The organism is Mycoplasmopsis citelli, assembly GCF_900660645.1.
Lineage (GTDB): Bacteria > Bacillota_I > Bacilli_A > Mycoplasmatales > Metamycoplasmataceae > Mycoplasmopsis > Mycoplasmopsis citelli.
This window is the reverse complement of sequence record NZ_LR215036.1, coordinates 749,727-807,397: the sequence shown is the minus strand read 5'-3', so window position 1 is coordinate 807,397 and position 57,671 is coordinate 749,727. Positions and strand designations below refer to the sequence as shown.

Genomic DNA, 57,671 nt, shown 5'->3' with positions numbered 1-57,671 from the left:
GTAAATCCCAATCAACTATACATTTCATTAAATAATTTACCAGTAAAATCGGTGGTAAGACCTGTTTTATAGTAAAAACCTAAATCATCAACAATTTTAATAAAAACTCTTTTAAGTTGACTTACACCATTAACTGGTTTATTAATCCTTTCAGATTTAAGTGTATTTTCTAAGGTTCTTATAATAAGTTCTTTTTTAATGTTTGGAATTTTTTTCTTATCAAAAAAGTTAGAAATTTTTCGAATAAGAATATCACCATCTCTTTCGTTCATTTCTTCTGAAGAATTTAAATCATTTTTAGAAAGGGATGATAATCCTTCTTCAGGAATTCCTAAAGTAGCTATAATTGTGGCTGCAACTAAATAAATACGGTCTTTTTCCAAAAGTCCGGTTTCATTTTTAAAAATATCATTATTGAGTTTAATTAAACTAGCATCAATAGCTTTTTCACGTTTGTTTTGTAATTCTTTAATTTCTTCTTCAGTTAAAGATAGCAATTTAACTTTGTCAATAAACTCATCAAAGTGTTCTTTTTTAAGAAATGATAAATCGCTGTATTCTCCAACTTTTTGGCCAATTCCAAAGTTTTCTTTAGAAACATAATAAACACCAATTTGGGGTTCTAATTCACCAAATTGATTATTAGATCCTGTCACACCAATGGCAATTACATCGGTGTAACTTGTAAGATGAAGCAAAGCATTTGCGTAATGAACCGCTCCATTAACAGCATAATCTCTAATGTTTTCAAATATTGGTTCGTTGTTTTTGTTTCAGTTATCCACTTCGCTTTTGGGATTTAATTTTTCAAGTTTATTTTTATATCCTTTATATTCAATTAAAATAGGATAATATTTTCCGCTTTTACTTTTAAGTAGTAATTTAGCATCAGGACGATTTCCTCCTGATCCTCCATTTTTAGATTTGTATTCATTTAGAGCATTATCTATTTCTAAATTTAGACTTTCTTGCTCTAACTTAACATCTAATCCATAATCCTTTATTAACATTCCATTAAATGTGAATTCAATAAGGGATTCTATAGATTGTGTCTTTTGCTGGTGTCTTTTGTCACTTCTTTCTCCTTAAAATGATTTATTGTGGATTTTTAAATAATTAAAAATTTAATTTCTTTATATATTATTATACAAAAAGACTATTTGATAAAAACTTTAAAAATTGCTTTTGTTTTAAGGCCTTTATATTTTAAAATAGAACAAAAATCGCATTTCAAAATGCGATTTTAAATTTATTTTGTGATATATATTAATTTAATTAATAGAAGTTATTATCTAGTTTATTTGTAGTTTATTTGTAGTTTATTTGTAGTTTATTTGTAGTTTATTTGTAGTTTATTTGTAGTTTATTTGTAGTTTATTTGTAGTTTATTTGTAGTTTATTTGTAGTTTATTTGTAGTTTATTTGTAGTTTATTTGTAGTTTATTTGTAGTTTATTTGTAGTTTATTTGTAGTTTATTTGTAGTTTATTTGTAGTTTATTTGTAGTTTATTTGTAGTTTATTTTACAAAGATAATAACTAAAACATATAAAATTCATATGAACCACTTAATTTTAGATTTTATTGCCTAGCTTTACAAGTTCATATGAAATTTGAATTTTTTAATCTATTAAAATAATCTAAAATTTTTGACTCAGAAAATATAATTAGTATTTAATAATGCTGCAATAGAAAAAATCTTTTGTAAATAAAATTTAAATGATGAATGAATTATTCTGGTTTTAAAATTATATTTTTCATTTTATCTTGTTTGTTCTTTAGAAGATATTTATATTTGATGTTTCTTTGATGTTTCTTTGATGTTTCTTTGATGTTTCTTTGATGTTTCTTTGATGTTTCTTTGATGTTTCTTTGATGTTTCTTTGATGTTTCTTTGATGTTTCTTTGATGTTTCTTTGATGTTTCTTTGATGTTTCTTTGATGTTTCTTTGATGTTTCTTTGATGTTTCTTTGATGTTTCTTTGATGTTTCTTTGATGTTTCTTTGATGTTTCTTTGATGTTTCTTTGATGTTTCTTTGATGTTTCTTTGATGTTTCTTTGATGTTTCTTTGATGTTTCTTTGATGTTTCTTTGATGTTTCTTTGATGTTTCTTTGATGTTTCTTTGATTAATTATTATTCTTTTTTATTCAATAACAATTCATTCCCCACCTTTTGTTGAACCCACTCTTTTTATTTTATTTTCTTTTTTAAGTTCATTTAAATAATGTCAAATAGCGTTAATTTGCAATTTATTAGAAATTTGTTCTGCAGTTAATTTAGGATTAGATTTTAATAAAAAAATGATTTCTTTCTTTTTTTCTTCTTTATTTATTAATTCATCATTAATAATTACGTGATTCTTACTATTTTTTAAAAATTCCTTATTTATTCTTATTATTGCTTCTGTATAATTATCATTTTCACTATTAGTTATTGGATAAAACTCCACTTTAGGAGATTTATTTTCACGTAATGCATTTTTAGCTCTTCGAATTCCTGTTCCAAATGATTCTATTAATTTTAAATCTTTGAACATCTCTCTTATTTTTTTATTTAAATATTTTCTTGTGTCAAAAGTTTCTTTTTTATTCATCGATTCAATTGTAACTGGTGGTAGTGGTTTGTTATGATTAACAAAAGAAATATATTTTTTATGAAAGGTAATTCTTATATTCTCATTATTATCATACTCATTGTGCAAAATAGCATTATTAGCTAATTCTCTAAAAGCATTAAGCGGATAATTATAAATTTTATTATGTTCAGTTTTATTATTGGTTCTTATTATGTATGAAGAAAATACATTCTCTTCAAAATATTGAGAAACTTGTTGAGCTTGAGTTCATATTGGTCCATCAAATATCTTAGATTCTATTTTATCGGTACCATTTACTTCTCTAGTAATTTCAACATAAGCATTAGGAATAAACTTTTTAGGATATTCGCAAAACATAAGAACTGCAAAGTTTTTTACTCTATAATAACCGTGTTTCCCGTCATCTATAAGTTCTAAATTTTTTGCTATTTCAAGCTTAGTTGAGTTTAATGTATCTTCTTTTACTCCAATTTCCTTTAAATATTTTTCATATAATCTCAATTTAAATCATCAAGAGTAGCTTTTTCATTTCAACTAGAAGAAAAATTCAAATTCGCAAATTTTCTTGTAAGTTCATATTCTTCTGAACTTGTAGGAATACGAGAATCTCTTTCTATTCTAATATACTTTCCTTGTTTAAGTCTAATATTTTCATCTTTTTCTGCTTTTTCAGTTGTTGTGTAAGGTCCATTATAATATTCTTCAATAGCAATAACAATATAATGTTTATTATCAATTTTATCTGCAATTATTTGATAATTAATTTTTGGACGTACATTTATATGAGAGAGAAGAGATTTAACTTCTTTTTCAGTTTTTTCCAAAAGAGATTTTTCTATTCCTGATATAGGTATTTTAGGAATAGCTTTTATTCCCGATTTTTCATCATCTACTTCTTCAACTCCAATAAATATTAATCCTATTTCATTATTCATGTAATTATTAGCAAATGCACAAGCAGTTTTTAAAATACTGCCCTTAAAAGTGAGAGATTTCTTATATTCGATAAAATCATTTTCAACTTGTTGGTTTTTTAAAATTTCGTGAGCCATTTTTTTAATATCTAATATGTTCATCTTCATAACTAAACCCCATATTAAAATTAAGCAAAATTATTTGCTTTAAAATAATTAAATCTAATAACCATACTTAATTGGTATCCATACAAAATAAATGAAACAATTTGTCAAATTAATCCACCAATTAAATCTAAATTTGCTCCATATTTTGAAATTGATAAAATTCAAAAGACAATTCAACAAAAGTTATTTAATTCAAAAATAATAAACATCATTGGTGAGATGCCTTTTCAATTTTTGTTTTTTATTGAAGTATAAAGTTGTGGAGCAAAAGCAAAAGTTGTTAGTGATGGAGCTATAATAGCAAAAATTGTGGCCGCATTTGAAGAAATTCGAAAAGCTGAATTACTAAAGTAAAGGCTAATGAAAATAATTCCAATTACTCAAGTTAATAATACTCCGGCAAAAGCAAGCAATTTTCTAGCTTGGACACTTTGTAGTACTACCGGAAGCTTACTTGGTTTTGTTAAATTAAAATCATAAAAATGATAAAGTAAATAAGTCATAATTCCATTAACAAATAATGAAACACCATCAGCAATAACAACATTTTGAAGCTTAAAAGGATTTGTTGAATCACTTAATACCCCAAAAATTGTTCAAGTTAAAATTCCAATGTGCAAAATTCAAAAAGAATAAAAATTTACTTTTTGCGTTTTTCTTTCTTTAAGAAGTTTAATAAGTTGCGGAAATGATAACCCAACTGTTAAAACAACAGTAAACCAACCAAAAACTGCTATTGAAGTATCCAAAATGTTCATATAAAAATTTTAGCAAAATACGCAATTTTTGAACTTAAAAGGTAAAATTAATATATATGTATGATAATATTGCTGCAATTTCATCTGGTTCATATGTTAACCAACCAATTTCAATAGTTAGAGTTGCTGGTCCAGATGCTGCCAAAATAGTTTCAAAAATTTTTAAAGGGAAACAAGGTAAAGATCATGAAATTACTTATGGTCATATTTTTGATGGTCCACAGATGATTGATGAAGTTTTAGTAATGTGGTTTGTCGGGAAAGAAAAAGAAGGTCAAATTATTTACAACAATTACTGCGGAGAACCTTTAGTAGAAATTAATTGTCATGGCGGTATAATAACTACTAATTTAGTTTTAGAAACAATTTTAAAAAACGGAGCTAGACTTGCTGAAAAAGGCGAATTTACTCGCAGAGCCTTTTTAAATGGAAAAATTGACCTAGTAAAAGCTGAAGCCATTCACGAATTAATTTTTGCTCAAACTACTTTGCAAAGCAAAGCCTCAATTAACAAATTCAACGGAAAAACGAGCGAATTAATTGATAAATTCATTAATGATATTTCTTATTTAATTGGACTTAGTGAAGTAAATATCGATTATCCTGAGTATTTAGATTTAGAAAATATTGATGATCAAATTATGCTAACAAGTTTGAACAAACTTAAAATTCAACTTCAAGAAATTGTTTCTTTATCTGAAAATGCTCGCTATGTTTTTGAAGGAGTAAAAGTTGCTTTAGTTGGAAAACCTAATGTGGGTAAAAGTAGTATTTTAAATGCTCTTCTTTCTGAAGATAAAGCTATTGTCACTGATATAGCCGGAACTACTCGTGATACAATTGAAGCTTCATACCAAATTCAAGGAATGTTATTTAAATTAGTTGATACGGCCGGAATTAGAGAAGCAAAAGAAAAAGTTGAATCAATTGGAATTGCAAAATCTTTTGAACAAATTCAAAAAGCCGATCTTGTTATTCATGTCTTTGACCCAACCCAAGAAAATAACCAATATGATGATTTAATTTATCAAGAAGCAACAAAAAACAATAAAATTTACATCAAAGTAATGAATAAAGCTGACTTAAACATTTTAAGTTCTAAAGAATTTGTTTCTATTTCAGCTAAGGAAAATCAAATTCAAGAGCTAGAAAATGCTCTTGTTGCTCATTTTGATAATATTAATGTTTTAGATGAACGAATTTTATCTAACACCAGACAACTTTCGTTAGTTAAACAAGCATTAATTTCAATTGATAATGCAATTTTGACAATTCAATCAGGAATGACTTTTGATGTAATTATTGTTGATTTATACGATGCGTGAGAATCATTACAAAATATCAAAGGAAATGTAAATAAAGAAGATCTTTTAGATGCAATGTTTAAGAACTTTTGTTTAGGAAAATAATATGGCAAAGAAAAAAAATAACTTTATAGATGCACATAACCATCTTACAAATAGATTTTATCCTGATTGAGTAATTGACGAAATTATCAATCAAGCTAAAACTCATAACATCGAATTTATGATTGTTAATGGAGGACATCGGGATGAAAATCATAAAGTCGTTGAACTCGCTAAAAAAAATGCAATTGTTAAGGCAGCTGTCGGGATTCATCCTGAAGATCTTAAACAAATTGAAGATGTAAAATTAATTTTACCTTTACTTAAAAAAGATATTGTTGCAATAGGTGAAATTGGACTTGATTATTTTTACGATGATGGTCCAGATCACAAATTACAAAGACAAGCTTTTGAAAAACAAATTATTCTTGCACAAGAACATAATTTACCAATAGTTGTGCATATTCGTGATAAAGAAGATGTATGAAATGCATATCAAGATGCTTATAATATTATGAAAAAATATAAGGTTAAATCAATGCTTCATACTTTTGCCGGAAACTTAGAATGAACAAAAAAATTTCAAGAGTTAAATTGCTATTTTTCTTTTAGTGGGGTAGTCACTTATGGAAGTGCAAGTCAAACAAGAGAAGTTATAGAATATTTACCTTTAAATCAAATCTTAACTGAAACTGATTCTCCATATTTAAGAGTTCATCCTTATAGTGGACAAACCAATGAACCAAATACTGTTTTATTTGTTGCTTATTATATTGCAGGACTAAAAAAAGTGGGGATGGATAAATTTGTTTCAAAAATAAATCAAAACTTAAGAGACCTTTTTAACCTAAAATAGTATGAAAAAGGAAATTTATGCTAAAAAACATTTTGGTCAAAACTTTTTAAAAGACCAAAATATTATTAATAAAATTATTGAAGTTTTTGACTTTAACAATCAACCAGTTTTAGAAATAGGCCCTGGAAGAGGAGCATTAACTAAAGAATTAGTTAAAAATGCTTCTGAAGTAACTTGCTACGAAATAGATTCGGATATGGTAAATATTTTAAATGCTCAATTTTCAGAGCAAAAAAACTTAAAAATTATAAATGAAGACTTTTTAAAAGCTGATTTAAACACTTTTAAAAATACTTATATTATCGCTAATATTCCTTATTACATTACTACCGATATTTTATTTAAAATTTTTGAAAACAAAGATAAATTTAAAGGTGTTTTGCTAATGGTGCAAAAAGAAGTTGCCCAAAGAATGAGTGCTTCAATTAATTCTCCTGAATATTCAAAATTATCTGTATCTTGCCAATATTTGGCAAAAGTCAAATTAGAATTTATTGTTAAAGCATCTTGTTTTTCTCCGGCCCCAAAAGTCGATTCAGCTATTGTATCGCTAGTTTTTAAAGAAAATATTTCAACTTCTCAATGAAATGAAATCAAAGAATTTTTTAAACTTTGTTTTGCTAATCGAAGAAAAAAGCTCATATATTCATTATTGAAAAAATACAATAAAGATAAAATTATCCAATCATTTACAGAACTAAAACATTCAGAAAATGTGCGTATTCAACAACTAAATGTAAGTGAAATTGTTCAATTGTACGAAAAATTAAATTAAAATAACTTGTATTTTGATTAAACAAGACAAGTTATTTTAATATTCTTTTAATATAACTTTTGGAGTTTATTTTGATATAAGTTCTTCATATGGTAGTTCTTTTAATTTTTCTTCTGATGTTTCAGGAAAATTAGTTAATAAAAATTCAGAAGGTAAATCACGTTGAAATGTTAAAGATTTATAAATTTTATTAAGATCAATTCGAACCATTTTATCAACTAGTTTTTCTAACTTATCAGTTTGAGATCTTAATCCATTAATTGCTTTAAAAATTTCTTCTTGTCTATCTTTTAATCCTTTTAAAGAATCTATAAATACTTTCTTTATATTTTCTGCTCCAAGCATAAATGCCTGAGCTCTTTGAACTGATTCTTCATTAATTTTACTCATTTCAAGTTTTTCAAAATAAGAATAAAATAACGAAAGAACAGATCCTAAAAAAGGTAATCTTAACACTACAATTTTTTGATACTCATCTTCATTAGGTGTATAGACAAAAAATTCTTTATTAGCTTCTAAATTAGTTACAAGAAGTGCAAAATGGGCATTTTCTTTATTTCGATCTTTTTCAAGCTTTTTAAAGTGGTCTGAGTTTTTAGTGGTCCCTTTGTCCGATTCTTGAGATTTACATTCAATAATAATTTTTCCAATTGATTCTTGAGTTTTTTTGCTTAAAAACTCAACATAAAAATCAGCCTTAGTTTTTTTTCCTTCAAGTGAAGTTTCATCAGCATTTTTTTCAGATTTGGCTTTTGTAATTTTTCCAAATTTTACAAATTCTCTAAATGGAGCAAACATTTCACGTAGTCGATCTTCAACTTTATTTTCTAAATCTTCTCCAATCATTTTTGTAGACATTTTCGAAAAATCATTAAGTTCTCGTTCAAGAGACGAAATTTTTATTTCTTTTTCTTTAACTTCGTTTCTTAATTTTTCTTCATATTGTCTGATTAAATCATTTTCTCTTTTACCAACTTCATTTTCTACAGTATCTTTAATTTTTTGTTCAGCACTACTTTTTTCAATTTCTAAATTAGTTTTTAATTTAACAATTTCATTTTCTTTTTGATTTATTTGTTGTTCATAATTAAACTTAAGTCCTTGAATTTCGATATTTTTTTGATTTTCTATTTCATTTTGAAGATCTTTTTTAATCAAATCAATTCTTTTTTCTTGCTCTTCTTTTTGAATTTTAAGAGATTCTAAATCACTCTTTACCTTTACTAATTCCGATTCTTTTTTACTTAATTCTTGTGTAAATTGATCTTTTTGATCTTGAATTTCTTTTTCTTTTTTTGCTTCAAATTCAAGTTTTAAATTATTTTCAATTAATGAAATAGTTTTTTCATTTTCTTGTTTTTTTGTTTGCTCATATTCTTGTAAAAAACTTTGCTTATACATGTTTTTTAATTTTTCAGTTAAATCACTTTTAAAAGAGTGAATATTGGTAAAATCTTTGTTTAAAAGATCGTTTAAATCAATATAATCACCTTCTTGTGCTGTTTCTTTGATGAAAAATTGTAACTTTTCAACATCTTTAATTTCAATTGATAATTTTTTGCTCATATTTTTATATATCTCCTTTGTTAATTTTTAAAGTTAAAAATTATACTACTGAAATTATACTATTTGGTAAATTTATTTGATATTTTAGATAAGTTTCAATAAATTAAGTTTTTAAATATTCATAAAATAAATATAATTACTAATATGAATTATAGGAGTGAGCTTATAGTTAAAAAATCTTCTTTTTATTCATACATTTTTCGCATATCTAATAAAAATGAAATTAAAAATTTTTTGCAAAAAATTGCTAAAGAACACAAAAAAGCAAGACATATTTGTTATGCTTACTTATTTTTAGAAGATGGACGAGAAAATGCAGGATTTAGTGATGACGGAGAACCAAAAAACACTGCCGGAAGACCAATTTACGAATTATTAAAAATTAAAAAACTTAATAACTTATTAGTTATAACTGTTAGATATTTCGGGGGTATAAAACTAGGTGCCGGTGGTTTAACTAGAGCTTATCGAGAAAGTGCAAATTTATCACTGCAATTATTTATAAAAGAAAATTCAGTAGGAGAATAAAATGATTAAAATTCAAGAAAAATTAAATGAAAATAATATTGCTTTAAAGATAGTATTTGAAAATTCTTCACACCCAGAATTTGTAATTAAAAAACAAAATCACATTACTGAAGATTTATCAAATAATGTTGCTTATTTATATGTTGAAAAAGAATATTTTTCATACTTTGAAGTTCAAAATCTCTTAAGAAAACTTCCAAAATCAATTAATCGTGATTATGTTTTAGATGTTGCTTCATTGGAAGAAAAATTTAATAAAGAAGAAGCTCTTCGTCTTGCAGTTTTATCAACTGATTTTGGAAGTGCAAAATTATTTAAAAAAACTTTTAAATCAGAAAAAACAGAAGAAAAAGAATTATCACTTTTAGTTCAAAATTATGATGATAAATATTTAAAAGAATTACTTATTGTTGCTGAAGCAATTACAACAACAAGAAACTTACAAATTACTCCAGAAAACTTTTTAAATAGTGAAAATTTAGCTTCTTTTGTTGCTTCAGATTTATCAGGAATTGAAAATTTAAAAGTTAAAGTTCTTACTAAAAAAGAAATTGAACAACTAAATATGGGGCTTTTACTCTCGGTAAATAAAGGAAGTACTCACGAACCAAGAGTTGTGGTTATTGAGTACAATGGAAATCCAGAATCTCAAGAAAAAACTGTTTATGTAGGTAAAGGAATTACATTTGATACTGGAGGAGTTAACACCAAAGGATATCATATGGAAGGTATGAAATTCGATATGTCTGGTTCAGCAATTGTTGCATATGCTCTAAAGGCAATTGCTCAATTAAAACTAGCTAAAAATGTCTCTGCAATTATGTGCATTACCGATAATAGAATTAACGGGGATGCTTCTTTACCAGAAAATGTTTATCAATCAATGAGCGGAAAATGAGTTGAAGTTGCTGATACTGATGCTGAGGGTAGATTAGTGCTTGCAGATGGTCTTTATTATGCAGCTGAAATACTTAAAGCAACTACAATTGTGGATGTTGCGACTTTAACTGGAGCTATTTTATCTTCACTTGGACATGTTTATACTGGAGTATTTAGCCAAAGCGATGCTAAAGTTAAATCTTTTTTAAAAGCTGCTTCACAAGTTAAAGAAAAAGTTTGAAGAATGCCAATGCATGAAGATTATGATAAAGGGAATAAATCTTCAAAAGTTGCTGATTTATTAAACTGAAGTTCAACTGTGCGTCAAGATTCTTCACAAGCGGCTATGTTTTTGAAAGAATTTGTTAAAGATGTAGATTATATTCACTGCGATATTGCAGGTACAGCTGATTTTAAAGGTGAACCTCAAGGTGTATTGGTTGCAACCTTGGTAGAATTTGCTAAAAACTTATAAGGTTTATTTTTCAAAAAGGTAAAATTTATATAGTTTAGAAAGGATTAATATGAAAATTAAACAAATTGATAAAGTCAGAAATAACGACTTATTATTAAAAGCTGTTTTTAAAGGCGATGAATATCCATCTACTTTAATTGAAAAAAATTCAACAGTAACTGAATACCTAGATAAAAACGAAGCTTTAGTTTATTTAGGAGAAGAAAAAGATTATAAATTTGAAGTTGTCTTTAAATTTGCTAAAAGCTATTTTGCTTCTCAAAGCAGAAATGTTCAAGTGGACCTTGATTCATTTGTTAAAGGGGTAGTTTGTGAACCTTGTGTAGTAAGAGCTTTTACTGAAGCATATAATTTTGTAAATGCAAAAATTTACAACGCTAAAACACTTAAAAAAGACACTAAATACCAAACTTCACTACTCATGCAAGCAAACGAAAATTTATATAAAGATGTTTTTGAAAAATATACCATTTTATCAGAAGCTGTTAACTTTGCTAGAGACTTACAAGTAACCCCACCAAATATTTTAAACTCTGAGTATCTTGCTGAATTAGTTGAAAAAAACTTATCTCAATATGAAAACTTAAAAGTTACTGTTTTAAACAAAAAACAAATTGAAGATTTAAAAATGGGGCTTTTACTTTCGGTTAACCGTGGAAGCGTTTATGAACCAAGAGTTGTAGTTATTGAATACAATGGAAATCCAGAATCTCAAGAAAAAACTGTTTATGTAGGTAAAGGAATTACTTTTGATTCAGGAGGATACTCACTTAAACCAAGTCGTTCAATGCTTGATATGAAATTTGATATGTCTGGTTCGGTATTTGTTGCTAGTGCTCTTAAAGCAATTGCACAATTAAAACCTAAAACAAATGTTGCAGCTATTATGTGTATTACCGATAATAGAGTTAATGGGGATGCTTCTCTTCCAGACTCAGTATGAACCTCAATGAATGGAAAAACTGTTGAAGTTAATAACACTGATGCTGAAGGAAGACTCGTTATGGCTGATGGATTAACATATGCTGTTAGAGAACTTAAAGCAACAAGACTTGTGGATGTAGCGACTTTAACTGGAGCTATTTTAGTGGCTTTAGGACACACATACACTGGAGTATGAGCTACCACCGATAAAGCTTGAGATGATTTAAAGCAAGCAGCTGATAGAGCTAAGGAACTTGTTTGAAGAATGCCTTTAGATGAAGAGTTTGCTAAAGAAATTAAAAATTCAGTAGTTGCAGACCTTAAAAATACTGATCTTAGTGGTGCTGGAGCTGGAAGTTCTTCGGCTGCAATGTTTTTAAAAGAATTTACTGAAGATGTTGAATACATTCACCTTGATGTTGCTGGAACAGCTAATAAAGGTTCAAAACCAGATGGTGCAATGGTTAAAACTTTAGTTGAGCTTGCTTTAGCTTCAAAATAAATCTCAACAATTAAAGCACATATTTTGTGCTTTTTTAAACTAAAATAAGATAATTTATTTTAAAAGTTTATAATTTAGTGAACAAGTAAATGAATAGGAGAAAAATGGACAGAAAAAGATTAGATAAAATGTTTGAAAATTTAAAAGTTGATGCTTATATTTCAGAAGCTCCACAAACTAGATTATGGTACGCAGGAGTTCAAACATCAGATGGTTTAATTGTTATTGAAAAAGATAAAGCAACCTTATTTGTTGATTCTCGTTATATTGAATATTGTCAAAAACATGCTAAAAATGTAGAAGTTGTGCTAATGACTGGTGATGTTCTTAAAAAATGATTTGATAATAAAAAATTCAATTCAATTGTTTTAGAAAATAATTATTTAGTTAAAAATTGAGAAAATCGAATTGTTTCGTTAGTTAAACCGCAACAAGTGCAATGAGTAGATGCTCAGGATTTAAGAATTATCAAAAGTGCTGAAGAAATTGAAAAAATGCAAAAAGTTATCGATATTTCTTTAGCTGCATATGAAGAATTTATCCAGTGAGTAAAACCTGGTGTTTCGGAAAAAGAAGGAGCTGCAATGCTTAACTTCTTAATGAAAAAACACGGAGCAGATAAAGAAGGATTTGATGAAATTATCGCTTCAGGAGCTTCATCAGCTGAACCACACCATCACCCTACCGACAAACTAATTGAAGATAATTCTTTATTGAAAGTTGATTTTGGAGCTTTATACAAAGGTTATACAGCTGATATTACAAGAACCACAATTTTAGGTGATAAAAATAAAGCAAATCCTAAAATGTTAGAAATTTTGCAAATTGTTGAAGAAGCAGCTTATTTAGGTAGAAAAAATGTTAAACCAGGAATTAAAGCTAGCGAAATTGACAAAATTTGCCGTGATTACATTATTTCAAAAGGATATGGAGATTACTTTTTACACGGAACAGGGCATGGTCTTGGAATTGATGTTCACGAATTTCCGAATGTTTCATCAAGATCTGATTATATTTTAGAACCTGGAATGATTATTACAGTTGAACCTGGAATTTATTTAGAAGGAATAGGTGGAGCAAGGATTGAAGATGATATATTAGTTACTGAAACTGGTAGATATGTCTTTTCAAGGCCAAATGAAAAATAATTAAATTTTTAAGCAACGTCTTTACGTTGCTTTTTTGTATAAAAAAGTACAATTATCATATGAATAATAATTTTCAATTTGATTATCTAGAAACTAATTTGCATAAAGTTTATTATGAAACTTACGGAAACAGACAAAATATGCCAGTTTTTGTAATTCATGGAGGTCCTGGCGGGGGATTTAATTCACAAAAATTACAAAAATTAATTCCTTTGGATAAATATTTTATAGTTTTAATCCATCAGAGAGGAACAAATAAAAGTCTTCCTTATTGTGAATTAAGAGAAAATAGCACACAAAATTTAGTGGAAGACATCGAATTAGTTAGACAAAAACTAAATTTAAAGCAAATTCTACTTTTCGGCGGCAGTTGAGGAACTACATTGGCTTTAGCTTATGCAATTAAATATACACAAAATGTTTTAAAAATACTTCTTAGAGGTGTATTTTTAGGTAGACAAGAAGATATAGATTATTTATATGAAAAAGGTGCTTCAGACTTTTATCCGCAAGAATTTGAGAGATTTAGTCTTTTTGTTGAAAAAATACCTGGTAAAAATAATATTGAAAAATACTTTAATTTATTTACTGGAAGCTATAATAAAGAACTTAAAAATAAGGGTTATGAAGAATTTTCTCGATGAGAAAGTTCGCTCGTAAGCATCGAGAAAAAATCCAAGCAATTTAATAAAAATATTAAACTTGACAAACAAATAGCACTTATGGAAACGTATTATTTTGTTAATAAATGCTTTTTTCCTGAAGATAATTATATTTTAAATAATGTTAATAAATTTTCTCAAATCCCTATTACAATTATTCACGGTCGGCAAGATATTGATACTAGACCAATTGGTGCTTGATTATTAAAACTTAATCATCCAAATACTGAATTAATTTTTGTTGAAAAAGCAGGACATTCAATGTGAGAAAAAAATATTCTTGACCAATTAATTAAATATTTTGAAAATAATTTAAATTAAATTTAATCAAAAAGTAAAGGTGGTATTGTTGAAAACAAATAAAGAGCAATTTATAGATATTTTAGAAAAATTTAATCAAATTGCTAAAGAAATGGGTTTTGTTTATTCAATTGATAAAAATACATATAACCACATTTTAAGCGGTATTTGAAATTTAAATGAAATATCCTTTATTTTGTATTTAGATGATTTTATTAAAATTGTTGCTTCAAATAAATATTTAATTAAATATCAAAGTCCTCGAGTTTTAAATAATCCTCTCCCGCATTTGATAATTAATCAAAGAGAGATTCCGTTAAGTTTAGTTGTTCATTCAAATACTAAAATTTTAAATTCTTCCTTAATTAAAAAATATCTTAAGAAACTTTCAAAACAAAATAATCCCTATTTTTTTGATCAAATCTTAGCTAAAATGCAAACTGAAGATATAAATGTCCTTTGTCATATTAAATTTCAAAATTATGAAAGTTTAGTAATTAAAGAAATAAACAATGTCAATTTAAAATATTATGATGTTTTAAAAATTAATGATAAATTATCAATTCCTATTCATAATTTCTTTAAAAAAGAAAAATAACCTTTAAATGATATGAACCCCTAAAGTTGGACAATAAAATCCAAAATTAAGGGGTTCATTTTTATGAAACTAAGTTACGAAGACAAAATCAAAATATATCAATTACGTAAAAAAGGATTTACTGAAAAATCTTTAACAATAAAATTTAGAGTAAATCGTGCAATTATAAAATATATTGTCGCACTGATAAATCGTCACGGAATTGAAATTGTTAAAAAGACTAAAAATCAATATTATTCTCCACAAATAAAATTAGAAATGATTAATCAAGTTCTTCTTAAAGGACATTCTACAAGAGAAATTTCACTTCAATGTGGATTACCTAATTGAGGGATTCTTTCAAATTGAATTATTCAATACAAGAAAAATGGGTATACTATTGTTGAAAAGAAAAAAGGAAGGCCATCAAAAATGGGTCGTAAACCAAAGAAAACTTGAGAAAAATTAACACCACTTGAAAAAGCTAAACAAGAGATTGAATATCTTAGAACTGAGGTGATTTTCCTAAAAAAGTTAAAAGGGATCCCGTTGGATCAAAAAGACTTACAGAATATAAAAGCCAAAAAGTTAAAGAAATGGTCGACGAAGGATTCTCATTAAAAATTTTATTAAAAATTGCTCAACTATCACGTTCAACTTATTATTATCATCTTAAAAAAATCAATTCAGCTGATAAAAATAAAAATTTTAAAGACGAAATTATATCTATATATAATGAACATAGAGGCAGTTATGGATATCGTCGTATTACTTTAGAACTCAAAAATCGTGGATATTTGGTAAATCATAAAAAAGTAAAAAGACTTATGAATTTGCTAAATTTAATTGGCGGAAATCGTAAGCGTAAAAAATATAAATCATACAAAGGCGAAGTGGGCAAAAAAGCTCCAAACCTTATTAATCGAGATTTTTATTCTAAAAAACCATTGCAAAAATGTTACACTGACATTACTGAATTTGCTTTACCTAGTCATTCTCAAAAACTTTATTTGTCAGCTATTTTAGATGGTTATAATAGCGAAATTATCAGTTTTACTATATCTCGCTCCCCAAATTTATTGCAAGTTGAAAAAATGCTTAAAAAGGCTTTCACAAAAGCTAAATATAGTGGAACAATTTTACACAGTGATCAAGGTTGACAATATCAACATAATAGTTATCACAAATTTTTAAATTCTAAAGAGATAAAAGCTTCAATGTCCCGAAAAGGTAATAGTCCAGATAATGGGATGATGGAATCATTTTTTGGAGTTTTAAAAACAGAAATGTTTTATGGCAAGGAACATACTTTTAAATCGCTTGAACAATTAGAAAAAGCTATTATCAATTACATTGATTACTACAATAACAAAAGAATTAAAGTTAGATTAAAAGGACTTAGCCCTGTCCAATACAGAACTAAGTTCCTTCAATAATTTTTTGTCTAACTTTTGGGGTTCATATCAAAAAAGGTTATTTTTGTCGGTCAATTCTTTGAAATGGTGCCATCAACTGGACTTGAACCAGCGACCCCTTCCTTACCATGGAAGTGCTCTGCCTGCTGAGCTATGACGGCAAGTAGTAAACTTATTTTATCATAAAATCAAGCTTTTAGAAAAAAATATAAGTTTACTTTATTGGTTGATGGGACATTTTCATGCTAGTTTTACATACCTCATTTAGTTTATCCTCTCCAAAAGTTTGTGCAAATTGATACACACTTTCTTGAGTTTTTGTCCCTGAGCCTAGTGGAAATTTAAAATTTCACTCTTGGCTTTGTTTTTCCATATAATAAATCAATTCATACCGAGCCATAATCGAAGCACATGCAACTGATAGACTCAAGCTTTCGGCTCTATTAGCTAAATAAACATCAGTATTTATTTCTTCAAAACCAGCTCAATTATCATAAATATAAAAAGTATTATGATATTTTAGTATTGATTTTGTTGTTGAATATTTATCAATTAAAACAACTTTATTTTTAAAAGAAAGTTTTTTATTTAAATTATTTAATGCTCCAGTATGAGTAAAAAACTTTAATTCATTAGCATTATATTTAGAATTAATTTTATTATACGAGCTTTGTTTTAAGCGATATACTGAATAGGTAATTTCTGGATGATTTTTAAGTTTTCTTCCAATACTTAAAATTTGATTTTTAGAAAGTTTTTTGGAATCATCAACCCCAAGAGACTTTGCTCATCTGTACAATTTTCGGGGTAAATAAAAAGCACAAGAAATCAAAGGGGTAAAATAATCTGATACTCCTGTTTCATCAATTCCAATTATTTCTAAACCTGAAATTTGTTCTTTATCGCTTAATTCAATGTACTTCATTATTCTCAGTTTTCTTCTCTTTTTTGTTTAATTTTATTGCTTTTAGCAATTTCTTCTGCAGGATTATCCAAAAATTTATTTATGTAATATCCCACTCCACCTTCTTTGTTAATTTTATTAATTTTAACTGTTGCGTATTTTTTGACCTCTTTAGCTGCATTCCCCATTGCAACAGAAACATTAGCAATTTTAAACATCGGAACATCATTAAATGCGTCTCCAATAGCAATAGTATTTTCAATTTTTACATCATAATAACGAATAAGCATACTAAGAGCTTTCCCTTTATTAGTGGTAATATTAGTCATATCAAAAACCGGTGTTAATCCTTCACCTTTTGATCAATACGAAAATTCAGCTAAATCACTATATCTAGCTTTTAAGTATCTTCTTAACTCTTCAACTTTAGTAGTTGGTTTAACATCAAAAATTACTCCTGTTGGCATAAGAGGAATTTTGTGAAAATCTAATCCAATTTTTAATTTTGAAGTAGTTTTAAATCCAAATACTTTTTCTAAATCTTCATCACGGTGTTGTAATTGAACTCAGTCAGGTCCTTCAATTGCGATATTTGAAACTTCTTTAGCAACTCTCTCATCCCCTAGAATGTAAAGTGCTTCATTTAAATTTAAATATTTGACATAAGGGATAAAAGTATCATCATTAGGGTGGTGAATATGTGCACCATTGTAATTGCTTACAATGGTGTTAAGTCCTAATTCTTCATAAATCATTTTAGTACTTCTTCATGGTCGACCAGTTAAAATACACACAATATGACCTTCTTGTGTGGCTCTTTTAATAGCATTAACAGTTAAATCATGAATTTCTCCAGTGGCACTTGAACGTAGTGTAGTGCCATCTAAATCAATTGCGAATAGGTATTTTTCTTTTTCCATATCTATCCTTTCTGGAGATTAATTATAACATTTTTCCGGATAATATGTAATTTCTGCAACAAATGTGGAAATAAAAAGCTTTGAGTTTTCGGCTTTATTGATAATATTATTCTAAAAGTATTATTTTAAAATATAATAAATATATAAGTTAATTTATATTTTCGGAGACTTATGAAATACAAAAGAATATTATTAAAGCTTTCTGGTGAAGGGTTTTCTAATAAAAAAAAAACCTTGCAATTGACTATGAATTAGTCGCTGATATTGCAAAACAACTTAAATACATCAATGAGCAAGGAGTACAAATTTCTGTTGTTATTGGTGGTGGAAACTTTTGAAGAGGAACTTCAGCTGAAAAAAACGGAATCCCTCGAAATCGAGCTGATTATATCGGGATGCTAGCAACTATTATGAATGGTTTAGCACTTCAAAGTGGATTTGAAAAAGTTGGACTTAAAGCTCGAGTTCAAAGTTCAATTAACATTGATCCAAAAGTAGCTGAAAATTATATTAATGAAAAAACCATTAAATATCTTGAAGATGGGGAAGTTGTTATTTTTGTTGGTGGTACTGGTCGTCCATTCTTTACTACCGATACTGCAGCTACTCTTTATGCTTCAGAAATTGGAGCTGAAGTTATTTTAATGGGGAAAAACAGAGTTGATGGAATTTATGATAGCGACCCAAAGAAAAACCCACAAGCAAAACACTTTGCAAGCATTACTTATGATCAAATTCTTGAACAAAAATTACAAGTAATGGACCTTACAGCTACAAGTATGGCTAGAGAAAACAATATTAATTTGATTGTGTTTAACTTACTTGAAAAAGATTCAATTATTAAAGTTTTACAAAACAAAATTTTACATACAGAGGTAACAAAATAATGGAAATTGGTTTATATTTACTAGATTTAGAAGAAAAATGTGAGAAAGCAATTAATCACTATCGCTTTGAAATGTCAAAAATTTCAACTGGAAGAGCTAATCCACAAATTGTAAAAGGAATTAGAGTTGATTATTACGGAACTCCTACCCCACTTGAAGAATTAGCTAATATCAGTGTTCCTGAAGCCCAACAATTACTCATTAAACCTTATGATATTACTTCTGTAAAAGAAGTTAATAAAGCTTTAATGAATGCTAATTTAGGAGTAACTCCAGTTGATGAAGGACATCAAGTTAGATTAAATTTTCCAGTTTTAACAACTCAAAGAAAAAATGAAATTATTAAAAGTTTAGGAAAATATTCAGAACAAGCTAAAGTTGGAGTAAGAAACGCTCGACAAGAAGTTAATAAACAAATTAAAGCTGATGAAGAGCTTTCTGAAGATATGCAAAAAAGTTACTTAGATCAAGTGCAAGTTTTTGTAGATAAGCAAATTGACAAAATTAACGCTTTAACTAAAGAAAAAGAAGAGCAAATTCTCAAAGTATAAAAAATAGCCGTACGGCTATTTTTTATCTCTTAGTTTGTTTTAGCAACTTGAAGTGAATTTTTTATTTCGGTAAAATGTGAGAATGCTCACGGAGCAAAAATTACTAATCCTATAATAATGCTTGCAAAAATTAAATAAATAATTGGTGTTTTTCTTTGAATTAAAATAATAAAAACAATAATTGCAATTGGACTGTAAATCATTAATAAAATTAACCTTCAACCTTTAAAAAAGTTATAAATTCCATTTTTTGTTAAATCTTTAGAATAATCAGTTTTAATATATTTGCTTGCACCATTAAAACTTAAAAATGGATAAGTAATTCTTAAAAAAAGTGATACTGAAAGAGAAATCATTACACCAATTAAAACAGGAAACATAAAATCAAAGAAGGTTTTTACAAACAATTTATTTTTGTTTTTACGAATAATTTTACGAAAAATAAGTAATAGTGATATAGCAGGAATCATAAAAGCTAAATATGCCAAAATTAAAATTAAAAAAGCATATCAATGATTCCCCGCAATAACTCAACCAGTGTAAACAGCAAATTTAGGAGATAAAATCCCTGGAGTGGCATTTCCTGCAGCTAAAAATGAATTAATTTGGTCTTGACTTATTTGTACGCTAGGATAATTTTGAGGAATAAATTTTCATAATCAATCAAATACTGGAATAAAAAGTGCTCCTCCGCCAAAAACTGTTAAAGAAACTAATGCAATAAAAACTAAAGAAACTAAAATAACCATTATTTTTGTTCTCCTTTAGTTTTATTTATTTTTTTATTAGTAAAATACACAATTAAACTATAAACAAATGTAGCAATAAATAGCACTCCAAAAGTAAAAATTGGTAAATTGTATGGAAAAGGAACAAATAAACAATAAGCTGTGGAAATAATTGCAATTGTCAATCACACTGGTAATTTTAAAGTTTGCTGGCTTTTTTTAATGTATCTTCAAGCAATTAAAATAACTCCAGCAATAACAGGCATTAACGCACAAATTCCAATAACATAAGTATATTGCTCAGGAATATAGGCAAATAAAATTCAAAATCCAAAAGCGAACAAAATATGTGGCAATGCACCAATTAAAATGAGTAAATAAGTAATTCAGATATTATAAAATTTTCGCACAACATATGAAAGACATTGAGTAGTGGAAGGCCCAGGAAGCATATTAGAAATAACAACCATTTCATCAAATTCTTCGTTAGTTAATCAACCTTTTTTCTCAACAGCTTCACTTTTGATAATTGGGAGCATTGCATTTCCGCCACCAAAACCTAAAAAAGTTATTTTTAATATAAATAAAACCAACTTTCAAATAGGTGGTTTTATTTTTTGAGTTTTTAAATTCATATATCTTAAAATTATACTTTAATAAGCGAAATTACTTCGGATTCATCTTCAAGAAGCTGACGACCTTTAAGGTCCACTAGTTCTAAAAGAACAATGACTTTTTTTACATCTGCTCCTTGAGATTTAAGCAATTTAATAATTGCCTTGGTAGTTCCTCCTGTTGCAAGAACATCATCAACAATAACAGCTTTTTGCCCAGGTTTGACAAATCCTTTTTGTAATTCTAAAATATTTGACCCATATTCTAAATCATAACTCATTTGTATGACTTCTCCAGGGAGCTTATTTGGTTTGCGAACCATAATAAATGGTTTTTTTAAAAATGCTGCTGTGGGAGTTCCGAATAAAAATCCTCGAGCATCTGGTCCAACGATAATATCAGCATCTTCGCAATGCTTTGCAATTTCTTTTATAGTTCAATTTAATGCTTCTCCATTAGCAAGTAGCGGAGAAATGTCTTTGAAAATAATTCCTTTTTTCGGAAAATCTTTTACATCCTGAATTAAATTTTTTATATTCATTTTATACCTTTAAACTAATTAACCCTAACATCTTCAAAAAATTCAAGAACATCATCTTCTTCAATGTCATTAAAATCTTTAATATGACATCCAAAATCTTTTCCTTTAAGAACTTCTTTCACATCGTTAAGTTCACGTTTAAGCGATTCAAGCACACCTTCGTGAATTAATTTACCTTTACGATAAACTTTTACTTTGCTTTGAGCTTTAACTAAACCACTATCTTGAATACATCCAGCAATTTTTCCAACTTTTGAGTAAAAGAAGACTTTAATAATGTGGGCTTCCCCAATTTTTTGTTCTTCATAAACTGGAGTTTTTTCTGCATCAAGAAGACCTTGGCAATCTTCAATAATTTTATAAATAACATCATGACTAATTAAAGTGATATCTTGATTAGCCGCTGATTGCTTAATTGGTTGAGCAGGCTTTAGGTTAAATACGAAAATGATTGCATTTGAAGCTTTTGCAAGTAGCAAATCACTTCCATTAACATTTCCTGCTCCTGCGGAGATAACTCTAATGACTGCTTCATCATTTTCTAAATTATTAATTTGACTTTTAATAGCTTCACTAGTTCCGTGGACATCAGATTTAATAATCACGTTAAAGACTTTTTTACCGTCAAGAGATTCTTGATTTGCTCTTGAACTTAAAGCACTTAGTTTATCGTGAGCTGCTTTTTGTTCAGCTAGTTTTTTTGCAAATTTTTCATCATTTAATCCAATGAATTTGTCTCCGGCATCAGGGGCATAATTAAGGCCTGATACAATTGCTGGAGCTCCTGGTTCAACTTTATCTGTTGGTTGTTTATGCGAATCAAGAAGCATTCTAATTCTTCCATATTTTGAGCCTGCAACGATAAAATCACCTTTATATAAAGTTCCATTTTCCACAATAATTGTTGAGACTGCTCCAACTCCTTTATCTACCCTTGATTCAATAACAGTTCCAATTGGATAACGTTTTGGGTTTGCTTTAAGATCTAAAATTTCAGTTAGTAGCATAATTTGATCAAATAAATCATCTAACCCTTGGCCATTTAGTGCTGAACCATAAACAATTTGAGTGTCTCCGCCATATTCTTCAACAACCACATCATTTTCCGCAAGTTCACCTTTAAGACGATCTAAATCTTTATTTGGTTTGTCCATTTTATTTACGAACACAATTATTGGGACTTTAGCTGCTTTAGCGTGGCTAATTGCTTCTTTTGTTTGAGGCATAACTCCATCATCAGCAGCAACAACTAAAATCACAATATCAGTAACTTTAGCTCCGCGTGCACGCATGTGTGTAAATGCTTCATGACCTGGAGTATCAATGAAAGTAATTTTATTTCCTTTGTGTTCAATTTGATATGCACCAGTATGTTGAGTAATTCCGCTATTTTCAAATCCTGCGATATTTGAATTTCTAATTTTGTCAATTAACGTGGTTTTTCCATGATCAACATGTCCCATAACCGTAATAATTGGAGCTCTTTTAATTAAATCTTCTTCTTTGTCAATAAAACTAACCTCATCTAAAAAGTTCGTTGCATCAACGTTGGTTTCTTTGCTAAAATCAAAACCATATTCCACGCAAAGCTCAGCAATTTCTTCTTCTTCTAAGATATAATTCAATGTCCTTGCTTTTCCTTGCATAAAAAAACGTTTGATAATATCGTTAGCATTTTTGTTAACTTTTTGGGAAAAATCAGCAATGGTCATTCTTCCGGTAAAAGTAAATACCCCATTTTTCAATTCGGTTTTGGTTGTAACTAATTGTTCTTTAACATCATTAACATTACTAATTCTATGTTTTTTGCTCATGTAACACCTCCAACAGTTCTTTTTCGATTTTCAAATAATTTTCATTTGAAACATTAAACCTAAAAACTCTATTTAAAGCTTTGGTTTTTTTAATCTTTTCTCAATTAGCTAAGGAAAATTGAAAATAAGCTCCTCGACCTTTTAAAACATTTTCTAAATCTAAAAATATTTCCTTAGAATCTTTTTGTAAAGAGAAACGTACTAATTTTTCCACTGGTAAAATTTCGTTAGTAATAATACATTTCCGAGTGTAATTATTTTTTCTTTTCTCATTCATCTTCAAATCCGCTTAAATCTAAATTTAGATTTAAATCAAGTCCATAATTAGCTAAATCAGTATCAACTTTAAAGTCTTTTAATTCTACTTTTGCGTTTTTATAAGCTTTAACTACTGGTTTTTCAGCTTGATTTTGATTATCATCAACAGTTTCTGAATCATCATCTTCATATTCAAAATCATTAAATTCGATTTGATCAATAAAATCATAATCATTTTCATTATCCAAATCAAAAGTAAGAGCTTCTTGACTAAATAAATCATCTAATTCTGAACCATTAAGACGTTTTTGTTTTGCTTTTGGATTATTATTTTTAGTTTTAATTTTCGTATTTTCAAAAAAGTTGGCTGGATTTTTTTGAGTTTCATTAAATTGAGCTACATCATCTGAAAATTCGCTCATATTAATTTCAATTCCCTTAAAGTATTCATTTCTTCGTGAATCTCTTGGGCTATATTTTGGTTTTTTAACAGGTTTATTTCTTTCATAAAGACGATTTTTGTTAAACTGAATTTCTTTTTCAAGAGCTTCTTCAACACTAATAATTTTAATTTTTGAATTAGTTAGTTTAATTGCTAAATCAATATTGGCTCCACCTTTACCAATGGCATTTTTCATTTCATTTTCTTCGACAATAGCATAATAAACTTTTTTATCTTCAACTATATCCACAATTTTAGCTGGAGAAAGTGCATTTTTGATAAATTCTAAAATATTAGTTGAGTATTTAATAACTTCAATTTTTTCACCATTTAATTTTTCTGAAATAGCAAGTATTCTTTTAGCTCCTTCGCCAAAAACACCTCCAAAAGGATCAAAAGCATTTGAATTACCAGTTGCTTTTAAAGCAATTTTAGTTCTTATGCCAGGGGTTCGCTCAATTTTAACAATTTGAAGTAATCCTTGATTGATTTCAGGAATTTCATTGATAATAATATCTCTAATTTCATTTGGTGAATCAGTAGTAACTTCGCAAATACTTAAACGATTTTCTGGATTAACGTGTTCTAAATAAACATCTAAATAAGATCCTAAATTCATATCTAAACTTTTATTTACTTTTGAAGCTGGTAAAAAAGCTGTTACACCATCTTCAAAACGTAAATTATATGAACCATTTGAGTTTCTTGAAAGTACTTCGGCTTTAATTTTATTTCCAACTAAAGGCAAATAACGTTGATAGATTTTTTTCTTTTCAGTTATTTTAAAGTTTTGATAAAAACCATTTTTAATGGCTAATTTACTTTTTTCAGGAATAATTTCAAAATCTAGCAAAATTGGAAACTTATCCCCTTCAACTGCTTTAGGATTTATTTTTTTAGCATCTTTTAAAGCAATAAAGCTAATTCTTTGAATATCTAAAGATTCTTCGGTATCTTCGAATTCAAAATCATTTTCAACTACTTCACCATTTAAGTTGCTAATAATAACTTCTTTATTTATCTCATCAAGTGAAAAAACAATTTTTGCTTCAGGATCAATATCTTTGTTAATGGCTTTAGTTGTTTCAAAAGAAAAAATTTCCAATGTTTCTTCTAAAGTCATTTGATGTTTTTGTGCATATCCTTTAGTAATCAAATATCATTTTTGATTTGGATTTAATTCAACGGTAACTTTTTTTGACTTTGCCATTTTTCCTCCTAAAATTTAATATAAATTTCTCCGGTTTTAATATTTTCTTTTTCTATATGAATTTTACGAATTCTTCCTTTTTGATTTCATTGAAGAATAATTGAATCATCATTTACTTGAATTATTTTACCAATCATTATCAATTCTTTTTCTATTGGTTTCACAAAGCTTAATTTAACCATTTTTTCAAGGTATAAGTTCAAATTTTCTAAATTTAGATTTAAATCTTCTCCCTTTGAAAGTACCTCGATATTTAAATCATCTGGATAAGCATTAATCTCTTCTAAATAACGTTCAATTTGCTGAGTATATTGGATTACTAAATCTAAATTGTTTGCATTCACTTCAATTGTAAGGGTTTTTCCAAAAACTGCTTCTGTTATTTTGGCTGAGATAATTTGATCATTAAAATGGTCTTTTAAGATTTTTAAATAATTCACTATAACCTCCTAAAAAGATAAAAAGTTGCATGAGCAACTTCTTATGTGTAATTGAAGATAACCTAATTATAACACATTAAGGTGTTATTTTTGTAGATTCTATTTTCACTTTAAAAGGAATTACGTGAACATGGCTGTGAAAAACAGTTTGACCAGCATATTCCCCAGTATTAATAACAATTTTAAAACCGGGAATCCCTTGATCAATAACTCTTTCTTTAGCTAATTTACGTGCTATTTTCATAGCATGTAAGAAGGTAGCTTCATCGTTTTCTAAAATATTTGGTTCTGGACTTTTTGGAATAACCAAAAAATGTCCTTCACGGAATGGATATGCATCCATAATAGAAAAGACAACATCATCTTCATATATAAATGTTGCAGGTAATTCTTTATCTAAAATTTTTGAAAAAACACTTTTATTTAACAAAATCTAATCCTTTCAATTTTTCTTTAATAATTTCATTTTCAAAGGAAATTTTATTTCCTAAATCTATAAAAGCTTTACGGGAACTTTTGTAAAGCGTCTCTCCTCCGAAAATGGCCAAGTAGATTTTTAATGTATCTAGCTTTGCAAAATATGGGGTTTTTTCAAAGCTTAATATTTTTTCAGTTTTATTTTCTTTCGTAATTTCTTTAGCTATTGGAGCAATTAAATTTAAATAAGAAACTTTAATTTTTTTATTATCATTGGTTACTTTAATACTTTCATTAAGTACTCCAGTTTCATTAACTGGAACTAATTTATTATTAACTAAATCATAAAATCCGGATAAATTAGCTGAATTATTTTGTTGTAATAAATATGATGTTCCTGTATTTAGTGAATATTCGTTTAGCGAAGAGCTAAGTCCTTGATATCCACCAAGGGATTTTTCAAAAGAACTATTATTAAAAATTAAATCTGGAGTGGCAATTTTTAGAGCTTGATTTTTATTTTTAAGCAATTCATTATAATCGCTAATGTTATTAATAGTTCTACTTACATTTGAAAAAATATCATTAGCAGTATCTGAGCTATAAGATCAAAGTTGAGCAATTTTTGTTTTTAAAACATAATCAATTAAATTAAATTCGTTTAAATCGTATTTATCTTTGTTAGTGTTGTATGAATCTTTATTAACAATTTTTAAATCATTCTCAGTATTAATTTCAAAATATTTTTTAACTAAGAGCAATTTATTAATATTAAAAGCTACATCGGTTTTGTCTTTGTTAAATAAAATTTTAAATTGTTCAAGATTAGGAACTGCATTTACTGAAAATAAATCATTTGTTTGATTATTTAAAACTTTTAGTTCATTTTCGCTAAATAAAGCTTGATTTTTTCATTGAGTTAATGATTTATATAGTGAAAAAGGGTCGCTAATTTGTAAATTATTTAAATAAGTTTTATATGCACTATAAGCATCATTTAAAAAGCTTTGATTTTCTAAAAGTGAATTTTGAGTTGTTTTATACAGATTTCCAAGAGTAGATTTTAATCAAAATCCTTCTGCAAGCTGTGCTAAATTTGCGTTACTTAATTCATTTTCTTGTTTATTTCTCTGTGGAGTGTTAGCAGTTGGTGAGCAAGAAGCAGCAACCCCAAATGTAGAAGAAACCACAATTGCAGGAAGAATAAATTTCAACAGCTTTGATTTATTCATTATTTAGCTCCTTTAGTAATTTCTTCAACAAGACCAGTTAATAGATTTAGTTCATTGGCATTTGAAGTTTGTAATGGATTATGATTTAACACCCTTTTAATAACTCCATTATCAACAGTATAGTTATAACTGTTTCCGTTTAAATTTTCTTGCAATCATTTTGAAAGATCTGAAATTAATTTGGTTTTAGCTTCTCCGTGAATTCCTTCTAAAATTGAGTCATTATCTGCTTTAAGTGCATCAATATCTGCTTGAGTGTATTTTTCTTTGTTGTCACTAAATTTGTTGGTTTGAGTTAATAAATATTTTTGAAATTCGGGATTATTTAAAGTATCAGCTAAAATAACATTTTTAGTTCAAACTGAATTTAAAGCATCTTCGATTTTAAAAAATGAAGTATTTGAATTAGCTATTGAAGATAAATCACTTTGTAAATATTTAAATAGTGAATTTAAACTTGAAATTACTTCATTTCGTACTAAATAAGTCCCTTTATCAGTAACAACTAATTTTGCTCCTGCCAAATCACTTACATTATAAGCATATGAATAAAGATCTTGATTATCAATTTTGATATTAATGTGTTTATTAAATTGTTCTTTAATCATAGAAGTAAATTCAGAAGCACTTAAATTTTTAAATAATGAATCAATATAACGGTTTAATGATTCTAATTTAGAACTAGCTTCATTTTTATTTTTAAGTGCTTTTATTGCATTTAATTGTGTGTTTATGTTATTTTTAATATCACTAGAAAAAGCAGGAGTAAATAAATCACTTAACGAAACATTAGGTAAATTATTATTTTTAAGAGCAACTACTAAAGCTGGATTTTGAGTTAGTTGAGAAGCAAAAGTAGTAACTCCAGTTGAACCTAAGTTTTTAGTATCAACAGTTAAAACTTCAAGCAAACTTTCAGCTTCAGATTTAGCTTTATTAAGATCTTGAGTGCTTTGACCTGATGCGGGGATAAAGTACTCTTTTGCTACTTTAAATCCTTTTAAAACATCAATATTTGATTTAACTTCAAAAGTATCTCCATTATTAAAAATGGTATATTTTGCAAGATTAATTAAAGCGTCTTTTTCTTTTTGATCAAATTGTCATTCTAATGAAAGATTTGGGTTAATTTTTCCTGGTAATTTGTAAATTGTAGGCAAAATTAATTCATTGGTTTCAAAATATTTTTGTACTAATGGTTTAATTGATTTTAAATTATCAATAAATGATTGGGTAGTGATAGTTGCAATTTTAGTATTATCTAAGTTTGAAACTGCATAATTGGCTTCTTCTAAATTATTTGCATTTTGTGCAACAAAATAATTAAATACTTTTTCGCCTTTTTTAAATAAAATTTCTGGATTACCATTTTGAGCTACTACATTTCCTTTTTTATCTCTTTTATAAATATCATGGCTAGCAACTCTTTGGATATCTTTTAAATTAACATTTTTATCAAGTTTAATTTTGTAATGTCTAAGTGCTTCATCTTCGATAGATTTGAAATTCAAAAATTCTAATGCTTCATCTTCAGTTGCGCTTTTTCCATATTCGTCTTTTTTTCTAATTTCTTCATCAAATTGTTTTTGTCAGTTTCTAAATCCGTAAATTGAAATCAGTTGGTTTTTTAAATCAGCTAATTTATTTTTATTATCTTTATTAATTTCTTCGAAACTTCTAAGTTCAATGTTTTTTCTTTCAGACTCGCCACTATAGCGTGAATCATTTCATAATCTTTGATATTCTTTAGAAGCTTCAACTTCCTTGTTGTACCAAAAAAGAACAGCCTCTTTATAAAGTTGCTCAATTTTTTGAGTTGTTTTTTCTTTAGTTCCTCTAATTAAATCCAGTGTCTGTCCAACTGTTAAATTTTCTTGTTTTCCATTATTATTAAACTTGAGTAAAACATCATTATCTGAGAGAGGATTAACAAAATTGACTTTATTAACACTAATCCCAAGAGGGACGCTTATTGAAGTTATTACAGCAGCTCCTAAAAGTCCTAAAGTGATAAACATTCATTTTTTACGTTGCTTTGCTTTTGGAGTTTCTCGTTTTTCTTCGTGTTTAGCGTTAATTTCTGACAATCTCTCAAAAAATGATTTTTGTCTTTTGGCCATATTTCTCCTAAAAAAGTAAAAATATCAAAATATTTTATTTTAATTATAGCAGAAAAAACAGCTATTTTTGGACTATATCCAAAGAGCTGTTAAAGTATTAATATTTTTACTTTTTATTATTTTTCAAATAATTTTTATATCTATTTTAAGCTATTTTTGAGAAGATAAAGAAAAATTCTTTTATTTTGAAAAATTAGGTTTTATTTTATAATAAAAAGGCAATATATTTTTAATTGCCTCTAACTAGTGGGAGATAAATTTATCGCTAGACCACAATATCGAAAGGATACAACAAAAAATGGCAAAAGAAATTTTGAAAAAAGCTAAATTGCAATTCCCTGCCGGAAAAGCAAAGCCAGGTCCTGCACTTGCTGGAGTTGGTGTAAATATGCCAGAATTTACTAAAGCATTTAATGATGCTACAAGAGATAGAGGGGATGAACCTGTTCCTGTTCTTATTACAGTTTATAAAGATAAATCATTTGACTTTAAACTTTTTACTGCTCCTGCTTCATACAAAATTAAGCAAGCAGCTAAAATTCAAAGCGGTTCACAAAAATCAAAAGCACAAATTGTTGCGACAATTAAACTTGAAGATTTAAGAGCAATTGCTGAATATAAACTTCCAGATCTTAATACCGATGATGTGGAAAGTGCAATGGCAATTATTGCTGGAACAGCAAGACAAATGGGTGTTTTAATTGAAGGTTGAGATGATGTGGCTAAAGCTAAAGCCGAGGCAAAACAAAAAGCTAAATCTGATGCATTAGCAAAAGCAAAAGAAGAATCACTTAAAGCTGCAGCACAAGAACTTGCAGAAACTAAAGGTCAAGCAATTAACGTTGAATTAGTAAAAGATGAAGTTTCATCAGAAGAGCAAGGAGAATAATAATGGCTAAAAAAATATCTAAAAATTTAAAAGCAGCTCGTGAATCATTTGACCGTAGTGTCGCTTATGATTTAGAACAAGCAATTGACCTTGCTAAAAAAACTTCTTATGCTAAATTTGACGCTTCAATTGACCTTGCATTTAACTTAAATTTAGACGTTCGTAAAGCTGACCAACAACTTCGTGGAGCTGTCTTACTTCCAAATGGAACTGGAAAATCAGTAAGAGTACTTGTTGCTACAAATAACCCTGAAAAACAAAAACTTTCTAAAGATGCTGGAGCTGATATTGTTGTTGATGGTCCAGCACTTGAACAAAAAATTAAAGAAGATGATTTTGATTTTGATGTAATGGTTGCAGATCCAACAATGATGCCTTTACTTGGAAAATACGGGAAAAAACTTGGGCCTAAAGGACTTATGCCAAACCCTAAAACCGGTACAGTAACTCCAAATCCTGAAAAAGCTGTTGAAGAACTTAAAAAAGGAAAAGCAAATTATCGTACTGATAAAGCTGGTATTGTTCATTCACTTATTGGAAAAGCAAGCATGCCAACTGAACACCTTGTAGAAAATGCTAAAACCTTAATTAATCTAATCAAAAGACTTAAACCTGCTGCAGTTAAAGGAACATATATGTTAAACTTAACTGTTTCAGCTTCAATGGGTCCAAGTGTTAAAATTAAATTAGATAAATAGAATTAAAAATCAGGTTAATGCCTGATTTTTAATTACACAAAAATCCTAAAACTACTATTAGTTGAGAGTAAAAAAATCCTAAAAATACATCAAGTAACTCATATTTTTATATAATTATGTGGGGAGTAAAATCCCCAAAAATTCAATCGAAAACATTAGACAGTTTTTTATAAAATATATTTTTCACTCCTTTTTAACTTATTTTGCTAGTTTTTTCGATACTTATATTTCTTAATTTTTTTATTTTTATTTTTTGACAAAAAGTGACTATTTTTTAACGCTTTTTGCTATGGTATACATAATATAAAGTATTTTTTCTTATTTGTTTAGTTCCTTTATAAAAATTGTAAATTTTCTTTACTAAAAAAGAGTTTAAAACTTTTTTTAAGATAATTAAATTCTATATTCTACTAAGATTAATTTCTATTTATATACATATAATATTTCTGGGTTCATCATTCCTTAAGCAATTGTTTTATCTCATAAATCTATATAAAGTTCGTTGTCGTGGTATTGTTCGCTCGCTTAAATCGCTTAAAATGTTATAACGGCGTGGTGTTTTAAAATTTTTTAAATATCCTTTGTAATAGGTTTCGAAAGTTTTTAGTGGTTTCATAATATTTGTAGTAGGCCTCCTTTCTGCTGTGTAAATATTAAATTTTCTAATATTTCTTATTTTATACTTTCACTTTAATCATATAATTCAAAAGTTTTTTACTCTTTTTCGTGTGTATATTCTTTTAATTTCATTGTTTTTTTATTCATTTTTTATTTTTATTTTTTATCATCTTACTAATAAATTAATTACCAAAACAATTGCTTAAAAATTTAAATTTTTCTTTTAATATTTTTATTTTTTCTATTATTTCGTTTAAAAGTTCGTTTAAAACCACAGAAAAATAAATTTTCTGTGGTTTTTCTTATTAGTAAAAAATTGAAAAAAATTAATTATCAAATCCCAAAGATTCCTTTAGTTCTTTGAGCATATGTTAACAATTTACCATCATCTGCTGAGTTTTGGTAAACTAAAAAATCACCAATGTATGCACAGCAAACTGCGACAGTAGCAAGAAACAAAATAGTTAACACAATCAAGAATACAATTAAAATTTTTCTCTTTTTGTTTCTTTTTGATTTGTCGTTCATATAAATTCCTCACGTTAGGACTAATAAATAAATTTTACTAAATTTTCAAAAAAACGTAAATTTTTGTTAAACACTTTTATAGCATTTTCTTAATTTTTTTTAATTAAAATTTATAATTAACTTACATGAACAAAAACGAATACACCGCTAGAGACATCCAACAACTTAAGGGGTTACAAGCAGTTCGCAAACGTCCAGGAATGTACATTGGTGGAACTGATATTAATGGATTGCATCATCTAGTTTGAGAAATTGTCGATAATTCTATTGATGAAGCATTAGCAGGTTATGCTAATGAAATTTCAGTTACCTTAAAAAAGGATGCCTCTATTGTTATTAGTGATAACGGAAGAGGAATTCCAATTGACAAAGTCAAAGGAGAAAATCGTACTGCTGTTGAATTAGTTTTCACTGAATTACACGCTGGAGGGAAATTTCAAGAAGGAGCTTATAAAACTTCCGGAGGATTACACGGAGTTGGTTCAAGTGTTGTAAATGCTTTATCTACAAAATTAAGTGTAATTGTATCTCGGAATGGACTTAAATATTTAACTGAATTTCAACAAGACAAAATCATTACTAAAACTAAAGAAATCGGTTCTTCAAAACAAAATGGAACAACTGTGCAATTTTGACCTGATTATAAGCTTTTTAAAAACGCTAAGCTAAATGTTAACACAATTAGCGAACGTTTAAAAGAAAGTTCCTTTTTAATTTCAGGATTAAGAATTAAACTTTTGGATGAAAACACTGATTTTTACGAAGAATATGAATATGATAATGGTTTAAAAGCTTTTTTGGAATTTTTAAATGATTCAAAGGAAAAAACTACTGAAGTTGCTTATTTTTCTGACCAAAAAAGAGATATTCAAGTTGATTTTGCTTTTCAATGAACTGATAGCTACAATGATTTTTGTTTAAGCTTTGTTAATAATGTGAAAACTCGTGATGGAGGAACTCACGAAACTGGTCTTAAAACAGCATTTACCAAAGTTTTTAACGAATTTGCTACCAAAGAAAATATTTTAAAAGGGAAAAATTCTTTTGAAGGTGATGATATTCGTGAGGGTTTAAGTGTTGTATTATCACTTAAAATTCCTGAAAAAATCCTTGAATTTGTTGGTCAAACCAAAGATAAATTAGGAACTCCTGATGCAAAATCAGTTGTAGAAGAAATTGTAACTAAACATTTAGAGCTATGAATTGCTGAAAATAAACAAGTTGCTAAAAAAGTTTTAGAAAAAATTAAGAGGGCTTATGAAATTAGGCAAGAAGAGCGAAAACGCAGATTAGAAGCACGTAAAAGTAAAAATGTTTTAAAAGAAAAAACTATTTTAAGTGATAAATTAACTCCTGCAACAAGTAAAAAACCCGAAGAAAAAGAACTTTTCTTAGTTGAGGGAGATTCAGCTGGAGGAAGTGCCAAAAGTGGGCGGAACAGGCAATATCAAGCCATTTTGCCTCTAAGAGGTAAGGTTATTAATTGTGAAAAATCAAAGCTTTTAGAAATACTTAAAAACACTGAAATTGGAACTATTATTAATACAATTGGTGCAGGTTTTGGGAAAGATTTTGATCTTTCAAAAGCTCAATACGGAAAAATAATTATTATGACTGATGCTGATACTGATGGTTCACATATTCAAATTCTTTTGCTAACGTTCTTTTATAGACTGATGAAACCTTTAATTGAAGATGGGCGTGTTTATATTGCACTACCACCTTTATATAAAATAACTAATAAAACTAACAAAAAATATCAATATGCTTGAGATGATGATGAATTAAATGAAATTTTAGAAAATTCAAAATCAAATATTGAAATTCAACGTTATAAAGGTCTTGGAGAAATGAATGCTGATCAACTTTGAGAAACTACTATGAACCCTGAAACCCGAACACTAATTAGAGCAACAATTGAAGATGCTTCACTTGCCGAAAGAAGAGTTAGTACATTAATGGGAGAAAATCCTCAATCAAGAAAAAATTGAATTGATAAAAATATTGATTTCACTAACGATGATGATTTTTTAAAAACAATTCAAAACATTTAATTTTAAATGTTTTGATATAATGTTTTTTACACACATTATTAAATAATAAAAAAAGGAAAAATTATGTTTGTTAGTAATAAAAGTAGATTTTCACTAGTTATTTTTTCATTCTTTTTAGGAGCTTTCGAAATAGATCGCTTCTATGCAGGAAGATTTGCTTTAGGTTTATTAAAGTTATTTACTGTCTCATCGTTTGGGCTTTGGTGATTTATAGACTTTGTTTTAGCTCTTACAGGAAGAATGAGAGATGAAAACGGACTTCGAATTAGTCGTTGATAAAAAAAGTGCTATGCACTTTTTTGTTTGATAAATTGAGATAAATATTTTGCAACTCCACCGTTTTTGTAAGAATAAGGTAAAACTTCATCAGCAATTTTTTTAAATTCTTCAACTGAATTGTTCATTGCTACAACTTTTCCTACAATGTTTTTTGTTGAGGCATCATTCATTGAATCACCAATGTGAATAGTGTCGCTTGGGTTAATTCCTCAAAGTTCACATAATCTTTTTTCTGCATGACCTTTGGAAACGTTAAACGCAGTAATTTCAATAAAATTATTTTTATTTCCGCTAATTGAAATAGTTAATTCTCCAGCAAACATCAAGCTTCATTTTTTAGCTAATTTAGCTATTTTTCTTTTTGAAGGAGTTCAAATTAAAGCTTTATAAGCTATAAAATCATTACGAAACTCTCAATAATTGCGGGCAGAATGATCTCCTAATTTTAAAATAAATTTAAAAAACTTATTTCTCACAAAACCCATTCGTTTAGGGTCAGAATTAAAAATCACTGAAACTTTTTCTAAGTAAATTTGGTCAAATAATTCCTGAACAACATTTCTATTCATTGGAAAGCGTTCAACTTGTTTTCCATTATCAATAATTTGTGCACCATTTCAAGCAATAAATGTGGATAAATTAGCTTCATTTATAATTCTTCTAGTATTAGAATTATTTCCTCTCCCTGTTGAGATAACAATAGGAATGTTTTTATTAACTTCTTTAATAGCTTTAAGATTCTCTTGACTAAAATGCTTTTTACCATTAGTTTTTGCATCAAGAGAAGTATGATCTAAATCAAGAAAAATAATTTTAGGTTTTTTCATTTATTATAATTATACACGCTTAAAAATGCTTTAAAATTAAGAAATGCAAGATCATCAGCAAAGAAGTTTTAATTACAGTGGTTTAAAGATTAATTATTTTTATATTGTTTCTTCAAAACGATTATCAATACAAGTTTTAATTAAAAACAATACTTTATTTCTTTATGCTCCAATTGTTAGTGACATAAAAATTGAAGAAAAATTACTTTATAAAATAGCTCCAAAATATTTAAAACTGCTTAAATTGTGTTTTGATGTTAATAAAAACTACTTTTATTTTTTAGGTAGTAAAATCTCTTGAAAGATCACTATAACTAAATTTCTTTGTTATATTAGTTTATATAAAAATGATTTTGATGAACTAATAAAAGTGATTAATTTATCAACTAAATCATATTATTTATCAAAAAATAAAAAAGATCAGTTTAATCTTTTAATAATCAAAAAAGTGGAAAAATGGATTAAAGAGTCTTTAGAAATTGAAATTTTAAAGCATCAACAAGAAATTGCAGCTATGTTAAATACTTTTAGTCCTCCAATTAAAATTAAAAAAATTAACTATGCTTGAGGGATTAATTATCGTAAAGGTCAAAATATTAATTATAATTTAAATCTTTATATTTTCAATGTTGAATCACTAAAACAAATTATTGCACACGAGTTAATTCATAACTTTGTTTCAAAACACAGTAAGAACTTTTATCAGTATATGTTTGTATATAACTCAAATTACAAAGAAATTAATCAAAAAATCAATAATTACGATTTTATTTAATCATAAGTAACGCCAGTTAAGTTTTTGGCTCAGTTAATAAATTGATTATAAGCTTTAATTAAATCAGGTTTACCTTTTGCTACTAAAAGCGAATTTTTAAGAGCATATTCAACTAATTGAGCGTAAATTTGTGTATTTTCATCGCTAGGTATTAGACCAAGTGCTTCAATTTTATTTGGATAATATTTAGAAATAAGCTCATAAATTTTAAAAGCCACAGTTTCTAAAGAAAAATTTTCAACCTTAATTGAACCAATAGCAACCAATTTAATAGCTGCTTCTTGATCTTCAAATTTTGGTAATAAAATACCAGGAGTATCCATAAATAAAAATTCTCCATTAACAACCCATTGTTTTTGTCTAGTTACTCCTGGATAATTAGCAACTTTAAGTGTGGCTTTTGGTGAAACTAAATTAATTAAAGTACTTTTACCACAATTAGGTACTCCAACTACAAAAGATTTTAATCGTGATTGCATAAGACCTTTAGCTTTGTCTTTAGCAATTTTTTCTTTCATAATTTTTTTGATAGTATTTAAAATAACTTGCTTTGAAGATTTTTTACGCAAATCAAGCCATAAGATATGTTCGTTTTGAAACCTCTTATTAATTTTTTCTTTTTTACACTGATCCATTAAATCACTTTTAGTAATAATAAATAAACGTGGTTTTTGTGGTGAAATTTGATCAAATTCTTCATTATATGAGCTAATTGGACATCTAGCATCAAGAACAACAATAAAAAGATCAGCTAAATTAGCTGATTCTTTAATTTCTTTAATGGCTTTTGCCATATGACCTGGAAATCATTGAATCACAAAATTGTAATTATCCGAAATTTTGTCTTTACTCATCTTTACTCAATTCTGATTTTACTCTTGTAAGTTCATATTTTAACTTTTCTTTTTGAAGAGTTAACTCTTCAATTTTTTTAGCATATTCTTCAACTTTTTCATTTGCTAAGTCACTAAGAATTTTTTGGTTTTCCAATTCAGTTATAATTTGATTAAGCAATAAATCAACTTCTTCACGTTTATATCCTTTTAAAGATAAATGAAAAGAAGTATTTTTAATTTTTTGAATAACTTTATCTAAAATGTTCATTTTTTACTCTCTGTTATATATTTTGTTTAAAATAATAGCTGCACAAGATGCTACATTTAAGCTTTCAAACTCAATCGGAATATAAATACACACATCTGAAAGCTCTTGAATTTCTTTAGAAATTCCATTTCCCTCATTTCCAAGGATAATAGCTATTTTTGAAGTTGGAAAATCTACATCTTTTAATTTTTGTGCATTTTGATTTAAAACTGTTGCATAAATTTTAAATCCTTGATCTTTAAGATAATCTAAATATTCTTGAGTGCTATTAATTTTAAAAATATTTAAATCAAAAAATGCACCTTGAGAAGACCTAATTACTTTTTCGTTATAAAAATCAAAATTCTCAACAGCAATGCTATCAAAACCAAAAGCCTTTGCTATTCTAAAAATTGTTCCTATATTGCCTGGATCTTGCAAATTATTTAAAATTAATAACTTATTAATTTTTGATTTTGCTTTAATAAATTTACATTTTGCTACTATATTTTGGGGGTTTTGAGTTGAAGATAAATATTCGATAACTTCTCGAGAAACTAATGTTGAATTTTTATATTTTGCTGTTTTATTATTTTCAATAATTTCGACAACCAAATTATGTTTGAGTGCTTCATCAACTAAATGATAACCTTCAATTAAAAAACTTTGAAACTCATTTCGATATTTCTTTTGTTTTAATTTAACTAATTGCTTGATTTTTAGGTTATTTTTACTTGTTATTACTTCCATTAATTAAAAAATATTTTCCTTTTTCAACTTCAAATTTTGAAAGATTCTTAAAATCAAGTTGTCTCATTATTTCAAAGCCGACAATACTTACACAATTAGCTAAATTTATTGATCTCATTGCATCAACCATAGGAATTCGTACACAATTTTGAATATTTTTTTGAAGGATTTGTTTATCTATTCCTGTTGATTCTCTACCAAACATTATCCACAATTCTTGAGAATTTTTATATTCTTTTTTATAGTTTACATCTGAATAAGTTTTAAGTCCATATCTAGTTATATAAAAAATATTTTTACCTTGATATTTTTTATAAAATTGGTCATAGTTATCATGCACTTCATGCTGTATATCAGAAAGCATACGACCAGCACCATATCTTCGTAATCATTTTGGATGTAAATCAAATCCAAGTGGTTTAATAATATGAAGCTTTGCTCCTAAAGCAAAGCATGTGCGAATAATATTGCCTGTATTTGGGCAAATTTCGGGCTGATATAAAACAACATTTAGCATTCTTTTATTATATAACATTTGAATGTTTGCAAATATAACTAGTTTTTCCAAATTAATAAAAGTATTAAATAAGTGTGTTACAATTAATATGTGGGGATTTTATGGATAAGATAGAAAAAGGTCAATTTTTTACCACTAGAAATGTTTTTAAAGATAATTCGGTGTTTGTAGAATTTATGAATTCTTACAATTTATGAGATAAAAAACTTTTAGAGCCATTTGCTGGATCTAATTTATTAATAAAATTCATAAAAGAATATAATCCTAATATTAAATATAATTCTTTTGATATAGAACCTCAAAATGAAGAAGTTCAACAAAATGATAGTATTAATAATTGATTTTACAAAGGATATGATTTTATAATTACTAACCCTCCTTATTTATCAAAACACTCGGCTAAAAGAATGCGAATAAAAATTAATAATTTTCAAGAATTTGATGATTTATATAAAGTTTCACTTTGAAAATGCATTGAAAATATTCGTTTCACAATCGCTATTATTCCTGCGACACTAATAAACAGTAACAGAAAAGCAGATCAAAAAATTATTAATAAATTGGTAGCTTTTCAACTCATACCTAATAAAGATAATTTTAATGACACAGAGCATCCTGTTGCTATCGCTTATTTTGATAACGAAAAAGAAAATAAAGATTTTTTATTGTATGAATCAAACGTTTTTATTAAATCATTTTGTAATTTAAAGGAAATGGAAGAAAAAATTTTATATAAAAAAAATAGTTGAATGGTAACTTTTAACACTGATGTTAATCATAATTTATCTGTAGTTTGTTGCGATAACACTAGAGATACTAATAATATTGGTTTCAAAAACAATTCTTATTTATCAAATATAAAATCAAAATCTACAGATAGACATAAAGTTAAAATTTCTGTTTTGAGTAATGTTGATAAAAACTTAATTAGAAAGTTAAATGACAAAATCAAGGAATTAAGAGAAAATAATTGTGATTATTTATGAGCAACATTTAAAGGGGTTTCTAAAATAAACAAATATCGCAGGAGAATTGATTTTAAGACACTAAGAAAAATTATAAATTCAATATAAAACCACAGATTTTCTGTGGTTTTATATTGAATTTATTTTTTTTAAATCATTTATAATATTTTCTATTTTTGTCACCTTAATATTTTTGTTATCGGTTTTTAATTGATTGATTTTGTTTTTGTTATAATAATCACCATCTAGACAGAATAATATTTTGTCTTTTGTTAATTTACCTATTTGTGAAATTTGATTTAAAACATCTTGAAACTGATTATCTTGTGATCCGCCTGATACTTCAGTATATTTATGGACAATAAATATTTCTTTATTAGAAAGTGATATTTTAAAATCTAAGGATTTTACATTTTTTGGTTTTCTATCTAAATTAGTAATTATTTCATCATTAATTAAGTAATAAGCATTTCTACCGTGATTTGGAAGAATTTCTGCCTTAATTTTAGCTTCTTTCAAATGGTTTAAGAGTGTTTTTTCATAAATATTTTGCCTTTTAGGATCTTTCATTAAAACGCTTAGTGTAAAGTCATCTAATTCTATTAATTTTTGACATATTTTTTCTTTTTCATTTTCATCTAAAAAACATCTTTCTGAAAAAAGATTCACCTTTTTAATTAGCTGACTATCTAAACCTATTTTCTTTATTTTTTCTTTTAGAGCTTCTCTTTCTTTAATCCAAAGTTTTTTGATTTCTTTTTGATATTTATCCATTAGTCAATTTTAATATCTTTAGGATGTTTAGGATTTTTGTTACTAAGGATTTTTGTTACTAAGGATTTTTGTAATTTTTCCTGAAGCTACATGAATAACTCGGTCAGCAATTGGAGCAATTGAAGGATTGTGAGTAACCATAACAATTGTTGTATTATATTTTTTATTAATATCATATAAATAACTTAAAACAATTTCAGAAGTTTTATCATCTAAAGCTCCGGTAGGTTCATCAGCAAATATTATTTCTGCATTTTTAGCCAAAGCCCGTAAAATCGAAACCCTTTGTTGTTGTCCTCCAGACATTTGTGAGGGAAACTTTGTTTTAACATCGTCCATATCAAACTCACTAAAAAGTTGATCAATATCTAATTTTTTAGCTTTATTTTTTTGTAAATATGAACCAGTTTCAACATTATCATAAGCTGAAAGATTTTGTAATAAGTTGTAATTTTGAAAGATAAAACTTACATGTTCTCTTCTAAATAAGGTTAATGAATTATCACTTAAATAAGGTAAATTAGTATCGCAAACTATAACATGTCCTTTTGAAGGTCGATCAAGTCCACTAATAAGATTTAAAAGTGTACTTTTACCCCCTCCTGATTTTCCATAAATCATGATAAATTCTCCACGATTTATGGTTAAAGAAATATTTTTTAAAACTCTAGTAACATTAGTTCCAGATAAATAATATTTACTTACATCTTTAACTTCAATAATTGCATTTGGTGAGTTTCTTAAATATTTAAATTCATCTTTGGGTCTTTTTAAATTAGCAGCTTTAGCTAATTTACGAGCAATTGAGTGATCAACAATAACTTTATTTGAACCACTATCTTCATCTAAAATGTCAAAGACGTTTTTTTTATTAATTTTTACTGGTGTATTTTTTTTGGTAATTTGAACAACATCTTCATTATTACTTAGTTGTTCAGGTTCATTTTGAGGTGATTTTTTTCTAAAAAACATTATTTACCTTTCAATAAGTCAATTGCTTTAATTTTATTAATATTTCTTCAAGAAATAATTGAAGTTGCTAAAAAGACGCTAAAGATAACTGCAAAAGTAATTCCAACACTAAAAATTGATAATGAAAGCGGAATAGCTATTGAAGCTGCAGTGGTTAAAAATCCACTAAAGAACGTAATTAAACCATAAGTAATTGGAAGAGATAATAAAATCGATAAGAGAATAAATGGAATATAAATACCAAAGAACATTTTAAGTTTTTCTTTTTGAGAATACCCTAAAATTGTTCAAATAGCAATATTTTTTTCATTTTCATTAATTAAGATTGTTGAAACAATCACAAGAATAATCATCGAAACAATAAAAGTTAATAAAGTAATAAAAGTTACAATTATTTGCACAGTTTTTGCAATAGTGGTTGTAAATCCAACTTCAATATCTTTTGAATCAATGCTTGCAGCAACTGGTACATAAACTAAGTTATTAAATATTTCACCAACCTTTTGAATTGGAATATCTGGAAGATTTCTTCCTTTATCAAAAACTTCTTGAACGCTAGTAGTTTGAGCATTGAAGTTTGAATCAATAAATGAAGCTATTTTTTCATCACTTCAACCTCATTGTCTAAGCAATCCTTCTGAAGGAAGATTTGGTGAGGTAGTTTTAGTTGCAAATAATGCATCATAAAGATTTTGTTTTTCAACTAATGTTGATGATTTCACATCAAAACTTTGCAATGTTCCTGCATATCCAGAATATGAATATATCGAAGCAGAATTAAGTAGTTGCTGTGGAATTGTATCTTTAGATAAAATTCCGTTAAATGGACCATATTTAGGATTATTTTTAAGTAAATCTAATCCAGTTATTTTATCAGCTGCTTTTTTAGGAATAATAAATTCATTATTAATAAAAGTAGGATTAATTCCAACAACCTTAAAAGTATAAGATTTAAAGTTTTCAGTATATGGAATTGCTTTTAAAACTGCATCAATTTTAGCTTGGAATCGAGTGGTAGTATTAAGCACTGGAAGATTAATTTCTTTTCCAAGGGATAGTTTATATTTATCTTTAACAACATTATTAATAACTAATGGAATTGGTTGATCTAAAGATTCATTATTTGCTTCAAAATCTTTATTAATTAATTCAAGTAAGTTAACACCTTTTTCATCAATTAATTTTAATTGCTTGCTGTCGCGTTTATAACCGTAAAGTCGAATTGAGCCATTTTTATAAATTGAATCAACATAAGTGTATGGTTCATCATTTTTATCATTAAAATAAATTCCATTAAATGAAACAAAATAGTCATTAATTGAGCTTCCTTGTGGAATTTTTGCGTATGCATCCACTAAGAATTTCCGGTATTCATCTCTAAATTTTCCTGTTGAAATAACATAATGATCATATTGATCTTCTAATTCATTTCATTTAAGGTAATAAAATTTACCTTCAATTGGATTTTGCTCATTTGCAACATAATGGAAAAAATCTTGTTTGCTTTTAGCTGTTTCTTTAATATTTAAAGTGTTATCTTTATTAAACACAACAAATGGTTGTGATTTTTCAAGTAATAAAGCTACTTGGTTTCTTAATTTATTAATTCGAGCTTTTTGTGAATCAGGTAAATTGTTATATACCAATGTTCAAGGATCAATTGAAATAGTTGAATCAATTTTTAAATTAACTGAAAATTGAGTGATTACGTGAGCATCAAATTCACTTGGATTTCCGTTTAAATCATCAATATTAATTGCACTTGAGCGCCCTACTTTAAAGTAAGTGCTTTGAGTTTGATTAAATTCAGAAATATTTCCAATTTGAACATATAAATTATTTTGTACTTGATTATTAAAAGGCATTAATGCTCCACCTTCAACAGTTGGAGTAATTAAATCAAATTTATATGAATAATCCCGATTTTGATAGGTTTTATTAATTGATTTTTCAAAAACTCCTAAGGTAGAAAATTGGAATATTGTCGCAATACTTGTGAGAATAATACTAAATCCAAAGGCGGATAGTTTTCAAAAACTATTAAAAATTAATGATGCTGAGAATTTTCCTTTAACATTAACTTTGCTAAAGATTTTTTGGTATTTTTGTTGCAAGTTTCCAATTGATAAATCGGCAATTCCACCCATTAAATCGATTGCTTTTCATCTAAGTGATCAAATAGTAATTACAAAAATAAGTAGTGACATTCCAAGCATTGGTAAAATCACCGTTAATGCAAAGGATGTAAATGAAAATGAAAGTGTTTCAATTGGAATAGTTCAATAAGCAGAAATAATTTTAATTCCTAATGCTTGGTTAATAAACCCAAGTAAATATCCTGATGTTCCTCCAATTACTGAAGTAAAGAGTGCAAACACCGTCATTGAAAGAGCAATTTGAATTGGAGTATATCCTTGAGCAACTAAAATACCAATAACTTTATTTTTATTAGAAACGTACCGTTTAATAATAAAAATAATTGAAATAGCAACTAAGAAAATCATTATCGATGATAGTTGATATGAAATTGCTGACACTGATTTAATAATCTTTTCAATTGCAGAAATTCTAAGTGAACGTTCAGGATTTAGTCCGTCAAGTTCATTAATTAAATATGATCTTTTAATTTTATTTGGATCATCAATAGTATTTTGAATAATATCTTCAATTTGTTGTTGAATTTTTTCTGGAGTGCTATTATTTGGAGCTTTAACAACTAGATATTCTTTAAGGGTATTGCCTGTATATGAATATCTAATTCTTGAAAATCCTTTTTCATTAACGTACAAAATAGCTTGATTTTGAGTATCTACTTGCAAGTTTTCTTCATCAATAACTGGATATAAATAATCATAAGAGATATCTTCTCCAACAAGAATAAATTTTGAACCATTTATTTCAACTAAAAAGTCTTTGCTGAGTTTTTGAAGTAATACTTGAAGTTCTGCTGGATTATCAGGAATATCACCAGTATAGATTTTTTTATTGTTTTTTGATAATCAAGCATAATTAGCTTTAGCTACATATGAAGGACTCTGACTAAAAGTTAAAAAACTATTTTGTACAAGTGGTGCAGTAATTGCATCCATTGCACCTAAAATAACATCAAATAAATTTACTCCAAAAATATTGTAATTGCCATTTTTATAATTTACTTGTTTTTTCTGCCAAGTAAAAAAATCATCATCAATTGCAATTGCAAAGGTAAAGTCACTTTCAATTGTAGAATTAAAGAATTTTTCTGGAGCAAAATTTTCAATTCATTTTTTAAATTCATTAAGTGAAAGTTTTGAAACTTCTTCAAATTTAATTAACTTGCTTTTGATAAAGTAAGCAATGTTAATATTATCTGACACTGAAAAATCAATATCGTCAGTATTAGTAAAATATCAAATTAATGTTTGAGGATAAAAGCTAGTAAAAAACGAATTAAAAATTACATCAGGAATTCCAATTATTGAAAAACGATTTCCTTCAAAAGTATCAAAAATTTTATTAAGATTTGAAACATTTTCAGTTACTAAGTTATTGTTTAAAAATCCATTAATAAAGTTATTTATAACAATTGATTGCAACCCATGATATTTAAGGATAGTTTGATTAAGTGAATTTGTTTGAGTACTAAAGTACATATTTGAAGCTGCAATTTGTGAAAATACTACTGTTCAAGCGAATTCGCGTTTTTGAATTACTTCACTAAATTCACTATATTGTTCTAATAATTGTTGTAATTTTTCATTGGTATACTTTCCATTTTCTCTTTGAAAAAATAATTCTTTCATTCGATTAGGATTAGCTAATGATCGAGAAATTCTGAAATTAGTTTGTTCACCTAAAGCAATATTTTGCGAACTTGGTTTAAATAAATCAAAATTATTAAATGAATCTACCACTTCTTTTGAATTAGCAAATTCTAATCATTTATTTAAAAATTCAATTTTTCTTTGATGATCAACATTTTGAAGTTTATTATATAAATTTCATCATTCTTTAAATAAAATTCAAGAATATTGTGGGTATGAATACTGATCAAATAAATTGCTTGGAAATAATTCGTCAAGAAATTTTTTAGTTAAACTATAAAAAGGTGTTGATGTGTAATCAATATCATAATTTTTGAAGAAATATGCTAAAGAACCTATACTTAAATTATTTTTATACTGTAAATCAGCAGGATTTAAAAGTATTAGTTTTAAAATGTTTTCTCATTTCAAAACAAACTCATCAAGTGATTTCTTATCTAAGTTAGTTTTATTTTCTAATCCTAAATATGTAATTAAAATGTTTTTTTGTTCTTCATTTAATAAGTCGAATTTAAGTTCATTTAAGTTTTTAATTGAATTTAAAACTGAATCGATTTTAAATATAATTAGTTTTGAGGAATCATATTCTAAATTAATAGAATTAATGATGTCAAAAAACCCTAGTTTTTGATCATCTTTAGTTGGAATATTTAAGAATTTTTTATCAGCAATTTTAATTGAAGTTCCTTTACTTGATAAATTAAACATTTTAACAATTTGATCTTTAAATGTTTTATCAGCACTCGGAACATTAAAAAAGGATTTGAAAAATGAATAATAGATATCAATATTATTGATTGCACCAGCATAATAATATTTATTTACAACATCGTTTTGTCCGGTAATTCGGTTAGCTATTAATGATTTTTTATCAAAGTTAATTAACTTAATGTTTTTTGATAAGGTATCTAAAAAGACATTTAAATCAAATGAACTAATGAAAAATTTTAATCCATTGATAAAGTTTGAATATTTTTGATTTTCACTATTATTTGGATCGTTGATTTTTTTAATAATTGAATCAATAAGTGGATTAAGGTTATTAGGTAAAAGGTTATTTAAAATTGATTTTATTCCATGTTTAGATTCAAATAAGAATTTAGTATCAATATTATCTAAAATATTAAAAATTCCATTTTTAATAATGTTTTGATTTGTACTTTCAAAAAGTCAAACCATAATTTCGGTAATACTAATTTTTCTTTCTCTTTCTATTCCGTCAATAACTTCTCTTTTGTTATATTTTTCTTTGAAAAATTTCTCAACTTTATCCGAAAAAGAACGAAAATCAAATCCTGAAATAATATCTCTTAAAGATTGTAAAAATACTTTAGGATCTTTTGAAATATTAATTAAAGTTTCTGGTTCAATGATTTTATTTAAATCAACTGCGAAAATACCTTTAATAAAGGTATATAAATTTTCAATTTGTGATTTTAAATAAGTTTTTTGTTGCTCTAAAGTTCCTTTAGTTTCTAAAATTTTAATAATTCTACTTAAAATTGAATCAAGAATTTTTGAAAGATAATCACCCTTAGGATTGTGGCTTAAACTATAAATTAAATCTAGTGCCATTTTAGGAATAACAATTAAATTAATATTTCCTGAAGAAAAAATCCGTGCAAAATCGTTTCTATTGATAGTAAAATTTGCTCCTTCAATAATTGCATAAACTTCCTCTTTAGTTATAAATCCATTTGAAACTAATCCTGATTCATAAAGAGTTTTTTGAATGTAATCAAGAGCTAAAGCAAGTGAATTTTTATTTAATGCTTCTTGAAGAATATCAACTTTTGGACCTCTATAATAAAATGGAACTGAAACTATATTTGGAAATTGAGGATCAACTCTTCCCCAACCATTGGGGTTAACAAAAATTAAGCGAAGAGTTCAATTTCGACTAGTTAAATATTCAAAGAGTTGATTTAAATTCAAAAGACCATTAACATTTTCGTCAACGCTAACATTAACTCAATGAGAAAAAGTCCCATCTTCATTATTAACTGCTTTTACTAAAATAAATTTCTCTAAATCTAAAGTAGTAACTCCATAACCATTGAATTTATTAACATCACTTGATTTTTCATCAGCTAAAGTTGATAATTTATAAACTTTTTTACCATTATAAGTTACTGAAGTTTTACTAATATTATTAGTATAAATTAAAGTATCATAATTATAATCTGCAACTAAATATTCAGGAAGAGGACTAATATTTGAACGTGCATTATCTAAAATTTCTTTAGCAATAAATGAATTAATTTGTTTAGTTTTAAAGAAATCATCAATTGAAGTTGAAGAATTTGTTAAAGGAGTTTTTTGCTGTGATTCATTAATTAATTTATCAACATTTAGTTTAACACCTTTAACTTGATTATTATCACCTATATTTACAAAGTGTAAAACACTTTTTTTACCTTCTTCATCAACTGAATCAACAGTAACAGTTTGTCTAAGACCAATATTTTTTTCTCTTTCTTCTTTATGTTCTTCATCATTAGGTCCAAATAAATCTTTGATTTTTTCAATGATATTTTCTTTAGTTACTGATAAAGCTCCATTTCGAATACTTTTAACAATATCTTCTTTATGTGATTTTGAAGTTAAAATTTTATACTCATCATTATTAACTTGATTAAAACCTTCAATTTGAGCAATTGTTTGTTCATTATTTAATGCAAAATTGTTTAAATTAACTACTTCAGGCTGATTTTTGACAGGAGCAAGTTTAAGCTTAATTTTATTAATATCATCTAAAGATAAAGTAACAAGTGAATTATTAATTAAGGTTTGTTTATTTTCTAAATTTCCGTTTTTATCAAAATTAGTAATAAAATGATTAATTTCTTTATCTCAATAGGCAAATCTGCTGTATTGTTTTTTTAATTCATTATCATCGCTCTGAAAAATATTAGAAATAAAGGTTTTATATGACCCTTTTCATTTATCTTTGTTTTCTTCATCAAAAGTTGTTGTATATAGTTTACGGCGATAAAAAGTCTCTTCTGTTTCAATAGCGGCTCACTCAATTGGAACAAGATAATTTCTGCTTGATTCAAATGCAAAGCTTTTTGTAACATCAATAATAATATTTTCGTTTCCAAAAAGTTGTTCATATGAATAAATATTCTTAATTGGTGTATTATAAAATTCAGCTAAATCACCATCTTTTTCAATAGGTAATGTTGCTAAAACTGGTTCAGTTGAAGTGTCACGAACATAAACAAATTCATTATCATTAAGCTGAGTTAAACCAAATAATTTTGCTAATTTATTTCCAAAAATTTTATAAGCTTGTTCTTTTTGATCTCATTCTTTTCCTTTTACAAAATCAAAAGTTAATTCATTGGTTTTTAAATTAACAAATAAAATTGGTAATTGCGAAAAATAGATGGTATCATCATTTTTTTCTAAATTTATTAAATCCGAAATTTTATAATCATGATCAAAACTAAAAGCTCGTAATTTATCTGGTGATAATTTAATTTTGTATTCATTAAAAGTATCTTTATCTTTTAAGTAAGCAGTAAGTGAATAATTTTTATTAATTGAAAAAGTTTTAGTTGCTGTAGTGTAATTAAATTTAATTCCTTGCTCAGAAAAATTTGGATCTACAAGTGAATTATAAAACCTAATAAAATCACTTTTACGAATATACTTGTTTGAAAATTCATCATTATTACCAACAAACTTTGCTAAACTAATGTAATTATCATTAATTAACTCAGTTGAAATAATATCTCTACTAAGAGAATATTGCCCAGAAATGTAGTTAATGGGTTTATCGTAATAAATACCCCCATTTGATTGAGTTAATCCATTTACATAGTAGCCGTTGTTAAAAAATGTTCCTGAAGAAGGAATATTTAAATCTACTGTTAAATCATGTCCATTAGAAAGGTTTCGGTATTTGTTATACTGAACCTTCATAACTTTACTCATATCATGAAACAAAGTAAAAATGCCCGAAGAAAGAAAAATTAAAATAGTGAGACCTATTAAGGTTACTTTGTTCTTTTTAAGAGATCTGAAAACTTCTTTAAATAAATTTCACATTTTAACCCCATTAAGTTATTTATAACTTATATTATTGATAAAATAACTTAAAAAGTAAATACTAATTATACCGCTTTTAAAATAAAAAATTTCATTTTTGTACTTAAAAATATATTGTTTTTGATATTTTTGTTAGTTTATATATTATAAAAGAAAACTCAAAAATAGTGCTTAGTTGTTTTTAAAATCAAATAAAGTTTCTTAAGGTTTATTTTTAGGATTTTTAAGAATAAATAATTTAAATTTTTAATATTTTCACTGTTAAAACTGGTAATATTTCCATTATTTTTTTCAAAACCTAAATTTTTTATAGGTTTTTTTAAATAAAACCTAATTGCTTGATTTTTAGGATAAATTTAAAAAAACTTAAAAATTAATAAAAATAGTTTTAGGATTTTTTAGGTTTTAAAAATATTTTTACAAAAATAAAAGACTAGGTTAGGCTCCAAAAAAGAATATCATTAGGATATCATCAAGTACTCAAGAAAGGTTATTTAATTATATGAAAAATCTTAAAATTGCAATTATTGGTTCAGGTGCTGTAGGAACAAGTTTCTTATATGCATGCTTTAACCAAAGTTTAGGTAGTGAATTCGGAATTATTGATATTAACGAAAAACTACAAAAAGGAAACGTTTTTGATCTTCAAGATGCAATTGGTAATGCACCAATGAATGTTAAAGTAGTTAAAGCAGATTATAGCGACTTAAAAGATTATGATTTTATCTTTATTTCTGCAGGTAGACCACAAAAAGTCGGAGAAACAAGATTACAACTTTTAAGTTCTAATGCACAAATTATGCATAATATCGCAAAATCAGTTAAAGAATCTGGATTTAAAGGAATTACTCTTATTGCTTCAAATCCAGTTGATATTATGACTTATGTTTATTTAAAATCAACCGGATTTGAAAAAAATAAAGTTGTTGGATCAGGAACTATTTTAGATAGTTCAAGACTTAAATTTGCTATTGCTCAAACATATGGTGTATCATCACACGATGTTCAAGCATATGTTGTTGGTGAACATGGAGATTCATCAGTTTCTGTACTTTCGTCTGCAAAAATTGCTGGTTTTGAACTTAAAAAATTCTCTACTGGAAATGTAGAAGAAGAATTAAAACAAGTTGAGGAAGACGTAAGACAAAGGGCTTACAGAATTATTGAAACTAAAGGTGCGACTTTCTACGGAATTGGAAATGGAATTGCAAACATCTTAAAACATATGGTTTATGACACTAAAGCAATTCTTCCTGTAGGAGCTTTAATGGAAGGACACTACGGAGCAAGTGGTGTAGTTATGGGAACACCTTGTGTTGTAGGTAAAAACGGAATTGAAAAAGTTCTCGAAGCTTCTCTTAGTGAAAAAGAACATGAAAAATTAATGAAATCAGTTAAAGTTCTTACTGAAAATACAGATACAGTTCGTAAAGAATTAGGTTTTGAATAATCAATAATTTTAATTAAAAATTAAAAAAACCCGAAATTATTTTATTTCGGGTTTTTGTTTTTTTATATAGAAAATAAATTATTATTTATCCTTATCTTCTTGCTTATCTTCTTGCTTATCTTCTTGCTTATCTTCTTGCTTATCTTCTTGCTTATCTTCTTGCTTATCTTCTTGCTTATCTTCTTGCTTATCTTCTTGCTTATCTTCTTGCTTATCTTCTTGCTTATCTTCTTGCTTATCTTCTTGCTTATCTTCTTGCTTATCTTCTTGCTTATCTTCTTGCTTATCTTCTTGCTTATCTTCTTGAACTGATTTTTCTTCGTTTTCTTTATCTTGTTCTTCAACTAATTTGATTAAATTGTCAAGTTCGATATCTTTATTTTGTTCTTTTTGTTGCTCTGGTGTTTTTTTAGGAGGGAGAGCTAAATGTTTAGCGATATACTCAATTTCTTCAGCGATAATTGTTTCTTGATCTAAAAGTAATGTTTTAATTAATTCAAGCAATTCGAGGTTTTCATTTATTATTTTTGTAGCTATATTTTTGGCTTCAAAAATAATTTTTCTAACCTCAAGATCAATCTCGTGACTAACTTGGTTTGAAATTCCACCACCATTTGCTAGCGTTTTTCCTAAAAATGGATTTGCTTCTTCATCGTGATATTTAATTGGACCTAAATCTGACATACCAAATTCAACAACCATTCTACGAGCAATTGATGTAGCCTTTTTAATATCATCGCTTGCTCCGGTTGTAATGTTTTTGCTTCCGTATTTAATTTCTTCAGCAGAACGACCACCCATAAAACTTGCGATAGTTGCTAAAAGTTCTTGTTTTGTATAGTTGTATTTTTCGTTTTCAGGCATCATTAAATTATATCCACCAGCATTTCCACGAGGAATAATAGTAATTTTTTGTACTTTGTTTCCGCCCGGAATTTTAAGACCCACAACAGCATGACCTGCTTCGTGGTAAGCAACTAAAGTAAGTTCTTCTTTAGTGATAGTTCTTGATTTTTTCGCAGGACCAGACATAACTCTATCGATAGCTTCATCAATTAATTCAATGGTAATAACGCTAGTATTTTCTCTAACTGAAAGTAAAACAGCTTCATTAATAACGTTTTCGATTTGAGCTCCACTAAATCCAGGGGTTCTACGTGCCAATTTTTCAAAGCTAATTGAAGAATCAAATCTTTTACCTTTAGCGTGTAATTTGAGAATTTCCTCCCTTTCTTTAACATCAGGAAGACCAACGGTAATAATTCTATCAAAACGACCTGGGCGAGTTAATGCAGGGTCTAAAATATCTGTTCTGTTAGTTGCCGCAACAAATAATAGACCTGAATTTTCTTTAATTCCATCCATTTCTACTAAAAGCTGGTTTAAGGTTTGTTCACGTTCGTCGTGTCCACCTCCAATTCCGCTTCCACGTGTTCTACCAATTGCATCAAGCTCATCAATAAAGATAATTGCTGGTGAATGTTTACGAGCTTCATTAATTACTTGACGAACTCTTTTTGCTCCCATACCAACAAATAATTCAACAAAGTTAGAGGCTGATACAAAGTAAAATGGAACAGAAGCTTCTCCAGCAGTTGCTTTTGCTAAAAGAGTTTTTCCAGTCCCTGGAGGACCTCCTAAAAGAATTCCTCGAGGCATTCTGGCTCCAGCTTCTTCGTATTTTTTAGGATTTTTCAAGTAATCTACAATTTCTTTAATTTCTTCAATTGGTTCTTTATTTCCAGCAATATCTGTAAATTTTTTATCTGATTTAATTAGTTGTGCAGGACTTTTGTCTTGTCCAAATGCACCAGTTTGTCCAGAAATTGATTTATTTAAAGATCTAAAAATAAAGTATGAAATTCCTAAAATTAAAATTCAAGGAAGAATTGATAAAAATATTTGAACAAAGATATTTTGTTTTGGTGTTGCTACACTTCTAAATTCCCCTTTTGGTGCAAAAATTCCTTTTGGAAGGGTACTTGATTCTATTGAAATAGCTTTTAAATCATTTAAGTTTCCAAAAGTAATAAATTGTGTTTTTGTTTTTCCATTTACAAAAGTTCCGGAAATTGAGTTAGTAAATGGATTGGTTGTAATACTTTCAAAATAAGTATCATCAGTTAGGGATTTTTGAGCTTCGGTAATGCTTTTATCTAACTCACTAATACTCCATTCATTTGGACCTGAATTTAAGCTTACAATGTAAAAAGCAAGCACACCAATTGCAATAGCTAAGAAAATTACAATAACAGCAATAGTAATTATTCTTCGTTTTTTGTTGTCAGTTGGCAAAATAACCTCCTATTTGTAACTAATGGATTAAATTATAAACTTTTTTATGTATTCTTTTACTTTTAAGTCTATAAAATCTTTGTATTTAGTAAAAAAGAACTTTTCCTTTTTGTTTTTTTAAGAATGTGTTTTTAGCTAATTTATACACACTAGTGCGATTATTTGAATTAATAAATTGAATAATTGAATTAATTTTTTCTTTTGAAAGATTAAGATTTTCAAAATGATTGTGTAATAAAAAATAAAGAACTTGATTTTGATTTTTAAGGTTTATAAAAGTTTCTTGCGAATAGTTATTTGATTTTCAATAATTAATTTGCTTATTTACTTTAAAATTTTTAAATCTCAAAAATAAGTTTTTTATCCTGTATTTTGTGATTAAAAGATTTTTTTGTAATTGACTTTTACCTTCTAAATACATTCTAATTTGATTTCTTTTATATTTATTTGTTGAGTTTGTTCAATCTTCTGCGTACTTAATATTATTTTTATGATTATATTTAATAATTTCACTTTTAAATATTTTCAAAACTAATGGTCGATAAATTCTTAAATTTTTAAAATTTGAATATTTTTTAATTCCTCAATAATTAATAATTTTATGTTTTTGCTCTTGCATTAAACATGTTTCTAAAAAATCATCTTTATGATGAGCGGTTAATAAAATATTAGTATGATATTTTTTTCATAAGCTTACAAAAAAATCATATCTTTTTTCTCGAGCTCATTTTTGAAAATTGCCATCTTGATAATCTTCTTTTTTTAGAATTAATTGCTCTAAAATAAGATTGTATTTATGGCAGTAATTTTGCACAATTTCTTGGTCTTTGAAAGAATCTTCTCGTTGATTATAGTTCACAAAAGCAACAATTGGATTTCTACTTTTATATTTTTGAAGTAAAAACATGCTATCAGGTCCACCTGATACAGCAATAATGATTTGATTATTTAATTTCATTTTTCTTTTGATTAAATTTGTTCATTATAGTATAAATATCATTTTGCATAAATGAGATACAAGCATCAGCAGCTACTTCAATAACATTGTCTAAGATGTAAAATTGTTCTTCAGTGAATTTCCCTAAAACAAAGTTTTTTAATTCTCCTTTAAAAGGAGTTGAAATTCCAATTTTCATACGCTTAAAATCAGTATTTTTTAATTTATTAATAACACTAATTACTCCATTGTGACTTCCACCGCTACCGCCTATTTTTATGCTTGATTTTCCTAAAGGAAAGTCTTTTTCATCGTGAATAACTAAAATATCATCCGAACTAACATTAAAATAATTAGCTAGCTGAGACACAAAGTCTCCAGAATTATTCATATAAGTAAGAGGTTTAGCAATTACGACATTATCAAGTTTAATAAATTCGCCATTGAATTTAGTTTTATTTAAAGAAATTTTTAACTTTTCACAAATACGATCAATTACTAAAAATCCAGCATTATGTCTTGTGTATTTATATTCCATTCCAGGATTTCCTAATCCGACAATTAGTTTCATTATTCTCCTTGCAAAATATATCTGAAATTAGTTAAAATATTTTCCTTATTTGCACTATTTTCAACTAAAATCTCTAAATAATCGCAATTAACATTTGTCGCAATACTTAAATGTCTAATCGCTCGAGAAGTAGCAGTATAAATTAATTTTTTAGTTGTCATAAATTTATATTGTGGATTAATTGCGAAAATAACACTATCAGTTTCTGAACCTTGAAATTTATGAACAGTAATAGCATAAGCTAAGTTAATTTGCTCTCTAAATTCCATTTCTGAATATTTAACATTAATAACATTTGCATTGCGTTTAAATTCTACTACAATGGTTTTGGTTTTTTTATTATTATCAATAATTAAACCTTTAATATAACCAATATCTCCATTATAAATATCATCAGCAACTCGATTTTCAAGTTGAATTACCCGATCGCCAATTTTAAAGTTAATTTCATCTTGAAACTTTTTAATTGTATAGATAATTTCACTATTTGGATTAAGTTGTTTTTGAATTTCATTATTTAAATTAGTAATTCCAACACTCCCTTTATATGAAGGTGCAAGTAAAATTACATTATCTAAACTAAATTTTTTAACTTCTTCTAAAAATAAATTTGTAATATCACTTAAAAATGTATTGCTATTAAATTGATATAAATCCACAATTGATTTTTTAAATACAGGAAGCTGATTATATTTAATTGCACTAAAGTGTTGAACAATTTCTTTAGATTCAGTTCGAAAGTTTTTTTCTAAAAAGGTTGTCTTAGCTAAATTAAAACTAATAATTTCTTCAAGCAAATTTCCTGGTCCAATTGCCGGAAGTTGTTCAACATCACCAATTAAAATTATTTTTTCTAAATTTGGACATGATGAAAGTAATTTAGAAAAAATATTAACATTAACCATCGAAAACTCATCAACTACAACTACTTTAACTTCTTTTAAAGCTTCTAAAGTTTCTTCATTGATTCCACGCTCATTTTTATCAATTCTTAGCATACTATGAATTGTTTTGCACTGTTCATTAATTTTAAGAGAAATGTTACTACTTGCTCTTCCTGTGGGGGTTAAAATGTAATAGTCTTTAAGATTTTCCAGTCCATTTTCTTGTAATGTTTTATTAATGAATTTAATTAAATAACTTTTTCCAGTTCCAGGTCCGCCAGAAACAACTGAAATATTAAAATTCAAAAAATTTAAAAATGCATCCTTTTGCTCATTACTTAAAGTATTAAATTCTTCTGAAATATTGCAATTTAAATTCATTGATTTTTTTGAATTTATTTGAGTTATCTTGCTTAAAATTAACTTTTCTTTTTCATAAGTAGAATTTCTAGTCAAATAAGAAATTTCCCCAACTTGACGAAAACGCACTTTTTTGTGAGCGATTAAAAATTTAAAACGTTCAATAATATCTTCTTTTTCAAAATTTAGTATTCCAGCAACATCTTTTGCTACTTCTGCTATATTAATTAAAGTTGAATTATTGCTTTCTTTGTCTTTAAGCAAAAAATCTACATACGCTTCAAAACGATCGTTACTAAATTGATTTTTATCATTTTGATATGTTGAATCTAGTAATAACGCAAAGCGATCAACATCACTTAAATCCAATTCATAATCAAAATATAAACTATAGGGAGATTTAACTTGAAACATTTCAATAAAAGATTCTTTAGTTTTAATTAAATTAAGTAATTTTTCATAGAAGCTTTGCATGCTGTTTGAATAAAAAAACTTAATATCATTTTCAGAATTTAAAATCATTAACGAATCAACTTGATGAGTATTTTGTTCATAATAATTTTTAAAAGATTCAATTTGTCTATCAGATAAAATTTCACTTAATTCAGCATAATTTTGTTTAGTGTCTTTGACTAAATTAAAAATCTCATTCCCTCATTTTTCATTAACTTTTTTTGCAGTAGTTTTACCAATTGAAGGAACATGCTTAAAAAAGTATTCTTCTCAATTAATATCTTGAGTATTAGCAATTGGGATGTATGATTCTAAAAGTTTATTATGACTATATTTTGAATTACTTTTAAAACTTATTTCATATTGAACATATAAATTTGGTACATTGTTGCGAGCATATAAAACAATAGTTTTGCTTCCATTATCTGGTTTAAACATTAAAAGAGCTCAATTTGAGCCTTTTCCACCTTTTAAAAACTTAACAAAACTGCCTTTTAATTTTTGTGAGCTCATAATATTTTTACATTATATTAAATTTTATTTAATATAAGAGCTTTTTTAAAGTAATAAATTAATCCTCCGAAAGGACTTTAATTAAGGTATCATTTACCCACACAATGTCCCCTGGTTTAATTTTTGAAGATCTTCCTTGCGGAACTTGACCATTAATTTTAATATCGTTATTTTTAATGAAAAATTTTGATTGCCCACCTGTTTGAGTTTCTTGAATTTTCTTTAAAAATTGACTTAATTTAATTGAATCACCTTTAATTTTTACTACCATAAATGTCTCCTAAATCCTTCTTAATGGTGTTACTAATTGTTTATTATATGCACTATTTTCCGATACAATCAGTAAACGATCTTCTCTTGAACTAATAAAAATATTAATTATTCCATTTTCTAAAACTGAAATTGCGTCTTTAATATATTGAAAATCTAAATCAATATCTAAATTAGGACCTTCTAATTTATAATTATTTGTTTGAGCCTCTCCAATTCCAATTTCAGGAACTTCATAAACAACTTTAACTTCTTTTTGAGTAAAAGAAAATTGTAATCTTCTTGATTTTTCCGAAGAATAAAATAATGCTTTATTAATTAATCTTAAAAATTCTTGTTTATCAATTTTTATGGTTCGCGATACATCGAAATTAAATAGATTTCATATATCCATGTAATTTAAATTGGTTGTTAAAGTTTGAACTACTGTATCTGTATAAGAAATTCCAAATTTTGAAGAATTAAAAAACATAAAGATATTTTTATCAGCATCTTTTGTAACAATTTTTTTAAGATTCTTCGCATCAATTGTCAGATTAAGTTCAACAGGTTTTGAAACTTTGATACTTTCAGTGCTTAAACGATATGAATCAGTTGAAACAAAACGAATATTATTTTCACCATCGCTACTTACATTAATACATTTATAAACTAAAGCATTTAATTTATCATTAGACATGCTTGCAGCTATTGAAGCATTATTGATAGTTTTTTCAAGTTGCTGAGAATTAACTTCGGTTCTGTTATCTTGATCATTAAAATCGATTTGAGGATATTGATTTGAATCAATTTTGGTTAAAGTAAATTTTGTTGTTCCTTCATAAATATCAATTGTATTTTCGTTTGATTTAAAAGTTACATATTTATTGAATTTTTTAATA

Annotated in this window: 50 protein-coding genes, 1 tRNA gene and 1 pseudogene (2 of these 52 cut by a window edge); 19 read left to right on the top strand and 33 right to left on the bottom strand. The window is 26.8% G+C overall.

Annotated features, from left to right (window positions below; translation table 4 throughout):
• From EXC58_RS03010 to EXC58_RS03000, 4 genes are all read right to left on the bottom strand, one after another.
• Positions 1–1,010: the 5' portion of an HsdM family class I SAM-dependent methyltransferase gene (locus tag EXC58_RS03010; RefSeq protein WP_129725563.1), read on the bottom strand. The gene continues 988 nt to the left of window position 1, outside the view; 1,010 of the gene's 1,998 nt are visible here — the first part of the coding sequence; its start codon is at positions 1,008–1,010; its stop codon lies beyond the left edge, outside the window.
• A 1,134-nt stretch (positions 1,011–2,144) separates the two neighbouring features.
• Positions 2,145–3,098 (bottom strand): ATP-binding protein, encoded by a 954-nt coding sequence (locus EXC58_RS04835; protein ID WP_223211623.1) that lies wholly within the window; start codon positions 3,096–3,098, stop codon positions 2,145–2,147.
• Positions 3,074–3,679 carry an AlbA family DNA-binding domain-containing protein gene (locus EXC58_RS04830; RefSeq protein WP_223211622.1) on the bottom strand — a complete coding sequence of 202 codons (606 nt, stop codon included), beginning with the start codon at positions 3,677–3,679 and terminating at the stop codon, positions 3,074–3,076. The genes EXC58_RS04835 and EXC58_RS04830 overlap by 25 nt, the downstream gene beginning before the upstream one ends.
• A 20-nt stretch (positions 3,680–3,699) precedes the next feature.
• Positions 3,700–4,437, bottom strand: coding sequence for a PQ-loop domain-containing transporter (locus tag EXC58_RS03000; protein ID WP_129725562.1), 738 nt, complete (start codon positions 4,435–4,437; stop codon positions 3,700–3,702).
• Between the two features lie 56 nt (positions 4,438–4,493).
• On the opposite strand from EXC58_RS03000, the gene mnmE reads away from it, so the two are divergent.
• Genes mnmE through rsmA form a run of 3 tightly spaced genes read left to right on the top strand, consistent with a single transcriptional unit; the run spans position 4,494 to position 7,414 of the window.
• The gene (gene mnmE / locus EXC58_RS02995; protein ID WP_129725561.1) at positions 4,494–5,846 is read left to right on the top strand and encodes a tRNA uridine-5-carboxymethylaminomethyl(34) synthesis GTPase MnmE; all 1,353 of its coding nucleotides are present in this window, start codon (positions 4,494–4,496) and stop codon (positions 5,844–5,846) included.
• 1 nt (position 5,847) lies between these two features.
• Positions 5,848–6,639 (top strand): TatD family hydrolase, encoded by a 792-nt coding sequence (locus tag EXC58_RS02990; protein WP_129725560.1) that lies wholly within the window; start codon positions 5,848–5,850, stop codon positions 6,637–6,639.
• 1 nt (position 6,640) lies between these two features.
• Positions 6,641–7,414: a 16S rRNA (adenine(1518)-N(6)/adenine(1519)-N(6))-dimethyltransferase RsmA gene (gene rsmA / locus EXC58_RS02985; protein WP_129725559.1), complete on the top strand. Its 774-nt coding sequence runs from the start codon at positions 6,641–6,643 to the stop codon at positions 7,412–7,414.
• Between the two features lie 66 nt (positions 7,415–7,480).
• Here the strand turns inward: rsmA and EXC58_RS02980 are convergent, their stop codons facing one another.
• Positions 7,481–8,980 carry a DUF2130 domain-containing protein gene (locus EXC58_RS02980; protein WP_129725558.1) on the bottom strand — a complete coding sequence of 500 codons (1,500 nt, stop codon included), beginning with the start codon at positions 8,978–8,980 and terminating at the stop codon, positions 7,481–7,483.
• Positions 8,981–9,124: 144 nt separating this feature from the next.
• Between EXC58_RS02980 and EXC58_RS02975 the strand changes: the two genes are divergently transcribed.
• From EXC58_RS02975 to EXC58_RS02945, 7 genes are all read left to right on the top strand, one after another.
• The gene (locus EXC58_RS02975) at positions 9,125–9,508 is read left to right on the top strand and encodes an IMPACT family protein (protein ID WP_129725557.1); all 384 of its coding nucleotides are present in this window, start codon (positions 9,125–9,127) and stop codon (positions 9,506–9,508) included.
• Position 9,509: 1 nt separating this feature from the next.
• Complete coding sequence (locus EXC58_RS02970) at positions 9,510–10,862, top strand: M17 family metallopeptidase (RefSeq protein WP_129725556.1); 1,353 nt, start codon at positions 9,510–9,512, stop codon at positions 10,860–10,862.
• A 49-nt stretch (positions 10,863–10,911) separates the two neighbouring features.
• Entirely contained in the window at positions 10,912–12,288 is a 1,377-nt protein-coding gene (locus EXC58_RS02965) for a M17 family metallopeptidase (RefSeq protein ID WP_129725555.1), read from the top strand.
• Positions 12,289–12,392: 104 nt separating this feature from the next.
• A complete protein-coding gene (locus EXC58_RS02960) occupies positions 12,393–13,436 on the top strand; it encodes an aminopeptidase P family protein (RefSeq protein WP_129725554.1) in 1,044 nt (347 codons plus the stop codon).
• A gap of 59 nt (positions 13,437–13,495) precedes the next feature.
• Positions 13,496–14,419 (top strand): prolyl aminopeptidase, encoded by a 924-nt coding sequence (gene pip / locus EXC58_RS02955; RefSeq protein WP_129725553.1) that lies wholly within the window; start codon positions 13,496–13,498, stop codon positions 14,417–14,419.
• A 28-nt stretch (positions 14,420–14,447) separates the two neighbouring features.
• Positions 14,448–14,996 carry a hypothetical protein gene (locus tag EXC58_RS02950; RefSeq protein WP_129725552.1) on the top strand — a complete coding sequence of 183 codons (549 nt, stop codon included), beginning with the start codon at positions 14,448–14,450 and terminating at the stop codon, positions 14,994–14,996.
• 63 nt (positions 14,997–15,059) lie between these two features.
• Positions 15,060–16,411, top strand: a protein-coding gene (locus tag EXC58_RS02945) for an IS3 family transposase (protein ID WP_129725551.1) whose coding sequence is annotated in 2 segments (ribosomal slippage) — positions 15,060–15,501 and positions 15,501–16,411 — 1,353 coding nt in all. Because the reading frame shifts where the segments join, the coding sequence is not laid out codon by codon here.
• Positions 16,412–16,475: 64 nt separating this feature from the next.
• Here EXC58_RS02945 and EXC58_RS02940 read toward each other — a convergent pair.
• The 3 genes from EXC58_RS02940 to EXC58_RS02930 form a co-directional block, all read right to left on the bottom strand.
• Positions 16,476–16,551 (bottom strand) — tRNA-Thr (locus EXC58_RS02940).
• 53 nt (positions 16,552–16,604) lie between these two features.
• Positions 16,605–17,315 (bottom strand): ribonuclease HIII, encoded by a 711-nt coding sequence (locus tag EXC58_RS02935; RefSeq protein WP_129725550.1) that lies wholly within the window; start codon positions 17,313–17,315, stop codon positions 16,605–16,607.
• A complete protein-coding gene (locus EXC58_RS02930) occupies positions 17,315–18,214 on the bottom strand; it encodes a Cof-type HAD-IIB family hydrolase (RefSeq protein ID WP_129725549.1) in 900 nt (299 codons plus the stop codon). Before EXC58_RS02930 ends, EXC58_RS02935 begins: the two co-directional genes overlap by 1 nt.
• 171 nt (positions 18,215–18,385) lie before the next feature.
• On the opposite strand from EXC58_RS02930, the pseudogene pyrH reads away from it, so the two are divergent.
• Positions 18,386–19,101: pseudogene (gene pyrH / locus EXC58_RS02925) on the top strand (UMP kinase).
• Positions 19,101–19,652 (top strand): ribosome recycling factor, encoded by a 552-nt coding sequence (frr, locus tag EXC58_RS02920; RefSeq protein WP_129725548.1) that lies wholly within the window; start codon positions 19,101–19,103, stop codon positions 19,650–19,652. The pseudogene pyrH and the gene frr overlap by 1 nt, the downstream one beginning before the upstream one ends.
• A 29-nt stretch (positions 19,653–19,681) precedes the next feature.
• Here frr and EXC58_RS02915 read toward each other — a convergent pair whose 3' ends face one another.
• The 10 genes from EXC58_RS02915 to EXC58_RS02870 form a co-directional block, all read right to left on the bottom strand.
• A complete protein-coding gene (locus tag EXC58_RS02915; protein WP_129725547.1) occupies positions 19,682–20,401 on the bottom strand; it encodes a chromate transporter in 720 nt (239 codons plus the stop codon).
• A complete protein-coding gene (locus EXC58_RS02910) occupies positions 20,401–21,015 on the bottom strand; it encodes a chromate transporter (RefSeq protein ID WP_129725546.1) in 615 nt (204 codons plus the stop codon). The genes EXC58_RS02915 and EXC58_RS02910 overlap by 1 nt, the downstream gene beginning before the upstream one ends.
• An 11-nt stretch (positions 21,016–21,026) precedes the next feature.
• Complete coding sequence (locus EXC58_RS02905; RefSeq protein WP_129725545.1) at positions 21,027–21,536, bottom strand: adenine phosphoribosyltransferase; 510 nt, start codon at positions 21,534–21,536, stop codon at positions 21,027–21,029.
• Between the two features lie 14 nt (positions 21,537–21,550).
• Positions 21,551–23,350 (bottom strand): translation initiation factor IF-2, encoded by a 1,800-nt coding sequence (gene infB, locus EXC58_RS02900; protein WP_129725544.1) that lies wholly within the window; start codon positions 23,348–23,350, stop codon positions 21,551–21,553.
• On the bottom strand, positions 23,334–23,627 hold the full coding sequence (locus EXC58_RS02895; protein WP_129725543.1) for a YlxR family protein: 294 nt from the start codon (positions 23,625–23,627) through the stop codon (positions 23,334–23,336). Before EXC58_RS02895 ends, infB begins: the two co-directional genes overlap by 17 nt.
• Positions 23,605–25,260: a transcription termination/antitermination protein NusA gene (locus EXC58_RS02890; protein ID WP_129725542.1), complete on the bottom strand. Its 1,656-nt coding sequence runs from the start codon at positions 25,258–25,260 to the stop codon at positions 23,605–23,607. The genes EXC58_RS02895 and EXC58_RS02890 overlap by 23 nt, the downstream gene beginning before the upstream one ends.
• An 8-nt stretch (positions 25,261–25,268) precedes the next feature.
• Positions 25,269–25,700 carry an LSm family protein gene (locus EXC58_RS02885; protein ID WP_129725541.1) on the bottom strand — a complete coding sequence of 144 codons (432 nt, stop codon included), beginning with the start codon at positions 25,698–25,700 and terminating at the stop codon, positions 25,269–25,271.
• A 76-nt stretch (positions 25,701–25,776) separates the two neighbouring features.
• Entirely contained in the window at positions 25,777–26,130 is a 354-nt protein-coding gene (gene hinT / locus EXC58_RS02880) for a histidine triad protein HinT (RefSeq protein ID WP_129725540.1), read from the bottom strand.
• Complete coding sequence (locus tag EXC58_RS02875) at positions 26,120–27,349, bottom strand: HinT-interacting membrane complex lipoprotein P60 (protein ID WP_129725539.1); 1,230 nt, start codon at positions 27,347–27,349, stop codon at positions 26,120–26,122. The genes hinT and EXC58_RS02875 overlap by 11 nt, the downstream gene beginning before the upstream one ends.
• Positions 27,349–29,469, bottom strand: coding sequence for a HinT-interacting membrane complex protein P80 (locus EXC58_RS02870; protein ID WP_129725538.1), 2,121 nt, complete (start codon positions 29,467–29,469; stop codon positions 27,349–27,351). The genes EXC58_RS02875 and EXC58_RS02870 overlap by 1 nt, the downstream gene beginning before the upstream one ends.
• Before the next feature lie 298 nt (positions 29,470–29,767).
• Here EXC58_RS02870 and rplK point away from each other — a divergent pair, with 298 nt between their 5' ends.
• Both rplK and rplA read left to right on the top strand, forming a co-directional pair.
• A complete protein-coding gene (gene rplK, locus EXC58_RS02865; protein WP_129725537.1) occupies positions 29,768–30,358 on the top strand; it encodes a 50S ribosomal protein L11 in 591 nt (196 codons plus the stop codon).
• Positions 30,359–30,360: 2 nt separating this feature from the next.
• Positions 30,361–31,056: a 50S ribosomal protein L1 gene (rplA, locus tag EXC58_RS02860; RefSeq protein ID WP_129725536.1), complete on the top strand. Its 696-nt coding sequence runs from the start codon at positions 30,361–30,363 to the stop codon at positions 31,054–31,056.
• 948 nt (positions 31,057–32,004) lie between these two features.
• Here the strand turns inward: rplA and EXC58_RS02855 are convergent.
• A complete protein-coding gene (locus EXC58_RS02855; protein WP_129725535.1) occupies positions 32,005–32,202 on the bottom strand; it encodes a hypothetical protein in 198 nt (65 codons plus the stop codon).
• Between the two features lie 125 nt (positions 32,203–32,327).
• Here EXC58_RS02855 and parE point away from each other — a divergent pair, with 125 nt between their 5' ends.
• Both parE and EXC58_RS02845 read left to right on the top strand, forming a co-directional pair.
• A complete protein-coding gene (parE, locus tag EXC58_RS02850) occupies positions 32,328–34,256 on the top strand; it encodes a DNA topoisomerase IV subunit B (RefSeq protein ID WP_129725534.1) in 1,929 nt (642 codons plus the stop codon).
• A gap of 63 nt (positions 34,257–34,319) precedes the next feature.
• Entirely contained in the window at positions 34,320–34,535 is a 216-nt protein-coding gene (locus EXC58_RS02845; protein ID WP_223211621.1) for an NINE protein, read from the top strand.
• Between the two features lie 8 nt (positions 34,536–34,543).
• On the opposite strand, the gene EXC58_RS02840 is transcribed toward EXC58_RS02845, so the two are convergent.
• A complete protein-coding gene (locus tag EXC58_RS02840; RefSeq protein ID WP_129725532.1) occupies positions 34,544–35,362 on the bottom strand; it encodes an HAD-IIB family hydrolase in 819 nt (272 codons plus the stop codon).
• Positions 35,363–35,405: 43 nt separating this feature from the next.
• Here EXC58_RS02840 and EXC58_RS02835 point away from each other — a divergent pair, with 43 nt between their 5' ends.
• Positions 35,406–36,137: a YgjP-like metallopeptidase domain-containing protein gene (locus EXC58_RS02835; RefSeq protein WP_129725531.1), complete on the top strand. Its 732-nt coding sequence runs from the start codon at positions 35,406–35,408 to the stop codon at positions 36,135–36,137.
• Here the strand turns inward: EXC58_RS02835 and ylqF are convergent.
• From ylqF to EXC58_RS02815, 4 genes are read right to left on the bottom strand one after another with little or no spacing between them, the layout of a single operon-like run.
• The gene (gene ylqF / locus EXC58_RS02830; protein ID WP_129725530.1) at positions 36,134–36,991 is read right to left on the bottom strand and encodes a ribosome biogenesis GTPase YlqF; all 858 of its coding nucleotides are present in this window, start codon (positions 36,989–36,991) and stop codon (positions 36,134–36,136) included. The genes EXC58_RS02835 and ylqF overlap by 4 nt on opposite strands.
• A complete protein-coding gene (locus tag EXC58_RS02825; RefSeq protein WP_129725529.1) occupies positions 36,984–37,241 on the bottom strand; it encodes a DivIVA domain-containing protein in 258 nt (85 codons plus the stop codon). Before EXC58_RS02825 ends, ylqF begins: the two co-directional genes overlap by 8 nt.
• Before the next feature lie 3 nt (positions 37,242–37,244).
• Positions 37,245–37,970, bottom strand: coding sequence for a TrmH family RNA methyltransferase (locus tag EXC58_RS02820; protein ID WP_129725528.1), 726 nt, complete (start codon positions 37,968–37,970; stop codon positions 37,245–37,247).
• Entirely contained in the window at positions 37,951–38,487 is a 537-nt protein-coding gene (locus EXC58_RS02815) for a tRNA (cytidine(34)-2'-O)-methyltransferase (RefSeq protein ID WP_129725960.1), read from the bottom strand. Before EXC58_RS02815 ends, EXC58_RS02820 begins: the two co-directional genes overlap by 20 nt.
• Positions 38,488–38,588: 101 nt before the next feature.
• On the opposite strand from EXC58_RS02815, the gene EXC58_RS02810 reads away from it, so the two are divergent.
• The gene (locus tag EXC58_RS02810) at positions 38,589–39,560 is read left to right on the top strand and encodes an Eco57I restriction-modification methylase domain-containing protein (RefSeq protein ID WP_129725527.1); all 972 of its coding nucleotides are present in this window, start codon (positions 38,589–38,591) and stop codon (positions 39,558–39,560) included.
• 21 nt (positions 39,561–39,581) lie between these two features.
• Here the strand turns inward: EXC58_RS02810 and EXC58_RS02805 are convergent, their stop codons facing one another.
• The 3 genes from EXC58_RS02805 to EXC58_RS02795 are packed head-to-tail and all read right to left on the bottom strand — an operon-like array spanning position 39,582 to position 48,931.
• Complete coding sequence (locus EXC58_RS02805; protein WP_129725526.1) at positions 39,582–40,226, bottom strand: hypothetical protein; 645 nt, start codon at positions 40,224–40,226, stop codon at positions 39,582–39,584.
• Positions 40,227–40,268: 42 nt separating this feature from the next.
• Positions 40,269–41,198 (bottom strand): ABC transporter ATP-binding protein, encoded by a 930-nt coding sequence (locus tag EXC58_RS02800; RefSeq protein WP_129725525.1) that lies wholly within the window; start codon positions 41,196–41,198, stop codon positions 40,269–40,271.
• Positions 41,198–48,931 (bottom strand): ABC transporter permease, encoded by a 7,734-nt coding sequence (locus tag EXC58_RS02795; RefSeq protein WP_165177543.1) that lies wholly within the window; start codon positions 48,929–48,931, stop codon positions 41,198–41,200. Before EXC58_RS02795 ends, EXC58_RS02800 begins: the two co-directional genes overlap by 1 nt.
• A 628-nt stretch (positions 48,932–49,559) precedes the next feature.
• Here EXC58_RS02795 and EXC58_RS02790 point away from each other — a divergent pair.
• Positions 49,560–50,507 carry an L-lactate dehydrogenase gene (locus EXC58_RS02790; protein ID WP_129725523.1) on the top strand — a complete coding sequence of 316 codons (948 nt, stop codon included), beginning with the start codon at positions 49,560–49,562 and terminating at the stop codon, positions 50,505–50,507.
• Positions 50,508–50,588: 81 nt separating this feature from the next.
• Here EXC58_RS02790 and ftsH read toward each other — a convergent pair whose 3' ends face one another.
• The 6 genes from ftsH to EXC58_RS02760 form a co-directional block, all read right to left on the bottom strand.
• Positions 50,589–52,802 (bottom strand): ATP-dependent zinc metalloprotease FtsH, encoded by a 2,214-nt coding sequence (gene ftsH / locus EXC58_RS02785; RefSeq protein WP_129725522.1) that lies wholly within the window; start codon positions 52,800–52,802, stop codon positions 50,589–50,591.
• Positions 52,803–52,887: 85 nt separating this feature from the next.
• Positions 52,888–53,760, bottom strand: coding sequence for a tRNA lysidine(34) synthetase TilS (tilS, locus tag EXC58_RS02780; protein WP_129725521.1), 873 nt, complete (start codon positions 53,758–53,760; stop codon positions 52,888–52,890).
• On the bottom strand, positions 53,747–54,310 hold the full coding sequence (pth, locus tag EXC58_RS02775; protein WP_129725520.1) for an aminoacyl-tRNA hydrolase: 564 nt from the start codon (positions 54,308–54,310) through the stop codon (positions 53,747–53,749). The genes tilS and pth overlap by 14 nt, the downstream gene beginning before the upstream one ends.
• Positions 54,310–56,520 carry an ATP-dependent DNA helicase gene (locus EXC58_RS02770; protein WP_129725519.1) on the bottom strand — a complete coding sequence of 737 codons (2,211 nt, stop codon included), beginning with the start codon at positions 56,518–56,520 and terminating at the stop codon, positions 54,310–54,312. Before EXC58_RS02770 ends, pth begins: the two co-directional genes overlap by 1 nt.
• A gap of 58 nt (positions 56,521–56,578) precedes the next feature.
• Positions 56,579–56,791: an RNA-binding S4 domain-containing protein gene (locus EXC58_RS02765; protein ID WP_129725518.1), complete on the bottom strand. Its 213-nt coding sequence runs from the start codon at positions 56,789–56,791 to the stop codon at positions 56,579–56,581.
• 9 nt (positions 56,792–56,800) lie between these two features.
• On the bottom strand, positions 56,801–57,671 hold the 3' portion of the coding sequence (locus EXC58_RS02760) for a DNA polymerase III subunit beta family protein (RefSeq protein WP_129725517.1). 245 nt of this gene lie beyond the right edge of the window; only the last 871 of its 1,116 coding nucleotides appear in the window; the start codon falls outside the window, past its right edge — the gene reads right to left on this strand; its stop codon occupies positions 56,801–56,803.